Genomic DNA, 57,671 nt, shown 5'->3' on the forward strand with positions numbered 1-57,671 from the left:
TTATTTATGATATCCAGCAAAGAAAGAACAATTATATAGAAAATGTATTAATAGCAATACAACACCATCAAAAAGAGCAATCTAAACAAGTTATTCAAAATATAGTAGAGAAGATGAATATGATGATCAGTTTAGTGACTACTTACATGGCTATTGAATCAGAATCTACGAAAGAATTAAAAGAGCTTCAGGAAGAACTTATTCACGCTCAAACATATATTCAAAAACGGAAATTTGAAGAAACACAGAGATAAACCCCTGTGTTTTTACTTGGGGGACTATGACATTAATTTTTTATAAATCTAATTAGATGCAATTTGATTATTGTTTTGGCATAATCCATACAATTTGTTGAATGCGTACAATATATGGCATCGTATCTTCAATAAGCAAATGATCTGGTTTCACATCTTTTAACTTTCCTCTTACATTACCCCTTACAGTTTCAATAACCACATGTTTACCAATCACTGATTGTAATGTCTGATATACGTAGGAATTGGGTGCACTTACCATATGCTGTTCACTCAAGTCATTTCCTTTCGAATAACTCATTCTATAAGACTCCTTTCTAACTTGCATTCTTTCTCCTAATATATGATATAAATCTTATCAATATGCTAGAAGGATAATTCATTATAGGAACGGAAATAACATTTTAATAAGGTACGGTTTCTATTTCTACATTGCTAAAAATTATTTATATAAAGTTACTTTTACTAGTTAATAGGTAATGACATAGGGATATTTTGAATATACATCTAGGTTGTTCCTTTTAGGATATGTATGATTTTAAATACGCCCTTTATTAGAATAGTACTCATACTTTTTTTGAGATTCTTTCGTAATACGTGCATTAAGTAAAATTGTTAACAATAAAAACACTCCATATTTTCCTCCTGTAGCTCCTATGATAATCACACTACTACAAACAAGTATAATTAATAGGATAAACGAAACTGAATAAATACGCTCATAATTCTTTGACATCTTTTCATATTTTATACGTTCTTTCCTTGTATCCATCTAAATTCCTCCTTTAAATTATCCATTTCACTATAAAATAAATCTCGCCCTTAAAAAGGAAACAATATATCGTTATATAAATTAGTTTGTTTTTTTATCAACTAATTTATATAACGTAAAAAGAAATCCTACCAATATTAAACTTTCCACCATGATAATCCCGCCCCCCTCCTTCCTTTTAACCCCAACACATCAAATAAAAGTTGTAGCAAACAAAAAGGATCCTCCCTTCTCTTAAAGGCTGATCCTTTTCTTCTTGCATGCAACTATTTTTAGCTATTCTTGATTAATTAGAATAACAGCTGGTCCATCTACATGAATTCCACCATCTTCGATTTTTTCATAAGGCTCAACTGTAATAGAGGTGATCCCTTCTCGCTTCTTTAATTCATTACTTAATTCTTTTGTTAACATTTTTTTCATGTGTGCACTCCTTCTTATTGCTTAATTTACTATTTGCATGTAAATAAAATTTAAAATGGTTTCCTGGTCTGGAAACCATTTTTTTGTAGTTGACCATATGGTGTTACCAGTTCGTTTATCAATTTTTACGTAAAGAAGATAAACAATTACTATACACTGTCTCATTATATATAAGGAACTCTTAAAGATAGCGATGAGATTAATTGTTTTTCTTCTAGAAATAATGACTTAGATAGTATATTACCTAAAACAATGAAAGCCCTACCTCTCTTTCATCCTTACGGCTCCTTGTCCGTGCCAGTGTGAATCAGGATTACAAAAATCAAGTGACTATTTAATCGAGTTATTTGATGGAACTTCGAACGTTCGTAAAAGAAATTTTAGAATAAAAATGGATTAGATTGAAGTAATAACAAAAGAGGTTCCTACTCTAAAAGTGAGTTGAAGAAATTGAATGTCTTTGAAATGATTTGCTTTTAATACTCATCACATTCCCGAAAAATTCAGGATGTTTTCGGGGGATATAACACATTATCTATAATGAACCTTAACAGAAACTTTTTATTTGATTTTCAGTGATTCCTTTAATTAATTCTAGTTCACTGACCAAAAACTTATATGCATCATCCAACAATTTTTTTTCGCTTGTATTCAGTGCTTTTTCTTTCCTCATACGCATTAAATCGCGTACAACTTCAGCACCTTCTTGTATTTCACCCGTTTTTATTTTGTCCATGTTCACTTTATGCCTTTGTTTCCACGGCATTAATTCACATGATTCTTCATGCTGAAAAATTTGTATAATGTGTCTTAATGCAAGTATATCAGTAACTGGGCGTATATTCGAATTCAATATTTTACCCGTAGGAATCATGACTTGCATCTTACTGATTGACATTTTTATGACATAATACTGTTGTTTTTCCCCTGAGAATTCTTTTTCTTCTATGGCTTCAATTATACCCGCTCCGTGCATTGGATAAACAATGTTATCGCCAATTTGAAACATATAATCCACCTCCATATGTGGTAACCTTTTCAAGCTTAACACATATGTTGTTTTTTATCAAATATTCAATAATATCATGAGTTCATTTTCGGTGTCAATTACTTTTTTCTTCGAAAGTTAAATCAAGTAAAACAGCCGCAAAATACCAAAGAGCGTTCCAGATTTCCAATAAAAGAAAAGAGAATTCCCACGTGTATATTCTGAAATCTCTACCCATTAACGTAGATCAGTTTTCCCTTGAAAACGGCCAAATCGATCCCGTATATTTTTCAATCTTATATGATACTCCAAAATCTCAATTCTTGCTTTTTCTTCTAGAGGGGCAATTGGTCGTAAATCTTTTAACCCCCAATACTCAACCACTACATCAAGTACTTGATGTAGTGGCCCATAGTTTGCTTCTTTTGCAATCACAGCCATTCTATTTTCAAAATGAGGCATGACGGCACCTGGCATTTTAAAATTCCTAATCACATTGGCACTATGGTAGCAATAATTGGGTTACAATTCTAAATGTGTTCGAATAACGTCTCGATAAAACGCATAATGAAGTGTTTCATCTTTTGCAAGACGGCGTAATAATGTAGCAAGATGTGAATCATGCTTACTTGCAACTTTAGCAACATTATTGTAGAACACCATCCTTGCAAGTTCTTGAAGCGTCGTATACGTCATGGCTTCGATTAGTGTATGAAAATCAGGCTCAAACCCACCCTCAACGACTGATTTTCTTAATTTATGTATACGTTTAGGGTTCACACTTCGAGTGAGTAGTAAATATGTCTCCAATAAATTTGAATGTTGATCCTCTTCTAAGGTCCAAGTATGAATAAAGTCTGTAATAACAGATCAGATGTTCTGTGTATGAGGGGAAACATTTTACAAAAATGGTTATTAATCCTATAAATGTTCCTAATGGGGTCTCGTCACATTGACAGGTGATTATGTGTGGAATTTAAACCAAAAAGCAAGTAGACCATTACGAGAGAAAAACTCTATAAAAAACGATAAAATGAATAACCGATTCCTTAACGTACAGGAAATCGGTTATTTCGTGCCCAAAATGTGTCTAAACTTACAATTTTTTATTTTGATATAGTGACCCCTAACGGCCTAATTAAAATCATTTGTTTCGTATAAATCAAATTTTATACTTATGACTGCATTCAATTTTTTTGATCTGTGCTAGCTTTTTTCTCTGATTTACTTCATCAAGCAATCCCATCCTATCACTTCGGCTCTAAAGTTAACACCTTCCCCTCTATTCCATCCGTATGCAATGTAGTCGTATGATACGTTCCATTTACCCAATCATCGATTTGATCATGATACCAATCACTTCTAAAATGTCCTGATTGTCCTGGCCCTACGGTATGATAACCTTTTGACATATCTTTCGTATCAATAACGAATCGCCAAGAAGCTCCGTGATTGACAATACCGTTATCTCCGTAACTCGCTGCTTGAACGGTAACTTGGCTGCCGCCAATTGGAACTGGTTTTTCGCGATTAAATGCAAGTAACGCTAACATACTAGATGATTTTGAAATTGGATGTGTAAACGCCAGTTGATGGTAATCGCCCCACTTCCACTCCGCAACATTCGGTCCATATTCCTTCTGTAATTTCTTCATTACATTTTCGTACGATGTATGCACAACTTTTGTGAAGCCTCCGTACTTCGTAAACCAAGCGCTATTTTCCCCTGCTACTTCTTTTCGAATCAATTCATCAACAACTTGTGACTTCCCTTCAAATAACTCCATCACATCTTTCGGTATTTCTTTTGAAAATAGCGTATTTGAAATCTCTTTCATTAACAAATGGAATAGTAATGGTGCTGCTTCATCTTTATTATCATAAAAATTCCACTTTGTTAATTGTTTTACGCCTTCTTTCTCTACTTCATTTAAAGATTCTTTCTTTAACTCTTTTAACAATATAGGGGCAAATTCTTTCCCGTATAAATTTTTTTGATCCATCTGTAACTCTTCTAAATCTTTCACCGTATACTTTTCCTTCTCTTGTAAAAATTCTTGAATACGCATTTGTCTATATGGCTGTGCCCACGTATTACTAATATGGTACGGATAGTTATCATCCACAATTTTATTATTCGCCGTTGAAATAAACCCTTGTTTTGGATTTATTACTTTTGGAAGTTGATCATATGGGATATACCCTTTCCATTCATATTCATCTGTCCATCCTGGAACTGGTAAACTACCATCACCTTTTTTACGCACTGGTATATTTCCGTTCGCTTTATAAGCAATTGTGCCGTCATTTGACGCAAATACAAAGTTTTGAGTTGGAGTATGAAAATCTTGAAGTGCCGTTTCAAACTCATTCCAATCTTTTGCTTTATTCATATTTAATACAGCCTTTAATTCAGCGGAAGGCTCCAAAGCAGTCCATTTCAAAGCGAATACTGTTTTCGTTTTCTCTTTCCCCTTATCCGCAAACTCTGAAATGACTGGACCATGCCTAGTAACCGTCACTTTATACGGAATTGTTTTCCCGCCTTTTACTTTAATCGATTCATCAACAACTGTAGCTTTCTCCCACTTATCGTTATACAAAAATTCATTTTCATTATTAGGATTCCGCTTCTCAATATATAAATCTTGCACATCAGGGCCAGTATTCGTAACGCCCCATGCTATTTTGTCATTGTGTCCTAATATAACACCTGGTACCCCCGCGAAAATAACGCCACTCACATGTAAATCTTTCATTTCAAGTTTCGACTGATACCAAATTGAAGGCGTCGCAAAAGATAAATGGGGATCATCCGCTAAAATCGGCTTACCAGACGCACTCTTCTCACCACTTATGACCCAGTTATTGCTACCATTAAACTCTGGTGGTATAATCGTTTTTGCAAAACTTTGTGCTACGTCCACATTTGTATTTTCCAGTTCAGCTAGCAATCTAGGCGCGTCTTTCGGATATGTAGGAAATAGCTCATTTGCTTGCTCTTTCGGTAAATTTTTCAGCGCCCAATATCGAAACGCCTGCCCGTGCCAATGTCCGCCTAAATCAAACGCCATATACTTTCCAATCGTTAACGTATCAACAATGGACCATTCAGCAGGTTCATATCCTAATATAGTAAACTCAACTGGCAATTTCTTTCCCACTTTTGCCTCGCGTATAAAAGCATTTACCCCATCAGCAAATGACTGCAGGGCATATTTCGCTTCCCCGTCATATTGACTAACAGAAGCTTCTGCTGCTCGCCGTAAACCGAGCGTTCGAAACAACTTATCTCGATCAACAGCTGCTTCCCCTACAACTTCACTCAACATCCCAGAAGCTTGTCTTCTACTTAAATCCATTTGAAACAAACGATCTTGCGCTTGCACATACCCTTGCGAAAAATATAAATCGTGTGCATTTTCCGCTTTAATATGTGGTACCCCTTTACTATCTCGCTTTACCTGTACAGCATGTTGTAAATCCTCTAGCTTTATCTTCCCATCTATCTTTGGCACAGAACTAAGCGTATATATATTCAAAAAAATCGCTGTACAAATAACTAATAAAAGAACGATACTACTAGACCAAATAAAAACTCTCTTCCTTCTAGTTCGCTTCTTCTTTATAACAACTTCCATATAACCCCTCCCTTTTCAAACTATTCGCTTTTATTTAAGGAAGAACCTTTTAGAAAAGTAGAAAAACCCATACTATGGATCATATAAACTACATACATCTCCCTTATATAAGCCTTCCCTTCCTTCAAGGAAATCTGCTCTCCCTTTTTCACACCAATTCCTCAAAATCCCCTTCACATAAGCAAATGTTCGCTTATTCTGTTCAAACGCAATCTTAAGTTCCTCTAATACTCCCTCTCCTGAAACTTTTTGCATCCACTCTTTCAATTCCTTCACGATATAGGGAGATAGACTACTTATATGTTGTTCATAAAACTTATAAACTTCACTATGCGAAGTATCCTCTTCTATCTCTTCCTTCTCCTCAGCAACTTCTTGTAAACTACTATTATCCTCTTCTTTCGGCATACCAAAATGCTCTAATAACAATGGAATCTTCCATTCTTCTTCCAGGCATTTACGTAAAAATATATGTATGAATTCTTTATTTTTTACAGTCTTTAACTCACGTAACACACACTTCTCAATATTCGTATTTAAAATAGGGTTATAGTGTAACCAATTTAGTATGTATAACTCTTTTGTTTCTGCATCGTATAAAATTTTCCCATATGCAACAAACCTATTTAACAGCTTCTCAACAGTCTCCATACTGTAGCCTGTTTCCAGTTCTGCTAAACGTTTCGGTAATACGTAAATTCCACATTGCTTCGTTTTCGTACCAGTTAACAAGTATATGTAAAAATAACGCTCCTCTGGCGTTAAATCTAATATGAATTCATCTTGCCAAAAGTTCACCTGCACATTACGATACACAGCCATATATTTCCCTCCTCCTTTTATTCATAAAAAGGCAGAATTCAATCCTTCAATATACATATAGGAATGAGGGCCTTGTTTTTGCATTTGAATTCCAAATTTTTTAACTACTACAACGCCGGTTTTATGTTTCCGCGCTTTTTTGTTCTTGTAGTTGTTTTTGTTTTGTTTTTTCTTAGTGATTTATTACTTGGTAGGGGCTTGTAAGGGACTTAGGAGGGGCTAGTTATCGGTTACTTCGATTAGAAAGGCTCGATCTGAGAAGCCGCCTCGTTCTTCTGCTTTCTTTTTACGGATGTTGTTTATTTCTTCTAGTGTTGTACCTTCGTGTTCGGCTAGGGCATTTATTAGTTCTAGTAGGTCGGATAGTTCTTCTAGTTTATGAGGTTTTGTTTTTGCTTCGATGTATTCTGTTAACTCTTCTTGTGTTTTCTTGCAGAGTTCCTCTATGTATTCATCTTCGTTTAGGATTCTTGTTGTGGGTGTTTTTCCGTTAGCTTTTATTATTTGTGGGATTTTGTTTCGGATTAGTTTGTTGTAGGTTGGCATGGGATTTCCCTCCGTTTGGTTTTTCTTCTATTATAATGGAAAAGCAGTTTAACTAGTTGTTAAACTGCCTCATTGCTTCTTTTATATAGTTTTCTTCTTCGGTTGTGAAAAGAGTTGGGAATTCGGATAGTGGAAGGTTTGATTTTTGGATTATGTCCTCTATATCACTTTGAGGTGTATCAAGATAGTTCGTTACCTCTTCTATTACATTAAAAAATTCCTTCAAGGTAACTTGAACGTCATGATGACTCGGATTCTTCTCCTCTTCCTTATACTTTTTCAACTTCCCTATTACATCCATAAATCGCCGATCAAACTTTTCTTTTAATTCCTTATTATTATAAAAAACTTGAACACTATCCTTTGAAAAATGTTCCTCTAACCATTCCTTATTTTCTTTCTCCCATATAAAAGTTTGCAGAAACGAAGAAAACAAAGCGACATCTACTCGTTCTTCTTTTTGAAACTTCTTCGTCATCTCGTCCATATGCGAAAGTACCTTCGCAATTCTTTCTTGCTCTACCAAAAGCAATTCCCTTTGAAAATGCATTTGTCTTAAAAAATCTCTCGTCTCTATATCACGCTGCAATATAATATTTTGAATCTCCCCAAGCGAAAAACCGAGATGCTTAAACGATTGAATTTGCTGCAGCACATACAAATCATCTTTCGTATATAACCGATGCCCGCCCTCAGTATAATCGCTCGGCTTTAATAAATTAATCTTGTCATAATAACGAAGCGTCCGCACCGTAACATCCCCAACACTTGCAAACTCACTAATCATCCACGCCATATCATCACCTACTCCGATAACTTCTCTTTCACATACTGAAGCATATGAGAAAAACTCATCTCATTTTGCCTACAATATTGAAACAAACCTACAACAAACAATAAAAAAGGAATATTCCCTCCATAACGATTTTCATACTCGCTAATACCATCATAAAAGTACTCATACTTTCTTTTTCGTAAAACAATATAAATCGCAATAAACAACACTGCAATCATAATAAAAATTCGCTTTCCCCTTATCTCCACTTCTTGTTTCATCATCTATTCTCCTTCCACCGCATACTTATCTTCTTTAAATAACGAAATTCGAATGAAATAACGATATGGCTCATCTCGTATTACTTTCCACGCAACAATAATCACTTGAACGACCTCAAAGGCAAATACAATCCAAAATAAAACATCACTAATACGCGAACTAATATTAAATAGAAGCAAAATTAACAAATGAAAGTTGAACGCCTTTCGGCAATGGTATTTGTACACCTCATTTTTACGTGCCATCGTGATGTACATGAGTAGTGGCGAAAAGATTCCTATTATGGCTGAGAGTAGTAGCATGATGATGGTGTTTCTTTTTTCTTTTCTGGTGGTTTTCATGAGTGGTTTGGTCCCCCTTTTTGATTTGTCTTCTTTAGGTTAGGGGGTGACGTTGGGGGAGGTTCAAGCATCATTAATGGAAAATATTAAATTCCATATAATCAAGCTACTATTCTTGCCGAACACTTGTATCTATTTTATAATCAATAATATAAATTACGTACGTAAAGAATGGAGATGTAATGAATGGATTATGGTTTTAGCTATAACTTCCCCGCTTTACGTGGAAAGCAAGGTGGTAAGGAGTACTTTGTTGTAATGTGCCCTTTACGCTTAATCCCTAAAATATTTCTATTTGACGAGGAAGAAATCCCTGCTGAACATCGTGCACAAAGGATATTAAATAAAATTAGAATCCCAGAAATCACAAATTATATCATTGAAAATCAAAATGATTATGTTTTTTCATCCCTAACAGCATCTATAGATGGTGATATTGAATTCCAACCATTTAGTTCTGATCAGTCGTTTCAAGATTTAGGACAACTTCGTATCTCACTGGATTCTAAGTTCCTGATTAATGATGGACAACATCGAAGAGCAGCTATCGAAGAGGCGATAAAGCTTTCGCCAGAATTAGGACATGAAACGATTTCGGTTGTGTTCTATCATGATCAAGGTTTAAGAAATTCCCAACAAATTTTCTCAGATCTTAACCGCCATGCAGTTAATACAACTTCATCTATCGGTATTTTATATGATCATAGGGATAAGTTAGCATTAGTTACAAAAGAAATTGTCGAGGAAAATGAATTACTATCTCGATATACCGACAAAGAAAAAGTCAATTTATCTAAAAACTCACCGAAGATTCTCGCTTTAAATCACATATTTAATACAAACCTTCGATTACTAGGAAAGACAAAGGGTGACTTAATTACAGAAAAAGAAGAACAATTCTTAAAAGAATTTTGGAACATTCTTTGTGATACAATAGTCGAATGGAATTTAGTTTACAAAAAAGAACTAAACCCTCGTGAACTTCGAATGCATTATATTGTCGGGCATGGAGTATTCATTGAATCTGTTGGTTTAGTAGGAAAATATGTTTTTGAAAATCATCCAAAAGATTGGAAAAAATACATTTCTCTTTTAGCAGATATCGACTACAGTCGTTCTAATTCTTCCGATTGGTTAGGACGAGCTTTCAATACAAATGGTCGCATACAAAAGACAAAAGAAACAGTCACTTTAACCGCAAACAAACTAAAAGAAAAATTAGGTCTTCCTTTGACAGAAGGAGAACAAAAGATAGAAGAGAAATTCCAGTTAGGAGCATGATAATGTTAAATAATCTCATTACTGATTTAATAAATAATAAAAATGACTTTGTCTCTGAAGCAAAAGAGCATATAAAAAAAGTTTATCGTGCTGACGACCGCCCTTGGGTCGTTGGTTATAGTGGTGGAAAAGATTCCACAGTTGTCGTTCAGCTTGTTTTTGAAGCTTTAAGTGAATTACCTACAGAGCAATTACACAAGAAAGTATATGTAATCTCATCAGATACACTTGTAGAAACACCGCTAATTATTCAATCTATCAATGTTACTTTACATCGAATTCAAGAAGAAGCTTTAAAACGTGATCTTCCTATTGAAACGCATAAAGTAAAACCAAAATACGAACAATCTTTTTGGGCTAATATTATCGGAAAAGGCTATCCATCACCAAACCAACAATTTCGCTGGTGTACAGATCGCTTAAAAATTGAACCAGCAAATGCGTTTGTAATGGACAAAGTTTCTACGTTCGGTGAAGTAATCATGGTCCTTGGTGTTCGGGAGAATGAAAGTGCTACTCGTGATAACGTTCTTAAATCCCATACCGTTGAAGGTAAAGATTTAATGCGCCATTCCACGTTAACAAATGCATATGTTTTTGCACCGATTAGACAGTTTAGTTTAAATAACGTTTGGGACTACTTACTGGAAAATCCATCTCCTTGGGGCAACGATAACCATGAATTAAATAAGCTTTATCAAGATTCAAGTAGTGGTGAATGCCCTCTTGTTGTAGATAAAACCATTAAAGAAAGTGCTGGTTCATGTGGAAACAGTCGCTTCGGTTGTTGGGTATGTACAGTAGTAAATGAAGATAAAGCATTAAACGGCTTCATTCTTAGTGGATCAGATTGGATGAAACCTTTATTAGAATTCAGAAATTGGTTAGCTGGGATTCGGGATGTTAGAACATTTCGTATGAAATACCGTAAAGGTGGTCAAATTTACTTTAACCCGCTAAAAACTGAAGTAAAAGATGATATTGAATATGTAATCATTCCAAAAAAATCTAGTCGTCCAAAACAAATGATTAAATTAGAAGAATTTACAATTTTAGAAAGGGATGAACTAAAGTCTTATTTAGCAATAAACAATATTGATTTAAGTTCTCCTGAGGATCCAAAAATTTTAGTAAAGCTTGATAATAATCAAATCGGACAACTTGGTTTAGGTCCCTTTACACTGAACGCGCGAAAAGAGATTTTACGCAGACTTCTTATTGTCCAAAGAGATTTACAACATCCTGAAGAAGAGGATTTTGAATTAATTAAAGAAGAAGAATTACGTGTTATTCGTCGTTACTGGTTAGAAAATGGCGATTGGGAAGATTCTTTACCTAGCATTTTTAAAGAGGTAATGGGATATGACCTAAACTGGGAGTATGATGATCGTCCATTATTTGATAATGAACAAATTACAGATTTAGAATCATTATGTAGCAAACACAACGTAGACTTTAAAGCATTAAAAAAACTTATATCACTTGAAAAAGATTTTTCAGGTTATAAAGTTCGTCGTGGATTAATGAACGAAATTGAAAAAGTACTAAAGCAAGACTACTTACATTTGTAGGGTGAGGTTAAATTTATGTTAATTGAACAACTAGAATTAGAAAACATAGGAGCTTATACGGAAAGAAATACCTTCGATCTGTCTATCTCCTCCCCAAAAAAGAAAGTAATTTTAATAGGCGGAGAAAATGGTGCTGGGAAAACAACATTTTTAAATTCCATAAAACTAGGATTATTTGGTTGTTTCGGCTATGGATATAAGACAGAGAATAATGATTACTATAAGCGCGTCCATGGGTATTTAAATGCTTCTGCTCGTAAAGATGAGACAAATCCTTTTAGTATTACAATTACCTTTAGTGAAGTAGAAAATTACAAACGCCATGTTTACACATTCAAAAGATCTTGGAACATTTTAAACAGCGCTATAAAAGAAAAATTCACTGTAAAAAAAGATGGTCATTATTTAAATGATGCTGAAAAAGATATTTTCGAATCAAGACTACGAGAGAATTTCCCGCCTAAATTATTTGATCTATGCTTATTTGATGGCGAAGAAATTTCAAAAATAATAAATGAAAATAAATTATCCTCTTATTTAAAAGAATTATCTACTGTTATATTCAACTTAGATTTATTCCGGAATTTAGAAGGTGATTTGACCAACTATTTACAACAAGAAATTGATCAAGAACATCTTTCTTCTATAGAAAGTGAAATCCTTACCCTTCAGCGTCAAGAGAAAGAACAGTCTTTAAAGATTGAAGATCTTGAAGACACAATTAAAACAGCGCAGCAGCAAATAGAAGAATCAAAAGAATCTTATTCTTTATTGAAAAAGGATTTTGAAACACATGGTGGTTTAATTAAAGAAGAACGTGAAACGTTAAATAGACAAGTATTAGAAATTGAAGCACATCGAAAAGCTAATTCTGAAAAAGTTCGAGAATTTATTCAAACGCTTTTACCTTTCTATCTAAACAAAAACTTATTACTATCTACTAAAAATCAATTACAAAATGAAGAAAAACTATCATTAGCAAACCAATTAACTTCAGAGTTAACTGAAGAGCGCGCTCTTGAATTAGCTAAAAGTTTACCTGGAGTCTCAACTCCTAATGATTTAGCAGCTGAATTGAGAAAACAAATTTTCAATATTATTAAGCCTAATGATACAGATGTTGAGTATATCCATAGAGTTTCACCAACACAACGCACACAATTCGAAGTAGCGGCACAACAAGTTGAAAGAGAATCTCATGACACATATATGCAATTACTTCAAGAAAATAGAGAAAACTTACTTCAAGCACAAGAACTAAGAAAGAAAATTTCTACTAATGATTCTACAAATGAGTTTGCACAAATGTTAGAAACTATGACTCAAACACAAGAAAAAATCTTTAAGTTAGAAAAAGAAGTAGAAGAAAACTTAAGTATTTTAGAAACTAGACAAGAGACTTTAGAAGCATTAAAAAATACAATCAACTCAAAACAGAATATTGTACAACAAAGTAACAAAACGAGAAATACATTCTTAATTGCCCAAAGCATTATGAAATTAAGTACAGAGTTTCAAATGTTACAACATCAAAAGAAATTACAACAAGTACAAATCGAAGCTACAAAAATGTTGAATAAATTAATGCGTAAACACCAATATATTTCTTCTTTACGCATTGATTCTAGCACGTTTGAAGTAACTTTATATGATAATAATCGTGACCATGTAGCAAAAGAAACATTATCAGCAGGTGAGAAAGAAATTCTCTTACTATCATTAATTTGGGCAATGTTCAAATGTTCTGGTCGTCGTGTTCCATTCATATTCGATACACTTTTAGGCCGCCTTGATCAAACACATAAACATAATATTTTAGTAGATTTCATCCCTGCATGTGGTGAGCAAGTCTTAATCTTGTCAACTAACTCTGAAGTTGATGAAAAACACTATAATTTACTGAAAAACTTTGTATCCCATGGATACTTATTAGAATTTGATACAGAACTACGAAAAGTGAATGTTACAGATCAATATTTCAACTTTAATAAGGAGCAAGCAAAATGAACTACCGTTTAAAGATTTCTAAAAGAGTATCAGATAAACTAAAAGAATTACAAGCTCCTACTAATTTAACACCAAATATTTTAGCTCGTTTAGCAGTTGGATTATCTTTAACTGATCCAACTTTTCCTGAGGTTTTAACAGATAAAGAAGCCGGTGGATTAGAAATCAATCGCCACACATTAACTGGAGAATATGATTTTATTTATAAATGCTTAATCACTCAGCATGCGGGACGTGAAGTATCTGATAATGAATACTTTCCTACCCTATTCAACGCTCACTTAGAACGCGGAATTAACTTATTAGACAGCGAATATAAACATGCTGGAAACAACGAGAAATTCACAATGAACTTGCTAAAATACGGTAAGGAGTGATCTCTATGCTTTATCTTGATAATAGTGCAACAACACAATTATTACCTGAAGTTAAAGAAGTAATGTTGCCATATTTACTTGAAGAATTCGGAAATCCTTCAAGTAAATATTACGGATTAGCCCAAAATGCTAAAGACGCTGTTGAAACAGCAAGAAAACATGTAGCTCAATTATTAGGCTGTGAAACTGATGAAGTAATCTTTACTAGTGGTGCTACAGAAAGTAACAACTTTATTTTGAAAGGCATCGCTCATTATCATAAAGATAAAGGCAATCACATTATTACTTCTAAAGTAGAACATCCTTCTATCATAGAAACTTGTAAATTTTTAGAAGCGAATGGCTATACGGTCACATATCTTGATGTAGATCAATATGGCAGAATCAATTTGGAAGAACTAACTAAAGCTATCCAACAAGAAAAAACTCTTCTCGTTTCAATTATGTGGGGCAACAACGAACTTGGTTCTCTAAACCAAATCAACGAGATCGCAAGAATCTGCAAAGAGAATGAAGTGTTCTTCCATACAGATGCTACACAAGTAGTTGGAAAAATACAATTCTCTCTTTCAGATATAGACGGTATAAACTTTTTATCCTGCTCTTCTCATAAGTTTCATGGTCCAAAAGGTATTGGGGTAACCATAATAGGTAAAGATAATTTAGGATTACCAATCCAAATCACTCCTCTACTTCACGGTGGCGGACAAGAACGTGATATACGCAGTGGCACACTACCCGTCCATAATATTGTTGGAATGGGAAAAGCTGCAGAAATCGCATATCTTAATTTGGAACAAAACATTTATAAATTAGAGCAACTAGAGAACAAATTAGCTGATATTCTAAAAACCAAATTTCAAAATCATATTGAGTTTAACAATGATATTCAAGATAAAATACCTGGAATATTAAGTGTTATATTTAAAGGTGTAAACAACGAAACGCTTGTGAGGACTCTTGCTCCAGTAGCTGCCGTTTCTACTGGATCGGCTTGTAGCTCAAGTAAACCAAGTCATGTATTACAAGCTATCGGATTATCTATGGATGATTTACGTTCTACTATTAGGTTCTCCCTTTCTTCTACTACTAGTTTAGAAGAGTTGGATGTTTTTAATAATCTATAAAGAAAACAGAAAGGGATATGCCTTTCTGTTTTCTTTATTTCCTTACTAACTACTAATCTAGTAATTTTATATCTACGTTAATAGCTCCTCCCTACTTAAAATCACAACTTTCTCTATTTTTAAACACCCATTAAAATATGGTAATATTATATATAAGATATTCCTATACTTCATGCTCATATTAAAGGTGGTAAAAATGAATAAATTAAAAGAACAAGAGCTAGAATTACTAGCAAAAATTTGTAAAGAAAATGAACTATCAACAAAACTAGCATATGACTTATTACGTTCTGCTGAAAAATTTTCATATGAAAACACGAGTGAAAATCATAGAAAAAAAGATTACCTAGATTTAATTGATTTTTATGCCAAATAAAGTAAAGGTGACTACATAATGTTATTTAAAAAACTTATTTTTGATAATTACAAAACGTATTATGGGCATCAAGAAGTTGACTTCTATATCCCAAAAGAGGTACGTGAAGAAGGCGAAAAAAATATTATCTTGTTAGGCGGCCTAAATGGAGCTGGAAAGACTACAATTTTAAAAGCAATTTTATATGTTTTATTCGGAAAAAGAGGATTCTCACCTGCTGAGCATAAACGTGTATTTTCTAATGTTATTAACAATACCTTCTTTGACGAAGGTGGGAGAGATTGTTCTGTAACTCTTGCTATTGAAACGGATAAAAATGAAGAATGGACTCTTAAAGTTAAATGGGGCTTTGATCACAACAAAAGGTTAATTAGTGAAAACCGTGATTTAACTGTGAAAAAGCCTGGTGCAATGATTGGTAAAACTGTACGTATTGATAATATAGATACATTTAATCGCTTTATGGATAAAATGATTCCATATCACGCTGCACCATTTTTCATTTTTGATGGCGAAGAAATTAAAGACATCATTTTACGACAAAATAGTGAGGAAATGAAAGAAGCTATTCACAAAATTACTGGGATGGAAACCTATAAATTATTACTATCTGACCTCTCTTCTATTAAGACTGGCATAGAGAAGAATTTAGCCAAAGCGGTTGACCAAAATAAACTAAAAAGTTTAGATGCCAATTTAAAAGAATACGAAGAGCAAATCCAACATCTAGAAAAACGAAAAGAACTTATATCTTCTGAACGAAAGAAATTCGACGATCTAATCAATGAAGTGAAAAATGAACGTAATGAAAAAATTACAACTAACTCCAAATCAAGAGAGGTTATTGTAAAAAAACAATCTGGTCTAGCAACTGAGTTACGTCTAGCTAAAGAGCAATTTGAAAACTATTTCAACAATAACGCTATAAACATCATTCTAAAAGAAAAAACTAAAGTACTACAGAACAGATTAAAATTAGAGTATGATATTCGTCAAAAGAAAATGATACAAGACGCTTCTTTAATGCCTTATGAAAAATTTATGGATGAATTATTAAACCAACCATTCACTCCTCCCCTTTCAAATGAGCAATTAAATCAACTCAAGGAAATCGGAAGAGAAATTTGGGTTAAAGAAAATGATATCGAAAAAGATATATCCGAAGATCACGTAGATATTCACGATATTTCAAATAAAGACTATAACTACCTTGTAAATCTCCCTGCTAGAAATAATAGTTATGTTATAGATTTAATAAATAAAATTGAGAAGCTGAATCTTGAATTAGAGGCATTAGAAATTGAAATTAGAAATGCACCTGAAACGATTGATATTAGCGCAGAAAATGAACGTATTGATATCCTAACTAAAAAATTAGGAGAACTTAACTTAAAATATAAATCAATTATTGCAAAGTTAAATAAAATTAAAGAACAAAGAACAGCCGTTGTAAACCAGCTAACCCGTCTTTCTGATCAATGTGCAGATTATGATGCTCTAAATAAACGATTAATTTATGTCAAAAAGTTGATTCATACTATGAATTCATATGTACATGAAATGACAAAGTTAAAAGCAAGCTTTATTCGCGAAGAATTTTCTTCAATGTTAAGTCGATTATTCCGTAAACAAGATGAATTTGGAAAAATTGAATTCGATATTTCAACGTATACTGTTAGATTATACAACGATCGTAATCAAGAAATTAGTATTCAAGACCGATCTGCTGGTGAAATGCAAATGATTTCCTCGTCACTAATTTGGGCCCTAACAAAAGCCTCTGATTTAGCCCTTCCTATGGTAATCGATACACCACTAGGACGCTTAGACAGTTATCATCGAAATCATTTAATTAACTATTACTATAAAGAGCTTAGTGAACAAGTAATTATCTTATCCACAGATACAGAAATTACCCAAGACTATATTAATTTCATGCAAGAGCATTCATATAAGCAATACATGCTTGATTATGACCAATCAAAGAAATATACAGTTATCCGCGATGGATATTTTGATTTTATAAAGGTGTGATATTATGGCAAATAGAAGAATGAACCTCTCAGGAACAGGTAAAGAAACCCTTGACCTACTCTGTGAAGTACTTGAGATTGATCGACCACAGGGGATAAAAATTGCGTTAGCAAAAGGTATTGCTAACGATACAGGAAAAATAAATGATGACTTTAAAGATGGAAAAAACAAATGGACAATCCCAGATAATATTATTAAAGATAAAGAGTTTTTACTCTTTAAACATTTAATTATTAACGAAATGCAAGTTGCTTTAAATGAAGATGAAATCACACAAAGCATACTTTTGTATATAGAATATGGGCTAAAGATCATCAAACAAGAAGTAGACAATTTATCTTCATTAGAAGATTATCGTATTATTGTATTAAACTAAAAGCAAAAGGAACCACCAAAGTGGTTCCTTTTTATATTCTCTCAGATAAAGATATAATATCAACCACCGTTACAGTTGGTTGAGACAATTCACCATTTACTTGTAACACAGGTCCATGTACAATGCATTGACCTTTTTTCAATGTTGAAAGTCTATTCTCCCATTCTTTTTTCTCTGAAGAATCGTTAGATAGACTAGTAGCAATTGTAGAAATCTCTTGTTCTGGCGGCGCAAAATAAACCTTCTGTGAAGCATTTTGTAGCCTTGCTAATTCATCAGTAGCCAATTGAGATTTTAAAAATTGAGTTGCATACCATGCAGACCATCCAAATTTACGTCCTTCTTGTAAAATTCGTGCAGAAGGTGATTTTTCCGTATGATCAAGATTTTGTGCTTCATCCATTATGACAGGCATTGGATTATTTTTATTTCCAAACCTTACGGAATAATTCCAAAGATCCCATAAAACAAATTCTGTAATTATTAATTGAACGTCTCGAGGATACCCAGTCAACTGAATAATAAAAATCTCACCATTACTATCTACAACATCTTTCCAATTTATTGTATTTTCATGGCTAAATGGATTACGATCAATAAGCGGTCTTATTTGAGATAAAGCCGTCTTAGCATAGCTAGAACCATCTTCTTCTAAACATTCTCTAAGCTTTATTAGGCTCATATCTTCTCCATACTTATCCAATCCATTAAGAGTACCTTCATAAATCGCATTTAATTGTTGCACACCTAATGTGCTATATACAGCAGCAAATACACTCTTAATTCTTTCAGCAACATCCGTATTAGATTCCGGAAGCGTAATGCCTCCAATATCCCTTTCATTCTTTTGAAACGGATTAATTGGAAGCTGCTCACTATATACAATCTTTTGTTTTAACTTTGTACCCATTGCTTGTACAAATTCATCTTCTAATTGGTTTGGTAAAAATCCTTCTGTATAGTCAATAACAATACTTGGGATACCTTGCTTCGATTTTTCTAACAATAAGCATTGCATGAAATATGTCTTACCTTGTCCGGATTTACCTGAGATCAACAAATGTCTATTCGCCAATCCTTTATTACCATACTCCCAATAAATCTTTCTATTCGAGTTCTCTGCCTTCCCAATTAGAATTCGAGATTCTTCTAATCCTTGTGGCTCTCTTTCTTTTGTCCCTTCAAGAACTTCTATTGTATTATCGATTTTCTCTTTAGTAACCTCATTAGAATCGATAATTTCAGGCTTTGCTTCCACCTCTATATCAGCCTCTAATTCATTTTTTTCTGAGCGAAATGATGATGCACTTTCTATTTCGCTACAGGCACCTGTATATTTATGAGAAAGTAATTCTTCCTTAATAAAATCGCCTTCTGTTTCTTGAATCCACTTCTTCATATCTTCCATTGGTTGTATAAGACCACTATATCCATCAAACTCTGGAAGGCTTAATAAGGTAATCCCTTCATCCAGTTTGGCACTTCTATGATAAGCGTCTCGCTGGAAGGATAAAATTGCTCCTTCACCAATAGATGATTCTATTCCGTTGGAAATTATAAATTGATCTTTCAACAGTTTTTCAACCACTTTATTATTCAATTCATAATTTTTCTCTTCCCAGAATCTACTTTTCAATATTTTATTAGCATTAGAAATATAAAGTTGAGCAAAGAAATTACGATAGAAACGGCTAGCAAAAGAATTAGTTGTTAATGCATCATTGATTAATTTCTTCGTATGTTTAACTTGTTTTCTCGCCTTTTCTAATACATCGTTTTTATTAGCTCCGATTTTTACTTCGACAGGATAAAAATGCATCATTACATCATTCTCTACTTGTTCCAAACCTATTAACAGTAAATCATCACTATGAACACCTTTTACTCCTAAGTTTTTAGCTGTAAATATGCCATCTGCTTTCTTTAAATTAACAGCACCTGCAACTCTTAAAACTTCTTCTAGAGAAATTGGCACCCATAAAATGTCGCGATGTTCAAAATATGCTAAAGAGAATTTTATAGCAGAAATAATACTTAACTTCTCTCTAGAATAATGGCCCTTACTACCAATAACACGAAGTAACCATTCACCATTAAAAGTATTAAATGCTTTAATAGTACTTTCTACATTTTCTTTTTTACTCTCTACTTGTTTTTCCTTTAAAAATTCTTCAATAACAAAATGATATTGTTGCGATTTGTCCGTTACAGTAATAGCATCATATCTACTTGAAGAGGAATATTGATCACTATAATGAATAACGACTAGATTTTGCTCGTAATCATTAAAGAACTCCAGATCAAAACTTGGGTCTACAAATGTTACCCAATAAGAAGATTTGAAAATTTCTTCTAGAGTTTCTTCATCAGCACTCGTTGTTCTAGAAAAAATCGCTTCACCTTTTCGATACGTATTATTTCCACCATTATGAAGGTTTGCGCATAATTCATTAAAATAATACGTTGTTTGTGTTAAAAGATTCTCTTCCTCTACAGCATATGCTTTAACACCGAAACCACTCTTATAGTTTTCATTACTCTTCATTGAAGGTACTGTAGTGTATAACCCATCAATTGCTAAACCTGATAACATTTCATCCATAGATTGTAATGCATATCGCTCTTGCGCTTGCATTTTATAGAAAGAAATATGAGCATACTTATATTCTTCGCCCATTTCTTTTTTATAATAAAATAGCTTTTCACGAATAAATCGCAATATATCCTGGGGTTCATGCTGCTGTTTTGCGCCTAAATTAATATTAAATTTTGTTTGAAACTCCTCTACCGATTCTATTCTTGAGAAATTATCAAATGCACTGTCCTGGCCTTCTTCTTTATAAAGTGTAACTTCAACAGCTTTTAAACCTTCAGGCCCTTTTGATCTAATTCTTTCAAGCATCCAATTTACGATACCTCTAAAGGTTTCATGATCGTTTTCAATATTGATTAAATTAATTTGCAACGGTGCCTTAGAGTACTCACTAAATAAATAACCAAAGTGTCCTTCAAACTGCTGAATTTTATCCTCAATTACTTTTGCTAAATATTGATTAGCATCCGATACTGAAACTTGATTAACTGGTTTAAAGTCCATCCACTCTAATGCCATATTCTGATTATCTGGTCTATACAATTGATCTCGCTCATTATAAATATATGGAACTAGTCCATCTGGTTTTAATCGCTGTAAAATACTATTATCTACTTCTTCATTTAAAAGTAAATTATTCAATTTTAATTGGAAAGCGACCATAACTGGATGGAATGGTGTAAATTTAATTACATTATTCCCCATAACTGTTCCTAACTTAAACAAATCTCGTCCACGTTTGCCGGCCTCATGCCCTTCTTCAAAACTTTTAATCTCTTGTATAAAAGCATTCAAATATTCTTCTGCTCTTTTAACTAACTCTTCACTGTAATAACATAAGCTTGGTATACCTTTTTTAATTTTAAAGTAAGTTAAAAATCTACTATAAGCTTCTCTTAATTCATCGCTAATGGACACCTCTTCAGGGACCAATGCATCGGACTCTACTACGGCACATCTAAGTCCATTTTCAATCCATTGGTACTCCCACTCGAATAAGTTTTTATATTCCGGGCTTAAATAGAATTCTCTATTTCCAAAACGCAATCGATTATTTATCCATTCAAAATCTCTTTGCTGCTCACGCTTTAATTTCCAAATTCGCGCGCCATTAATGGGGGTAGATTCCGGTAACTCATTTTTCAATATAAATGGAATGATTGTTCCACTCTCCGTCAAGCGAATGTTAACTCGCATCTCTTCTTCATCATTATATGCTTCTGGTTGAGGGAGAATAGTAAGTTCATCATCTACGCTACAATCAATAGTTGCATTTTCCTCATAGACTTCCATTGATTTTTTGTTATAGCCTTGTCCAAATGAAAGCTCATTATCTTCATGCTGAAGTTCAATCAGGCACTTATTAGGAGCTATCAAATATGTTGTTTTAAAAGCATCTAATACATATGGGTCAATTGGTAGTACCACAATAAATAGTTCTACACCTAAAGTTGATTTATCATCATGCTTATAAGACAACCTAACAAATGTAGGTTGATTACTCTCTGTTTTTATAACCGCACTAAGGTTTATTTTCCCTACCGATACTTCTACATTTTTCTTAAACTTCGGAGGTACTTTTACGTATTTATTCGATAAACTTTTAACATTTCCACCTTGAATTGAAAATGCCACATTTAAATATACTTCTTCCTTACCTTCTGGATTAAATATAACTAAGTGTCTTTTTCTTTCTCCTGCTGCGGTTTCCTTTTGAGGTTTATCCCAAAAGTGCAACCCTTCTTTAACTGTCAACTCTTTTAAATTGATTGATGCCTTTTTATGAAGATCTAAATAATCTTGATGGAATCGATTAACATCAGCAAAGTTAATTTCTTGCCAATCTTCACGTTTTAATTTACTAGCTCCCTCAGGGGTGAACTTTTTTTCTAATTCTTCTGCGCCTAAACCAAAGTCATGAATTTTCCTAACAAATTCATATAATTCTCTATTCGCACTTAAACGTTCTTTTTGTTTATTCCCTTTAAAAGTAGCTAATTCTTCGTCTTTAAAAACTGCAAATTTTTGATAGTCTTTATCTTCTATCGTACCCTTTGCAAGAGTAGAAAAAATTTCTTCAAACTCAAAAAAAGTAACTTGTTGATGTGCCTGTTCTTGCTTAATCATCTCCATGTTTTCTATAAGGATAATTTGTGCAGTTTTATCCAACATACTGCTTTCAATTTCTTGTCTTAATCCCTTTACTATAGAATTAGGATGCAACGGCATTCCATCCTTTTGAAGGTCACTACTTCCACCTTGAATTGAATCCAACTGCTCTGAAACTATACTCAATAAAGCTGTATCTTTCCATACACCTTTTTGTTCACCGACTTGATTTCGTAAAGTAACTAAGAAATCTGGTTTAACATTTTCATTTGTATAGGCAATAACAAGTTGAACATTTTGTATTTCAACTGAAAATGTTTTATACGGTTCACCTAATTCATGTTTATATACAAATTGTTTAACATTTTTCTGCTCTTGGAATGCTTCTACTAAATTCTCTACATCCTCTACTTTATCTAGCTGTAAATAAAATCTATCACCGGCTTTTATTGAACGATTTTTAAAATCCCCCAATAACAACTCACATATATAATTATAAAATTCGTTTGACATACTGTGCATCACCACTATCACTTTTTTTATCTAGAATATTATGAGAATCAAATAGCTCGATAATCATCTTTTTCGAATGACGATCAAAAGCTACTCCCCTTTTTGAAAATTCCTCAAACAAACGATTTAACGGCATTCTCTCTTCTTTTACACATACAGCTGTTAAGAGTAACAGCATTTCATGACTCATATTAAAAACAGCCCCTATGCTGCCTCGATTTTTCAGAAAAACATCTGCCCCTAAATCTTCAATGTTCTCTCCAAACTTTTTACATGCATCTGTATTCATTCCCTCTTTTAGACAACTAAACAATGTTTTAAAAACCTCAGATATATCTTCTGGTGCATCTTTAGGTGTTACTCGCTTTGCCCAAAGCTCACTATATTTATTAATCCATTGTTTACTATCTGTTAAAAATTGCTCTGAAACATCCAATCCTTTTTCATTTATTAAATCTTTTAAGTATCTATAATTCATAAATTGAAAACTTTGCTTTTCATCCGCTTCTTCATCTTGAAGCTCGTTATAACTTAATTGAGACATCGTGTGTATATGCACAAATAAATTTGGTGCTTTATCTTTTATTCTTCTAAATCCTTCTAGGTCATCCGCAGCTTTTCTTCTCTTACTAATAGATTCCCATTCTAAAGCGAAATATAAAGGATTAGAATGCGTATAATCCGCTTCATCAAATTGTTCAAACTTCACAACTAATTGACAAACATACATAAAGCTATAAAAATGCGTAAGTAATGGGAAAGATTTCAAGAAGTAATCTTTATATTGACTCAAAAATAGCAAGTCTTCCTGGTAGAAATTCGCTAAAAATCCCATTAAAGGTTGATATTGTTTGACCGGATCTTTAGCTGGAATATCTAATTTATTTAATATGAGTTCTGTTAATATATCTTCACTTTCCTTATTCTTAAATATAGAACTAATACTTACTTCATCATGAACTAGCGCATCTTTTATAAATTGCCCATATTTCGGTAAATCTTTCTTCTCTTTAGGTGTAGCCATATAGTTAAATAAATATGGATGGATAGGTTTAATTTTATTATCTTGACCAAATAAATATTGATTTAAAAATCGGTCTAAATCATATTCCGCTTCCTGCGTATACTCAATTTCTTCCATAATTTGATCTACAAAAGGGTTTCTAGAGGAAAACAATTCCTCTTCTTCACTACTCTTCTTATCAACTAGGCGTAAACCACAAACATTTCGGACGTACTCACCTAAAACTTCATTAAAATTTCCACGTATTGATTTCGTTCTTTTTGTAACAAATGGTAAAATATCTACAACTTTACCAACATCATGTTTGTTATTCCCCAATAACTGTTCTAATTTATCTATTTTTAATAGTGTATCCATTAATCACTACTCCCTTTCAAACACAAACGCACCAAAATCATCTCGATTTAATTTATAGAAACGAGAATCATTAGGAAAATGTATCAATAACTCATTCTCTTTCTCTCCAAATTTCATGATTTTCTCTACAAACTCTGTAAATTTAATTGCATCTTCTTCATCTTTTTTATTTGGACAATATCCCTGACAAACTTTTACTAATAAATTGTATAGTTGATAATCAATATCCAATTCAATAATATTTTTTATATCTCCATCATGATACGCTAACACAAGCGATGATTTAAACGAGTCTAGTACATCATTTTGATTAAATTTCAAATGATCGATTGATGGCTTTAAATTAAGTTGTTGAGCTAATCTATACTTATCACTTGGCTTGTTAAGATAAATATATCCTTTTTTCGGACTTCCCTTCCATTTAAATAACGCCTCTTTTATTTCTTCATAAAAGACTTTAATTTCTTTTTTATTACCCGAATTGAAATCAAACAATTTGTTTACATATTTATGATACGTCTCATCCTCAATCTTTTGAGAGAAGTCTTCATTCGTTAAATATGTAATTCGAATAACAGCTTCTGAGAAACCAATGAATGATGGGCCATCTACTTTCTCTTCACTAATAAAAGGATTTAACCACCCTCTACCTTGATCAGATGTTACACAATGATTTAATATAGTATCCCATTCATTTAAAGTACTTAAATCAATAATAATTTGATCGATGTGTGAGGATCTTCTATGAACTGGGTCTAATTCATGTAAAGTCTTTAGGATAGGAGAACGCTCTTTACGTTTAAACATAAGATTAGGAACCGCTTGCTCTAACACTTCAAATTCTGAGAGAACTTCAATTACTTCTAATTTATCTGGAATAATAATGTCAGCTACAAAATTTAAAAATGCACGAGCAGATATAACTAATTTATATTTCACTAACGTTTGAATAATTAAATTAACAATTTGTTTTTGCACGTAAGGTTCCTGGATAAATTTATAATTCTCATGAACCATCGTTCGAATATTGTTTTTTGTATCCTCTTGATAAGCCAAATAAAAAGGATTCCCCTCTTCTTTATTAAATATTTTATTTAATAAAGTTAAAAAGAAAGTTGATTGTGGCCCTTTTTCTGTTAGTTCATACGAGTGATAGTCACCGAAACTAATTAGATCAAAATGATCTTCACTATAACAAGTAGTGATGCTTGAAGAAAATAGACCACTGCCGTCAACAAATTTATTTAAAGCTTCGTATGTATATTCTTCATGGTTTAACGTTATAAAGTTGTGAAGAACTCCCATATTGATTGCTAAAATAACTTTTTTATTTGATTGTCCAATTGATTGATCAGAGAAATCTTGAAGTATTTCTTCTAAAGTCTCCATCGCATTTTTGTTAGGAGAAAAACTTTCTGTAGCATCATTAAAAATTTGATACCCCTCTAATAATTCTGGTTTATTCTCTTTTAAATACGCTAATAAATGGGATTTACCATCTCCAACACTACCACAAAGGAGAATTAAGCTAGAGGAATTAAGTTCCTTATTTTTCACCAAAATACGCTCTAAGTCAGTTTGAATCTTTCTCTCTACATGCATATATTTTTTAAATTGGCTAAATGCATTTGCGTTTTCAATAGCCTCTTGTGATGAATCTTGTAACCTTTTTAGCTCTCTTAATAAATAACTTTCTCCCTCAGGAAGGTCTTTACAAAGGATGCTCTCTTCTGCTAAGTCTTCAATAATAGTTTCTTCTTTTTTTACCTCATCCTTATTAGTAATACCTATTAATTGCATGACTTGCGCTTTCACCATTTCTTGTATATCTGCTTCATTGCTTTGTGCTGGTCTTGGATGCTCATATGCAGGTATTTTTAATTGTTCAGGTGAATATACTTCATATAACCAAACAGCAATATTATGCATGACCTTATGCAATTTAAAAGCTGCACTAATATCATTAAACGAGCCATCATGCGCTGCTTTATTCCCCGTAAAACGAACTGTATCAAAGTCCTTCTGTACCTCCGCTGTTATATAACCTTCTTTTGCAAGATAAGAAATTTTATCATAAAGTGATGAAATATATGGCACCTTTATATCTTCTTGAGCGAATACCTCATTCAATATAGCCTCAGCAAATAACCTAGCCTTCACAATCGCACTTGCCGGGTCTTCATATATTAACTCTTCCATTTTTTTCGCATTAACCGCTGCAACTTGATTAATATGCTCTATAAAACTTAAAAAATATTTTTCTTCAGACATATTTACTATCCCTCACGCCATCTCATTAGTATTTTAATAATATTTTATCATATTCTTTTATAATTAATTAATAATCGTATGTGAATTACATAAAATATCCAAATATACAATCATACTCCCAATTACTATCTATATTTTATAAAATATTTGTAAAATTATATATAAATCTTAATACATATTTATAGTAACACTAAAACCGGTACTTATAACGTCACTTTCAATTTTAATTCGTATATCCTATCCATTCATTTAAAATGAACCATACATCTCCAACAACTTCCTACCCTCCTCAACAACCTCTTCCCTCAATCCCTTAGGCTCCAACACCCTAACCGAAGCACCCATCCCCAAAATCCACTTCTTAATCGATTCTTTCCCGCTCATCGTCGCCCGGAAAAGAATGCTGCCGTCCTCATTATGTGCTATCTTTTGATTCTCTCCCCAAATGGATTCTGGTACGGATACGGCGAACGGTGGATAGATGAGTAACTCTACTTCTAATGGCTCTTTCATGATGCCGAACTTCGGAAACTCTTCTCGGATATCGAATTTGTCGGGTATTTTATATGTATCATACAAAGTTTTAATATCTTTCATTCGAGATAGTTTAAACATACGTTTTTCTTTTTTATCATTACACAGTGCTAAGCAGTAAAAGAATTCGTTGTAGTGCACAAAACCGTACGGGTCGATAATTCGTTCTGATCTTTCACCAGATAGTTTCTCATACTGGATTTTTACTTTGCTTCTTATAAATAGCGCTTCTTGTAATTGTACATATTTTTGATTTTCATTCGAAAATACATAATTCGGCTTCGATTTTTGCACAAAATATATGTGGCGGTCTTTATTCGTTTCTACTTTCCGAACAGCATTCAATTTATCTAATGCTACTTGTGCGTCCCGTGAATACATGTCATTACCTTTTGAAACTAGTTTTTTTATAGAGAATGTTAACGCATCTAGCTCTTGTTGAGACATATTTTTAATAGGAAATAACGATGTATTCGAAAGAGAATAACCACCGTACCTGCCTTTTGTTGTCTCTATTTTTATACCTGCCATTTCAATATCATCACGATAAATACGGACCATCCGCTCTTTCACTTCTAACAACTCTGCCAACTCACTAATCCTCATTTTCCCTCTCGCATGTAGGAGTTCAATCATGTATAGGCAGTTACTTAATTTACTCATATAATTCCTCGTTTCTATTCATCCATCCTCATTCAAGTATAAAAGAATAGAATCATCTTTCAAGTTGTTTCTATATGCTTCCAAATCATCAATATATCACTCCAAAACGTTCAGTAGCACATCCATAACATACACCATCTCTATCAAGATGTTCCGGCAAAGTCTTTGTATTACAAAACTGACACTGCTGATATCTCCTTTTTCTAAAATCAGCCACCATACTATTACTCTCTTTCATTTCCACCGCTTTCTCATTGTCACTTAATTCTTCTAGATGTTCCCATAATAATATATGATGCGTAAACCGTGTCATATCTGGTGCGACTGGATAACTCCATACTAATCTATGAAACCCTATTTCTAATTCCATTTCTCCTGCACGAATAAACATGTTCGGATCAAAATCCAGCCCTCGAACTGCGAATTCGAAATCTAATTCTTTCAACTTAAAAAGCTCCAATTGTTTTAAAATAAATTGTTGTATCTCTGTTTTTGCTAATTTCATTAACGACTAATCTCCTTTATTACATTAAAACAAATGCCAAGTACATTCCTCTGCACTTGGCATTGCTTTTAAATATGAACTTCCTCTTTAGCAATGTCTGTTAACATCTGAATAATATTTTGACAGTCCGTATCATTAAATAACTCGTTCATAGCCTGTATAACACTATCTTCATCTAACCAATTACTTATATTACTTGTATTTGTGTAAATTCTTGTATACGACGCTTCTGGCCTTTTCGCTGCCGCGCTTATTTTTCTCCCTTTACTTTCAATCCTTGTTAATAGCGCCAATCTCTTTTGTGGTTCTAGTGGTCCAATTTCTAGCGTCAGTTTCAATCTATTATCCTTCAAACGTTCAAACCACATAATTGCACAGTTATTTAACCACCAATTCCATTTCGGTGTTCCAAATTGTTCTTCTAGTTTGCGAAACTCCGGCATAATAAATGATGGTAATCGGTGATGAATATTATAAAAACCTTCTTGGAACTTTTGTTCATGGGCGAATAATTGAAAAGCATTTGCTAAAGTATCCGCGTCTGTTTGACTACTCTCTACCGCAACAATTTCAGAAGAAGAATCTTCTTCTCCGTATACAAGCCCTTTTATAGTATCGCCTATAGCCGCCACCACTTGATTAAAATCAGCATTGTTATACATATCATTCATCACACAGAGAATTTCATCTTGATCTGCCCAATCACTTATATTTTCATATCCAGCATAAATTCTTGTATACATGGATCCAGCTTCTTTTGATTTTTCTTTAATGGTAATTCCATTTTCCTCTAACTTGTATAATAACTTTAATCTCTGCTTGTATTCCAATGGCCCAACTTCAACAATAAGCTTCATACGCCCATCTACTTTTCTTTCGAACCAAGTTATAAGAGCATTATTTAGCCACCACTCATGATTTGGAACCCCAACAATCTCATCAAGTTGTTTCCATTCTTCGAAAATGAAAGATGGAATGCGAATGTGTTCATGGTAACAATCTTCTGGTATTTGATTTTTCTCTACAAATTGTAAAAACGCTTCTCTCATGACGCTATTTCCAGCTCCATGTATAAAGTGGAGCGTTTCAGCATACTTCTTATAAATTTTGCGAAGATCTTCTTTTTCTTCAGCACTCAATTTCTTTACAGCGCTTAACAACTCTTTATTCACAAACTTTCCAACTACTTTTCCGTTACCATTTAAGCATAGAAAATCAACAGCGGCCTTATGGCTCTTATAAACTGTTAACGCTAGTTCAATGTCTTCCTCATCACGAACAAGTTCCCCCTCTAATATATCAATATAGTAGGAAAGAAAATCTTTTATCGTACTAGACGTATACTCACTATAAATATCTAATTGCCCTTTTAGTATATTTAATATATCTCCATAATCTAAAGTAAGATACGACTCATGACTCGGCGCACTACCATCTAAACTTAAAAAGATTGGAATGATCGTATACCCTGCATATTTTCCGCTAATAAAATCTATGTAATTTTGTAATTGTCCATCCGATTCAGATGACTTATATTTATTCTCAATAAGAATAGCAACCTTTTGTGCCTCTGATATCGCCAAAATATCAATTCGTTTATTATAATTCGTCTGTACCTCACGGAAAACTTCCAAATCTTGAAGAGACTGCTTATGTAACTTAATAAAATCATATTGACCAATCCGTTCCTCATTCTCTACTTTTACAAACGTTTTAGAAAGTATCTTATTCACAAACATAGAACCTAAATGATGATTCTCCGTTGGATCCAGTAACCAAGCAATCATATTAGAATGCCTAATCTCAAACTTATCCACCTTTAATATTTTAAAAGGATTAAAACGATTAAATTTACTATGTAGCTTCTCAAACTCAATTGAATTATCTAACAATGATAAAATTTCAAAATTATAATCCATTCCCCACACCGCCGTTTATAAATTTGTGAATCAACTCTCCTGAATAATCATTTTAATAAATTGTTATAAGTAAATTATAACTTATAATGTGGCATTATTTATGTCACATATCCTATTTCTTACAAATAAACATGCATTAATCACTAAACTTAACCATTTCCCCATACCAACCATAACTCTCCTCCAAAAACAACCTACTCTCCCCACTATCCTTATAATAAGAATTCCACCCCCGCTCCCTCAAAATCCCCTTCCAACTCTCACTCTCAACCATCCTCTTAATCACACCATCCCAATAAGCAACCTCTTCCTCCGTCATATCTTTCGGACCCATAATCCCTTTCCAGTGCTGGAAGATGACGTTGATGCCTTGTTCTTTCCAGGTTGGGATTTCTGGTAGTCGGTCTAGGCGTTTTGGTGCAGATACGGCTAGTATTTTTATTTTGCCGGCTTTGTATTGTTTTTCGGCTTCTGATAGGGTCATGGTTGCGGCGTTTATTTGTTTGTTCGTTAGGGCGTTTATGGTTTTTTCTTTGTTTTCGTAGACGAAGAATTGTAGTTCGGCTGGGTTTATGCCGAATGCTTTGCTTACTTGTACGAATGATAGATGATCGTCGTTTCCTAGGCCGGGGGCAACACCGATTTTAAAGTTTTGCTTCTCTTGTTTTAGTTGTTCCATGAATTGTTTTGCGTTTTCTATGCTAGAGTCTTTTGAGACGACAACGACTTCCCAATCTGATGCGAGTGTCGCGAGCGGTGTGAAGTCTTTATATGTTAGTTTACTGTGGCCTAGTAGGTTGTTCGTTATGAGTAAGCTTGAGTTAATTGCCAGTACGTGACCGCCTTTTTGTTTCGTATATTTCCATCCGACGTCACCGCTGCCACCTACTTTGTTTGTGACAGTAATTGGTTTTGTGAAGATTTTTTCTTCTGTCAGTGTTTTTTGCATCGCTCGCGCTGTTAAGTCCCATCCTGCTCCTTGAACGTTTGGTGCAACGATTTCTACTTTGTCGATGTTCACTTTATTTGTTTCGGATTTCTCCGAGGAACAACCAGCTATTACTCCTGTCATAATCCATATACATAGTAATAATCGCTTCTTCATAGTCCTCGTCCTATGCGATATTTTCGTTCTGGTCGTCCGATAATGCCGTATGTGTACTCTACTGTGCATTCATTTGTCGCTACCAAGTATTCTAAATATCTTCTTGCGGTTGTTCGGGAGGCACCCATTTGTTCTCCCATTTCTTCTATTGTAATGCCCTCGTCGAATCCTTTTATAATTCCTTTCACTTTTTGCAGTGTTAACGGATCAACACCTGTCGGTAAGTTTTTTATGTCTTGTGTTTGCGAAATGCCGAAGAAGTTATCGATAAGTGCTTGATTCACTTCATTGTTACTATGTAATAATTGCTTCTTTCTTTTATAGTCTTCAATTGTGCGAACGAATTTTTCTAACGTGACCGGTTTTATAAGGTAGTTGCTTACGCCGTTTCGAATTGCCTTTTCTAGCATATGGTTTTCATTTGCCGCAGTAACCATAATGACGTCAACGTTTGGAAAGTCTGCATGAATTTTCGGCAATAAGTCTGTTCCGATTCCGTCTGGTAAGTAATTATCTAATAGAAGTAAATCGATTTCTTCCTTTTGTAGTAGTTCCATCGTTCCTTTCGCGTTCAATGCTTTTCCAACCACTTTTACGTCCTTTATTTTTGATAAAAACTCTTCCTGAATTTGTGCGACGCGGAAATCATCTTCTGCAATTGCAACCTTCAACATATGCCCATCCCCCTGTTTGTTATGTACTTTCTCTCAATGTTTTCGGAAGGTAAATTGTAAAAATCGCTCCCCCATTTTTCTCGTTTTGAATCTCAATTGTTCCCTCTAGTAGATCTACCATTTCTTTCACGTTTGCTAGTCCGTAACCACGATCATTTCCTTTCGTTGAAAACCCTTTTTGAAAAATAGTCGTCATTTTTTCTGCCGGTATTCCTGCTCCACTATCTATTACTTCAAATACAATGTCGTGTCCAATATCCGTAACGAAGAAAGAAACACTCTTCTCCTCTTGCCCACTCACCGCATCAAACGCATTGTCGATTATGTTTCCAAGGATCGTAATAAGGTGCGACACCTTTATATGGTCTGGTAACGGATGAAGCGCACTATCTCCTTCAATATGAAAATCAATTTTCTTCTCAGATGCTGTTCCGATTTTCCCTAATAAAATAGCTTGTACTTTCGCATCATGAATTTGATGGAATAAAATATGGTTTTGGCTTTGATGAATGTTAGATTCTTGCTGAATAAATTCAATCGCTTCCTTGTAATGTCCTAGCTGAAGTAATCCCGATAAGACGAAAAGTTTATTTGTGAATTCATGTGTTTGAGCGCGTAAGTCCTCCGAATACTTTCTTACCTCAGATATTGTATTCACTAAGTTTTGCAGTTCTGTTTTATCTCTAAAACTACATACAACGCCTACCGTACTGTTATTTTCGAGTATCGGCGTCCTATTTAAAATAAACACTTTATCTTGAAACGCGATTTCTTGATCGTTTTCTAGCACTCTTTCCATATTAAATTCTGGTAAAACTTTTGAAATGTGCTGCTGCATATAATCACCATTCACATGTAACATCTCTTCTGCCGACGTGTTCATCATCGTAATAAAACCGTTTTGATCGATAGCGATAATTCCTTCTTTTATAGATAGTAGTATCGCGCTTCGTTCCCTGTATAGCGCTGCGATTTCATTCGGTTCCAAACCGAGTGTATCTTTACGAATACTACGTGCTAAAAGAATGCCACCAACAATGCCGGCTAGTAATACAGCTAAGGAAAAGAGTATAATCTCTTTCGTTCTGCTTAATATGTTAGATTCAATACCTTTGATTAGAAACTCTACTGTCACAACACCTACGACTTGATCGTAGTCTCCGTTATGAACAATAATGGGTGCCTTCGCCATTAAAGCAGGACCAATTTCCCCATTTCCTTCGAGCGTATAATAGCCGCCAAAAGTGAGTGCTTCATAGTTATATGGATTGTTACTCTTTGTACCAATTAACTCCGAATTAGAATGGGAATACATAATCCCAAAGCGATCTTCTATAATGACATAATCTGCGCCAGCTTGCTCACGAACTTGTTCCGCAATGGATTGAATCGTACTTTTATGCTCGTTATTTTGAAAAGCTTCTTTTATAGCTGGCATAAAAGAAAGCGACTTCGCTGTTTGTAGTGCTAACTGCTCCACTTGGCGCTTCGTATCAACGGACTGAATGTACACAAATATTCCTGCTAATAGGAGAACGACAAATAAAATTAACGTAATAATTAAGCTTACTATTTTCGTTTGTAATGTCACTTTGCGTGATTTCTTCATATTTCATATCCTTTGATAAAATATTCAAAACTATCAATCTCCTTTTTCTATTATTATGACAAAACGAATAATGAAGCAACTATTAAAACTCTCCATGTACATAAAGTACAAAAAGAATAAAATTGTCATAATATTGAGATTTCGTCCTACAGACAGTACAATTCAACTATAATGAACACGCTTTCATAATTATTATTTTTATTTATAAGCACGAGGAGGAATGATTATGGCTCAAGCAAAATCTAATCGAGTCGCCGGCAATATTTTCAAAGGTTCCGTCGGTAATTTAATTGAATGGTATGACTGGTACGTTTACTCTGCTTTCGCTGTTTACTTCTCAGCAGAGTTCTTTCCTAAAGGAGATCCAACGAGTCAGTTACTCAACACAGCAGCTATTTTCGCAGTTGGGTTTTTAATGCGCCCTATCGGAAGTTTATTAATGGGACGCTATGCAGATCGGCACGGACGCCGGGCAGCATTAACACTTTCCATTACGGTTATGGCGGGTGGTTCTTTAATTATCGCCTGTACACCTAGTTACGAAAGCATCGGGATTATGGCACCAATTATTTTAGTTCTTGCCCGTTTACTGCAAGGATTATCACTTGGCGGAGAGTACGGAACTTCCGCAACGTATTTATCTGAAATGGCTAGTAGTGGACGCCGTGGCTTTTATTCAAGCTTCCAATATGTGACGCTTGTAGCTGGGCAAATGGTTGCGTTAGGCGTTCAAATTGTTCTTCAGCAATTACTAAGCGAACCAGATATGAAAGCTTGGGGATGGCGCATTCCGTTCATTATTGGGGCGATGGGCGCAGTAGCTGTATTATGGCTTCGCCGCACGATGGATGAATCGGAGCAGTTCGCAAACATAAAATCACAAAAACGCGAAAGCGCAGGAACCGTTCGCGCACTTATGAAACACCCGAAAGCAGTATTAACAGTAGTCGGTCTAACATTAGGTGGTACTGTCGCATTCTATACGTACACAACATATTTACAAAAGTTCATGGTAAACACAGTCGGTCTTCCGAAAGAAGTTGTAAGCTGGATTAACTTTGTCGCACTACTTATTTTCGTCGTACTTCAACCAATTGCAGGGCTACTATCCGACAAAATTGGACGTCGCCCACTATTAATGGCATTCGGTATTCTCGGAACATTACTAACAGCGCCAATCTTCTTCTTCATGGAAAAAACGACAGAACCAATCGTAGCATTTTTACTCATGATGGTCGGTCTTATTATCGTTACTGGTTACACATCGATTAACGCAATTGTAAAAGCAGAACTCTTCCCAACTGAAATTCGCGCACTTGGCGTAGGTTTACCATATGCACTAACCGTTGCGATATTTGGCGGAACAGCAGAGTTCATCGCATTATGGCTAAAGAGTATCGGAATGGAATCACTATTCTACTTCTACGTAGCTGGATGTATCGCGATAAGCTTTATTACGTATTGGCGTATGGCTGAGTCATCGAAGACTTCGCAAATTGAGGCGGAACTTGGTGATGGGGACAATTTAGTTAATAATAAATCTATTTAAAATTATGTATTCTATGTTCTTCGTTTATCTGAACTCGATTTACTTTATCTAAGAAGGCATAATTCATTAATATATAATTTAAAAGCCTTCGGATATTGATTCTATAAACAAAAGATATGGCGATGTTGCAAGAAATCGTTAATCATAATACACCACAAATTACACTTAAATACATTGGTATCAATAAAGAAGAAAAGGATAATGTCCTTGATGCATTCCTTATTTAATCCAAAAATATTAAAATATGAATACTATAAGAATTAACTATCTACTTCCCATCAAAATTATGGTAACCCTATTAAACCTGGGGTTACCCCTTCTACCTTTGCCCATTCAAACGAGCACTCAACTAACATTTGATTCTTACACTTAATTTTTAATAAACCTTCTTCTATCGTATTTATTTCAAAATAATCAATTATATTTTCTGTCCCTAAACCGTTTATTGTTAAATTATGAATAGTAAAGAAAGATATCTCTACATAAATTACATCCCACTTATTCCATCGTTTTGGCTTATTTCCGATATTTTCCTTTTTATCAATTAAATAACTAAAGTAGGACCATCTCTTTTAAGACGCACATCTAATAACTCTAATTCTTCAAACTTTGGTATTTTCCCAAAAATACTAATTAACGCTTGTGGATTTAAAAATTTAAATTGATCAATCATTTTTATACTCCCTATTTTTTATTTCTCTTCTCAAAATAATAATGATCCTCCATACCATCTACCTGTCCTGTTCGTGTATTGTATTCAGGTCTTATATTATTATGCGGTGGCTGATCTCCAATTCCACCGTCTCCAAACTTATGCCCCTCTGAATGATCTTGAATTATTATTTAATGAATACGATTAGTTATATAATTAAAAATAAAATTGTTAAACAAATGTTGAGAAATATCAAATTTCAATTTCCATTATATTCTATTCTTGCTATCATTTAATGTAACTATTCAGAAAAGGAAGGGATTATATGCATGTTCCAGTGAAGGGGAATGAAAAGGTTACAAAGTTACTTAATGACTGGTATCAATTAATGCTACAACAACAACTTTCAAAAGTAACAAACTTAAAACAAGAACTTGATGAATATATTAAAATTTTAAAAACTGAAGAAAACGCAGAACTACAAGACCAAAACCTATTATTATATTACTCTCTATTAGATTTTCTTTTTAAAACACTTACCGATAGATTCAGTATCACTAAAAGTAGTTTTGATAAAATTGATTCTTTTGAAACTCCGACTGATGGTTTCTTGGCTTATTATTATCATTTTTATAAAGCTGTACATTTCATGATACTCACTGACCATAATGAGGCACAAAATCATTATGAAAAAGCTGAATCTCTTTTGAAATATGTTTCCAATGAAATCGAACAGGCTGAATTTCAATCTAAGTTAGCTTTGTTTTACCATAACACCTACGAACCACTTTTAGCTATTCGTTATGCAACTACTTCAAAAGATATCTTCTCTAAACACCAAGGTTATGAAAGTAATGTAGCTTCTTGTGAAAACACAATCGGAATGAGTTGTGTATCTCTAAAACAATTTGAACAAGCCGAGGAACATTTAAATGCTGCCTTAAACTTATTAAACAAGAATAACGAAGAAACATTAATTTCATTAGTCCGCCATAATTTAGGTTGGTTATATTCAAGTCAAAATCTTTCTGAATCAGCTATTCGTCACTTATCAGAAGTAACAGAGAAAATTCCTAATCATTTTAAAGCTATTTTCCTACAAGCTAGAGAATATTCTAAGTTAGGTGAAACAAATATTGCCTCTGACCTGATTGAAAAAGGTTTAAAAATTTGTTTAAACCTAGAGAATGAAGAATACACGCATCACTTTACCATTTTAAAAGCACTAAATAACAATGCTTCTATTGAAGAATTAAAAAGAGTAACTATTGCAGGTATTTCCTATTGCAAAAGAGAAACACTTTGGGATTATGTAGAAGAATATGCAGAACTGTTAGCAACTAGATTACATACTGCGTGTGACTACCAAACATCTAGTAACTATTTCTGTTTAGGTCTTGAAGCAAGAACAAAATTATTAGCTAAAGGGGCGTTAAAGTAATGAAAAAGCTTGGTTTAACGATAATGAGTTTAGCTGCTACAGGTATTATGTCTTTCGGATTAAGTACTATTCCTGAAACACAACAAACAGCAAAGGTAGAGAACGTTAATAAATTACAATCAACACATGGAGAAGGCTGGTCACCTCAAAGACCTGACTTAGCGTATAGTCACGGTAATAGTGGCGGTGCACCTACTTACGATCATGGAAGACCGCCTGCACCACAAGCTTAATTGTTTCGCAAAGAAAGTCATACTACTTGTATGGCTTTTTCTTTATTTTAGTTACTTAACCCCTACATTTTTATCTAATTTGCTTTTGCTGATATAGAAGAGGGAAAAGATATAGAAGCATAAAGTGAAACTTTAATCAACTCTCACCAATCGGGCTTTTACGGGCAGCCCGACGCTACCTAATTTCTTTGCTTTCGCTGAAATTTGAGGTGGGGGGTCTTACTGCCCGGCAAATAGTGGGATAAACACTATTTAATTTGTTCCTTATACTCATGGTTAACAAGTACATACCATTTTCCTGTATCAAATTTTTCTTTATTAATCACGTAAACTTTATTTTGTCTCTTTACCTCCCCTGGTTTTAATTCCTTAGTAATAGTAGAGGTCTCACCTTTTTCAACCTCATAACTACTAGCTGCCCACACATCACTTTGGTAAGCATTATCATTTTCATCCACTAAATCCACTGATGGTAAAACGGCTAATTTCATCGATTCGTTTGTAATGTTTTTCCCTTCTACTTCTAAAACAATAAAGACATGTCCATTTTCAGGTTCTTGGAATCCTATGCTTTCTTTACCAACCTTATCTCTTTCTACAACTCTTTTTACAGTTACATCAAATTTAGGTGTATGAAAATCCTTGTTTACAGCATACTCTTTTTCTTTTACTTTTGATTTCTCTTTTGTTTGTTCTGTATTTTTCTGCTTTGCATTCTCTTTCGTTTTCGCCTCATCAGTTGTTTGCACTTTCTTTTCTTCTTGTTTAGAATTGGTTTCTTTAGATTCTGAAGAAGTTTTGTCGGATGTATTGCCGCAACCAGATAAATTGAATACTAAAGCACCACCTAAAATACATGTAGTAAATTTTTTCAACACCTCTTTTTATCCCCCAATAACACGATATGTAAATTCCCTACTTATCATAGCAAAAAACACGATCTTAAATTGTTGCATCGTGTCGAATAATTAAGAATAATCAATTGTTTTTACATAAAATAAGAAGACCACGAATAGGTAACCTCATAAAATGAGTTAAAAAACTAGTAGCCTATAGAAAATGCCTCTAAAATGATTGTTATATATAATCGAAAATGTAGAATGAAATTAAAGACAAAAAACACATTTAGGAGGTTATCATGACATTTGAGGAATTGAAAAAAACAAACCAACAACCTCATGGGTTGAGTATGATGAAGATGGGGAATTTTTCACCGAAGAAAATATAAGTGCAACAAATAAGGTTCTTGACACTTACATTAACAATTTACAGCAACTAGGAGAGAATCCAACCGAAGCCGAAGTCATGCAATTTGTTAAAGAGGTAGTTATTCAAATAAATGAACTAAATGACGAATATGACTACTTTATCGAAACAATGGAAAGAGAAGATCTCTATGAATTTATCGATGCAGCTGCACGAATAGCTGGCTTAGAATCCGAGGAAGATATAACTGAAGAATGGCGGAAGTGGTAAAAAAGCTGCATACGTTGTATCTAAATTTACTCCTTCATAAAACTTTGTCCCTTATTCTCCAATTGGAAAATAAGGGACAAACAAAGACAATCAAATACTGATATATATTAAAATCTCCACTCATTTCCCATTACTTTAAAATACAGCTTTTCAAATCCCCTAAAATACTTACTGTACATACTTAACATTTCAATATATGTATGAATAACTTCGCTTAAATCAAAATGAACACCGTCTTTAGCTAAGTCATAGCTATCATCTAAACTATATAATTCAAAGTATTCCGCCTTCCGATAGACCCCCCTGTTGACTAAAAGTCTGGCGGTGCATTTAATTGATTCTTCAATCGTCAGTTCATGTTCTTTTAGTTTTTCATGAATGACGGAAAGTGTTAATTTAATAGCGTATTCTTCATCAACCGTGCTACTAAACTCAAATAACTTCCCTTCCATATCATCTATCTTTGCTTTAGACACTAAGGATATCTCAATTAATTCATATGGCGGACTATCACTTGCTTCAATTAGTTTATCACACCATTGAATTACTTCATTTTTTCTCCACAATCCACAGCAAAGCCCTAAGCCATAAATACGAGTTAATTTCCGAACTAAATCCAAATTTTCTCACCTGCATTTTTGTTTAATTTTAACACAATATATGATACATCGCGTTTGAGATGCATACACGCATTATAAACAAAAAGACCACCAAAAGGCAGTCCCTCAAAACTCAATCCTATTCCCACCCCCACTCTCCACCGCCTTCTCATACAAATACTTCGCAACGATAATATCCACTACCGCCAAACCAACCGATTTAAAAACAGTAATCTCTTCATCGTTTTCGCGGCCTGCTTTTTCACCGCTTATAATTTGACCAAGTTCAGCGTGAATGTCGCTTGCTTCAAATAAACCTTCTCGCACTGGAACTTGAAGGTCCCCTGTCTCTTCTAATGCTGCTTCTTTCGATTCTACTACTACTTTGTTTGCGCCCGCAATGGCATGGGATGGTAGTTCTTGCATGTTCGGCCTGAATGAGCCGACGGCGTTTACATGGACGCCTTTTTGTAGTTTTTCTGAGAAGACTGGTGTGGATGCGTTCGTAGTTGTAACGATGATATCTGCTTCGCTTATTGCTTCATTTGCATTTTTGTGAACATAAGCAGGTTTATTGAATCTCTCTTGTATATATTGCGAGAATGCGTATGCTTTTTCTTCTGTTCGATTGTATAACATGACTTTTTCAATATTTCTAACCGCAAATACTGCTTCAGCAATTCCCTTTGCCTGTTCTCCTGTCCCGATGATGCATAAAGTTTTTGCGTTATGACGAGCTAAATGTTTTGTCGCTACTCCTGATAATGCGCCTGTTCGAATCATCGTTAAGTAGGACCCTTCTAAAAGTGCGAGCGGTTCTCCCGTTTGAAAGTCTGATAGCATCACAATCCCGTTTATTGTTTTCCTTCCTATCTTTTTGTTCTCAGGGACTACTGTTACTACTTTTAAGCCAATTGCCTCAAGCCCTTCCGCTACTGAAGGCATAATTAATGCCGTATTTTTCCCTTTCGCAAATGGCAATGAGCCGCGAATTGGCGTGATTGTTCTTTCTGCGGAAAATTCTTTTAAAGCAAGCGCCGCGTATGCAATGACTTCGTTCATATTTACTAAGTTTCTTTGTTCGTTCGCGCTTATGACTAGCATATCTTTCCACCTCCTCCTTCTATCCTAACAAAAATCCCCGGTTCAAATCATCTCTCGGGTCTACAACGAACTGATGAAATCCTGTAATAAATGCATTCCCCGTTACTTTCGGAACGACAGCTTCATATGTATGTACCGTTGTTACCGACAATACTTCTCCCTCGAATTTCCCATCAGTAATGCATTCATGGACAAAAATTTCTCCCTTTTGTAAAGCATCTTTTTCAAAAAGAGTTGCGATTCTTGCGGAAGTTCCTGTGCCGCAAGGAGAACGATCTACTTGCCCATCAGCGAAGATTGTTACATTTCGCAACGTTGCGCCTTCCCCTTTCGGATCATCCGAGAAAATAACGCCGTATATTCCTTTTAACCCTTCTTCAAGTGGATGTTTTACTTCCATTTGGCTCTCGATGTAGTGCTTAATTTTACCGCCCCACGTTTGAATAGCAGCTAAGTCTTTGAAATCAACTTTTAAGCCAAATTCTTTACTATCTACTACTGCATAAAAAGCTCCGCCAAACGCGATATCTACTTGAAATTCATAGTCATCTATTTTAATAGGAACGTCTTTTTTGTATACAAATGAAGGGACATTTTCAAATGATACGGACTCTACTTCGCTCCCGTTATATGTTGCGTACGCAATGACTTCCCCAGCAGGGCTATCAATAATAAACTTTTGTTTTGTTTCAAACATACCAGTTTCAATTCCGACTGTAATAACAGCGATAATGCCGTGACCACACATCGTACTCCATCCTTCGTTGTGCATAAATAATACGCCAAAATCAGCGTGAGCACTCGCAGGCGGAGTAATGATACAACCGTACATGCCGTGATGTCCTCTCGGTTCATACATAAGAACTTCGCGAAGGTGATCCAAATGTTCCATACAGTATGCCCGTCTTTCTAACTGCGTTTCTCCTTTTATTTCTGGCACGCCGCCTGTAATAATTCGAAGCGGTTCCCCAGCTACGTGAGCATCAATTGTCGTGTACACTTTACTAACCTTCATTTCTATCTCTCCCCTATATGTTGGTACTCTTTTTATTGCAAATATCATGCCAACGCATAGGGTATAAAGTGAAACTTTAATCAGTGGGGGTTTTGTTCATCCCCCACTGATTATCAGCCCTCACCAATCGGACGTTTACGAACAGTTAATCTCCCACCTAACTTCTTTGCTCCAACTGAATTTTGAGGGGGGAGTTTTACTGTCCGTTAACGCGGGATAAATTTGTATACATTGTTTAAAAAAGCATACAGTACTGTCTATTTTTTTATACACGGTTCAGGAGCTATTTTATGGAACACCTTGATACAGCCAGGCTTATTATTTTCAATGGAAAGTTACTTCCCCCTGCCACATATACTGTTCAAAAGCAAAAAGGAAGTGATCTCATGTACTACGGAACAAAGGGTTGGTACGTAGCCGAACTAAAAAAATTAGGTGTGCGTTACCACGAAGGGCGAAAACTAGAAAGTTACCGCGGACATATCTTACGCAATTTACTCATTGCACAACAGGAGAAATTAAAAGAACAGTAATATACTATTGTAGCGATATCGACTTACCAACAAATGCCGACAAATCACTCCTCCATTCCACCAACCAATCACACATCAATACAAACTAAAAAAAGGTCACCCAAACGGGTGACCTTCCTTTCTTATTCACAAACAAGAATTTGTCTAGAAAATGATCCTTTTTTTGTAATACAGCGATCTGTAATTTCGAATCCTGCTTCATGGATCATGTCGTCCATTGTTTCCATCGTGACAACGACTACCTTTTTAGCGATGCGGCGCGCGCTTGAAAGAATAGAGAGCTGGTCTTCCGGTGTTGCATGCGTAAATAAGTCGTACGGCATATCAATAATGGCAACGTCGTAGTTCTCAGTAATTTCCTCGATTGGACCTTTTGTTACTGTTCCTTCCAATCCGAAATGCGCGATATTTTTTCTCGTTCCAAGAACTACAAGTGGATTTATATCTCTACCAACGATGTTAATCCCCATAGAAAGCGCTTCTACTACTACTGTTCCAATACCACAGCACGGGTCAATTGCTCGTACTCCCTCTGGATTTGGCACCGCGATGTTTGCAACTGATCTCGCAACACGTGTGCTAAGAGATGTCGAATAACTATGCGGTTTTTTTATGTGATGATACCACACTGGCTCACTTTCTACATAGTGCCCGAAGTACCAGCGTCCTCCAAGAGGAACAATCCCGAATACACGCTCTGGATTACGAACATCCGCTTCTCCTTCAATATGCATACCAAGGTCGCGTTCAATAAGACGCCTTTCTCCATATTCAATTTTATTCTCCCCAACGAGGTCATTAATTTTAACGAAGATTACTTTAAATGTCGCTCCTGCCAAATCAATTTGTTCTACCTGTTTTAAAATGCTTTCTAAGTCGTCTCCTTCGTACATAACCTCAACGCGCTCTTTTATAAACGCACTTCTACTTGGATCAATTTTGACATCACTTTTCAAAATATTAACATGAGACTCCATTCCAAAGAACGAGCGCATTTCCAAGTAACATAAAGCACGCTCCTCCTCACGAAATGCATACGTATATATACATGCAGGTGTTTTACTATGATTATTCAATCTATTATCATCCTCTATATCGTTATAATTACAATACTTTTTCATATAAAATTAAATGATATCACATGCCGGAAATAAAGAGAAACGTTAATAAATAAAAGAGACTGCCTATTGGCAATCTCTTTTAATTTATTAACGGAAAGAAGATACGCTATTACCCTTCGCTTCGTAATAATCTAAAATACCTTGATAAATCGCTTCCGCTGCAGCTTGTCTCTGTTTTGGTGTAGCAATTTTATCTGCATCACTTTTATTATCTACAAATGCTAATTCTGTTAATACAGCTGGCATTGTATTTTCTCTAGTTACATATAAGTCCTGATGTTTTATACCACGATCTTTTGTTCCAAGTGCTGCTACAAGACGGTCTTGAATTTTTTGTGCTAATAACATACTGTCTTCTACATGCGGATTCGTTACTTTTGCTCTTGCTGACTGATAATATAATGTTTCTGTACCTTGTCCATTTTTATATTGAGAGCCATTAGCATGAATACTTACAAAGATATCTCCATTATGTTCCTGTGCAAACTCTACTCGTTTTTTCAATGAATCTGTTGAGTTTACTCCTGGACGTGTATTATCTGTACGAGTGAACATAACAGTAAATGGTGCCTTTTGCTCAAATATTTTCTTTAATCGTAATGATACATCTAATACCGTTTCGCTTTCTTTCTCGTAATAACCAACATTACCTGAGTCAATTCCACCATGACCTGGATCAATAATAATCGCTTTACCTTCTAAGAAGTTCTCTTGCTTCACTGGGTTTAATTGGTTTTTATCAACCCACTGGAAACCAGCGCCTACGCGGATTCGAATCCAGCTGCCACTCTCTTCCATAATCGTTACTGTTTGTGCATTATATGTACCTAGCACTTTAGAACTATGTGAAGCTGTTTCATACGCAGTAAAGCCTTGATTAATCGTTTCTGTTTTTTCTTGTATAGGTGTCCACTTCTCACCTTTACTTGTTACAATTTTTAACCAGCCATCTGCTCTTTGTTCTTTCACTACAACCATTTGTGGCTTATGTTGAACATCAGTAATACCAGATGATAATGATGGTTGATGATATGTAATAAAGTTTCTGTTCATATACATTCTTTTTGATGTATCTGTTTTATTTTGATCAGCCATCGCAATAAACTGAGCTGCTTCTGCACGAGTTACAGTTCCTTCAGGCTCCCAGCCATTTCCCGTACCTTTAGAAATCTCTAAAGCTACTAAAATATTAGCTTGTTTCTTACCCCAATGAGGTTCCAAATCTTTAAACTGTGTTGGAAGTTCTCCAATAATTTTCTTATCTAATGAATATGCTTGTACTAACATAGATGCCATAGATGCACGGTTAATTTGGCTTGATGGATTGAATTTACCAGTACCATCTCCACTAATTACACCTGCTTTTTCCACTGCAGCAATGTACGGAGCTGCCCAATGGTTTTGTGCATCTTTAAAAGATGGCTTTGCTTTTGGATCAATTGGTAACCCAAGAACGACTGCTAAAATTTTTGCAGCTGATCCTCTATCTACTGCTTCGGATGGAGAAAACGTTCCATCAGGCTTTCCATCAAGCGCTTTTTTTCCTACTAAATAATCAACTGATTCTTGCGCCCATGTAGGAACATCCGAAAATTTCTTCGCTGCTGCGAAACTACTTATTGGAGACGATAATAAACTTGCGGCTAAAATACCTGCCGCGACTGCACGATACTTCATAAAAAATAATACTCCTCTCAACAATCATTATTTAATAACGCGTAATCTTAATATACAAATTATATTGAATTCAGACAAAAAAAATTAGTGCGCCTCTATTATTTTATAATACTCGAATTATGTAGTAAACCTACTTTCTTAATATTGTAAAATAAAGTACAATTAATTTACTTTTCGTTAAATAAAGTCGATTTCTCTGCAAACAAAAAATAGGCTACCTCTGGCAGCCTATTTCTTTTCTTATTCCGCAATCATCTCTGATAATACATATGCATAAACCAGTGCTTCTGTATGTGCAATCGAACTTTCATGTGTACGCTCAAATGCATGGGAAGAATCAATACCCGCTCCAATTAATGCATGTTTCACATCAAATCCAGCGTGAATCGCAGCCGATGCATCCGATCCATAGTACGGATAAATATCTACTTTATATTCAATATTGTTCGTTTTCGCAAGCTCTACTAAATGTTTACGCAGTGCATAATGATACGGACCGCTAGAATCTTTTGCACAAATAGATACTGTATATTCATCAGATGCTTGTCCATCACCTAATGCTCCCATATCAACCGCTAAATATTCAACCGTTTCTTCTGGAATGTTAGAGTTACCACCGTATCCAATCTCTTCATTATTAGAAATTAAGAAATGAGTTGTATATGGTAATGTTACGCTTTCGTCTTGTAATCTTTTAATTAATTTTAATAGAATTGCAACACTTACTTTGTCATCTAAATGACGCGATTTTATGTATCCACTCTCTGTAATTTGAACGCGTGGGTCAAATGAAACGAAGTCTCCTACTTCTATTCCTAATTCGCGTACTTCATCAGCTGAAAATACACGCTCATCAATACGAACTTCAATATTTTTCTCATCGCGTTTCGCTTCACCTGCATCTTTATATACATGCACAGATGTTTGATGCATTAAAATCGTTCCTGTATACGTCTTACCGCTTGATGTTTCAATTTCGCAATATTCCCCTTCTACCGAGTTCCAGCGAAATCCACCAATCATAGAAAGACTTAGACGACCGTCAGGCTTAATTTCTTTCACCATCGCACCTAACGTATCAACGTGTGCTGTTAATAAACGGTGCTGTGCATCATTTTTCCCTTTTACTGTTAAAATAAGAGCGCCTTTATTATTACGCTTCGTTTCTACGTTCCACTCACTTACATAGTTTTCAATAAAACGAATGATTTTCTCTGTATTTCCAGACGGACTCGGAATAGAGACAAGCTCCTTAATCAGTTCCATCGTTTCTTTCGTATGATGTGCCATTGTCGTTTCCTCCTCATTTTTCCTATTATTTAGTATACAAAATTTGCTAGAAAACCTCTACTCATATAGCTTAATTTTCTGAACTGTAGTAAAATTCACTTTAGTATACAAAAGGAGTTATACAATATGAATATATCAAAAAAATATGTACACATTGCACTCATTTGGTTTTTAGCATCATTACTTTGTTTACAAGTTTCTTATGCAGTTCATACTACTACTTCTATTACAATTGGCTGGGTAGTAACAGCTATCTTCTTCATTATTAGTTTAATTGCAACAAAAAAGCATAGCGTTAATGAGTAACGCTATGCTTTTCCTACAAATCTATTCTTCTGAAACATCTAATAAATAAATGCCTCTTTCAAATCCACCGCGCTCTATTTCTTTTTGCTTACGAAGACGCTCTACATCTTCAATTGTTGCGCCTTCTGCACGCGCTAATGAAATAATTACTTCCAGTGCATCTGCAAGAGAATCAAGCGCATGTTCACGCTCCTTCATAGAAGCAAATTCACGAATTTCTTCTGTTCCAATTTTCGCTAAAGCTTGTATATATGCTTGTCCTGTTAACTTTTGTGCTGTATATGTTTTTCCAGACATTAAAATCTTCTCTGGAACACGATCTCTTACTAACTTGTTATATGCTGACATCATTTATCCTCCTATGTTTATCTGCCTTATAAAATAACCACTCTTTTTTCACATCCCGTTCTTTCTTCACTTCACCTGAGAAAGCAAAAATTAGATGCCTTTCAAAGAATAGTGCAGTCCGTACCGCAAAGAGATGGTGTACTATACAAAGCATAATATGTAAGTAAAATAATAACGATCACACCAATAACTTTCTTCATATATCGCTCCTAAAAAAAGTGCTAACACAATTATACTAAAATGTGTTAGCACTTTCTCCCCTTTACCTTAAATTAACCGGTAGTAAAACTATCATTACTTAAAATTTCACTTTATTCGCCTTTAAACGCTGGCAAACGTTTCTCTAAAAATGCAGCAATGCCCTCTTTATGGTCCGCTGTTTGTCTCATCGCATATTGGCCGCGTTTTTCAAGTTGCAGCGTTTGTTCTAAATTAGAACGATTTACTTCACATAAAATTTGCTTCGTTTGAACCATCGCTTTGATCGGTTTTTGTGACCATTCACTAATTTTTTGCTTCACAGCCGTTTGGAAATCCTCACCGATTACTTCATCAATTAAACCGATATCAAGCGCTTCTGTCGCTGATAATTTCTTTCCTTCCCAAATAATTTGCTTCGTCATATTTTCACCAACGCGCTTTTGAAGGAAGAAATGGCCGCCACCATCTGGAATTAAAGCGATTCCAATAAAGTTCATCGCAATAATGGATGAAATATCCGCCATCACATAGTCAGCTGTTAGTGCAATGCTTAATCCAAGACCAGCAGTTGGTCCATGAATTGCACTAATAACAAGCTTCGGCATCGTGTATAAAGTCACGACAACTTCAGAAATAGTATTCATAATACCATCAAACTTGCTTTCATCATTACTTGAAAGCATCGATTTAATATCTCCGCCCGCAGAAAAACCGCGGCCGTTCCCGCATAACACAACAATGTGTGCAGAACTCTCCGCTACTTCTTTCAGTTTTTGTAATAACTCTTTTAATGTTGGCTCATCTAATGCATTTAACACCTCTGGGCGATTGACCATAACCGTTGCAACGTGCCCTTCATATTTCACAATGACAGATTCTGTTTTACTTGTTACTTCCATTATATACCCCTCTTTTCTACACAAAGATTATACTTATATAATTATAGAAAGGAGGTGAAAAACCCTTCTTTTTTCTTAATTTTCTGTCTAATAATCACGAAATTTGTATATAGCCTTGTATAAAACATACAATTTCGTTGAAAAATATAGAAATTAAAGTCGTTTTATCCATGCTTTTCATCTATTTACCATTGCAATGAAATGGTGTATCCTTAAGTTTGATGCAAAAAACAAATATTGAAATTCATTCGCCTTACTATATAAAAAAGGCTTTATGCCCATCTCTTGGGTGTTGAAATAAAGGAATGAAGAACTGGAGGAACATATGGTTAATAAGTTGAAACAAACGGATAACTACTTCCCAAATTTCCTATTGCTATTCATTGCGTTTCAACCAATTTTAGATTTATTAACATCTTTTTCAATCTATGTATTACACATGAGCGCAACAGTTGGAATTGTAGTCCGTTTCGCCTTTATGCTTCTTGCATTAGGATACCTACTTCTTCATCACAAACAACAAGATGCGAAAAAATACATTCTCTATTTATGTTTACTCGGAATTGCACTATCAATCGGTCTTGTAAATAATATGATGGTTAAATCTCCAGTTTCATTTGGAGAAGAAGTGAAATTTATTTTAAAGAGCATATATCCAATTGTGCTACTGTTTGGATATACTATCGTCTTTAAAGAGCTAAAAAATAAAGAATATGTGTTTCATAAAATCATTACATATTTCTTATATGCAACTTTAATTTTAAGCATCACAATGATTATCGCAATGCAAACTGGCACTGATTTCCCAAGCTATCCTCACTCAAAAATTGGCTCAAGAGGTTGGTTCTTTGCTGGAAATGATTTAAGTGCTCTCTTCGCGATTATGTTCCCAATCGTTGTCTTATATTCGATTTATAAAACAACTTCTTTCTCGAAAATATATTACTGGATTCCAACAATACTTGCGATGTATGCAAGTATTATGGTCGGAACAAAAGTTGGATATGGTGCAATTGTGCTAACATTAAGCGTAGCACTTTTCTTCTCGTTCATTGAATATATGATAAACCGTAAAAAAGAAAAAAAAGGATTCACATATCTTGTAAACACCATCGTTGCAGCAGTTGTACTAGGAGGTTTAATTGTTCTTACACCGCATACTCCTATCGCAAAAAATATGGGAATCCACATGCAAATATACGAATACAAAAAATCAGTACAAGAAGAACAAGATAAAAAAGAAGGAAAAGTAATTAAAGAAAATCCAGAGGATGCTAAAAAACACGCAAAAGGTGAACTAACAGACTCTGAAGTGAAGAGTTTAATTTATAGTGATCGCGACAAATTCTTAAAAGTATACAAACAATACTATAAAGAAGCACCGCTCTCACAAAAACTTTTTGGAATGGGTTACGCTGGTAACTACACAGTTAAAATTAAATTAATTGAAATGGACTTCCATGACCTATTTTTCGCCTTTGGAATTATCGGTTTCCTTATTTACTTAATACCGCTTCTATACTTCGGTATTAAACTATTTATCCGTATGATTACAAACTTTAAGAAAATTATAACCGTAAAATATATGCTATTAGCTAGTACACTTATCCTATCACTTGGCATTGGCTTTATGTCCGGTCACGTATTAACAGCGCCATCTGTTAGCATTTTCTTCGTCGTTATACTTGCCTACTTAATTGTTGATTTAGAAATAGAATAAGAAAGAAGCAGCATCTATTTGGATGCTGCTTCTTTCTACTCTAGTCATAATTGGTTTTGCTCGCTTAATTAAATTTTTTGTGGACTGCTAAAAAAGATCGAATCACATTACAATTCGATCTTTGAAACAAAACTATTTCCTTCTATTGAAACGATGCATGAACCTGCTCGAGCACCTCATCAATATTATCCTTCGTAATAACAATACCGAAATCTTTCGGCACATTACGATCTTCTTCCTTTACAACTTTATGTGCAATCATCTTCCCGATTTCTGGCCTGAAATGATGTCCATCCATATAATTATCTAAGTTCTTTGTTACTGAATTTAAATACATGAAATGATGTACTTCTCCAAATACATCAACAGCATCATGGAGCCATCTTTTATAATCTTCCCAACGTCCTGATTGAATCATCGTACGGAACAATGGCTCTGAAACAGGCGTTGTAAAAATATAAAACTTTGTATTCGGATTATGAGATTTCACAGTACCTAATATTCCCTTCATATTTTGATACTCATAATTCCCACCATAGATCTCTCTACTAAATTTATCTACTTGCGCGGCAATTTGTGTGTCACGCTCTTCTTTCGTATACTCACGCATCGATTTTATGTTATCGCGATTATATACATCAATAGTCTTATTGTGATGAATGGAGTTTTGAATTGTATTTCGGGAATATGTAATTCCATCCATACTCACATACGATTTAATTGGATATAGTAAGCTTTGCGCCTCATTAATATATACTGCTGGCTTTTCAAAACCGATTTCTCTATTTTTGTTCGTTCCAAGGAAATCTAAACCAATCACAATAGAAGATAATTCACTACCTTTTCGCTCTTTTGCATATTCAATGTACGCATCGTACTCACGCGGATCTGTACTACTTACCGCATAATTAAATGCGTTTAATCCGGTAAAATCATTTTCATTGATAAACGTTGTTCTACTACTTCCAAGTATAACGCCATCATAAGTAAACGGACGATATGTTATATAATTCGTTTTTTGTTGTCTCTCATTAAATCCAAACTGAACATCATTCCACTTATTTTTATGCGAGAATAACCAAAGTGAATCTGCATAGCCGTTAAATATTCCAACACCTGCAAGTGGGACAAAAACACATACAAAAACGAAAATAAGCCACTGTTTGTTTTTCATATTCTCCACCTAGAAATTAAAGTATAAAAACTCACTAATACTCGTTAAATGTAGCACACTATACACAAGTAATATTGCAGTAAATAACGCCGTCCATACTGTCGGGCGGAATGAGTCTTTTAACTGAATTGAATTTTTTAAAAAGAAGCTAATACATAATGCTCCGAAAATATATGCTACTATTTCCGTATTTAATAATGAAACATGGTATGCTTCAGTGAATGAAACACCGTACTCTTTTAAAAATTGTAGTTTTTCAATAATAAATACCGGGAACACACTATTTGCTAGTTCGAATCCATTAAATCCAAACATTCCTTTTAACACCTTCACCGCATCATGCATCGATGTTGCTCTAAAGAATACCCATGTTATATTAATGAAGAAAAACGTCACGAGCCATCCTGCCCAGGCCGGCATGCGCCCTCCTGCTTTATTCCACAAACGATGAACGACAGAAGCTAATCCGTGCAGAAATCCCCAGAAAATAAATGTCCAGCCAGCACCGTGCCAAAGTCCACTTATTAAGAAGACAATCATAATATTGACGTATGTACGCGTAATGCCTTTTCGATTTCCGCCAAGAGAAATATACACATATTTCGTTAAAAACTGGCTTAATGTCATATGCCAACGATGCCAAAAGTCTTGTATACTCACCGCTTTATAAGGAGAATTGAAGTTTTGAGGCAATTTAATATTAAACATTAACGCAATCCCAATTGCCATATCGCTATATCCGCTGAAATCAAAGTATAACTGGAATGTAAACGCTAATGATGAAAGCCACGCTTCAACAAAGGTTAGTGACTGCTGTACATCAAACCCTTCCCGTACGACAGGAGATAAAACGTCTGCAATCCCTACTTTCTTGAAAATACCGATGGCAAATACAAAAATACCGAGAATGATATAATTTGATTGCCAACGCTTCTTACTACGATCAGCAAACTGCGGCATAATTTGCGCATGGTGCACAATCGGACCTGCAATAAGTTGCGGGAAAAATGTTACGAACAGAGCGTAATCAAGAAAATGACATGCCTCCGTTTCCCCGCGATATGTATCTACTAAAAAAGCAATCTTTTGGAATGTATAGAAACTAATTGCAAGCGGTAACGTTAATGATAATAATGTAAAATGAGTTCCAAATAACGAATTCACATTTTGCAAAAAGAAATCATAATACTTGAAATAACTAAGCATTCCTATATTAAATATTAAGCCTACTGTTAAAAGGAGTTTACTCTTATGCTTCACGAGTCTCATTCCGATAAAGTAGTTCACAATGAGCGATATTAACATAAGCGGCAAATATTTTATATTCCAATAACTATAGAAAAATAAAGATGCTGCCACAAGCCAAGCTTTCGCTAAAGTAGTTTGTCCCAATTTATTTAATAGAAAATATAAAAGAAATGCTATCGGTAAAAATAAAAAAATAAACTCAAACGAGTTAAATAACACACCATCTCTTCCCTTCTAAACAAATCACACCTTATTCATCTTATCTTATCCAGATAGTGGGTGTCAAAAGGATTCCATACCGCTTTCCTTCTATTATATGGGATAATTATTTTAATTGAATTATTAACATGCTAAAATATTAAAAGCACTATTATAAAAAAGACTATATAATAGATATGTCGGTTTTTTTGTACGAAATGTATTTCAAAAAAGTGAGGAGAGTCCTTTGGTATTTAGTAGTTCGATTTTCTTATTTATCTTTTTACCTCTCGTATTATTTCTCTATTTTATAGTGCGTGCCGAGCTACGTAATTTCGTATTACTTGCATTTAGTTTAATTTTCTATGCATGGGGCGAACCACGTTTCGTTCTTTTAATGCTCTTTTCCATCGTATTAAACTATTGCTTTGGCCTACTCGTGCATCATTATGATAAACGAAAAAATATGAAAGTCACATTTTTAATTATGGCTGTGGTCGGAAATATTTTATTACTTTCTTATTTTAAGTATATTTCCTTTTTCACAGACATTTTAAACAACGTCTTGCACTTATCTATTCATGTGGAACCTATTCCACTACCAATTGGAATTTCATTTTATACATTCCAAGCGATGTCCTATGTCATCGATATATACCGTAAAGATGGAGATGTTCAAAAAAATCCTCTTAACTTAGCGCTATATATATCTATTTTCCCTCAGCTTATTGCCGGACCAATTGTTCGTTACAATATCGTCGCTGAACAAATTAAAACGCGCATCCATTCTTTTGAACGATTCACAGAAGGTATTCAAATTTTCGTTCTCGGATTAGCAAAAAAAATATTAATTGCCAATCAAGTCGGATTTGTCGCCGATAAAATATTTGCCTTACCACCATCTGAAATAAGTGTTGGAACGGCATGGATCGGTATTATCGCCTACACCCTGCAAATTTATTTCGATTTCTCAGGATACTCTGATATGGCAATTGGACTTGGAAAAATGTTCGGATTTGATTTCCCAAAAAACTTCAACTACCCATACATCTCTAAGTCTATTTCAGAGTTTTGGAGAAGATGGCATATTACACTTGGCTCTTGGTTCCGCGATTACATATATATCCCGCTCGGCGGAAACCGCGTTTCAAAACTAGCGAATTATCGTAACCTCTTCATCGTATGGGGATTAACTGGTTTATGGCACGGAGCGAGCTGGACCTTTATCGCCTGGGGCTTATATTACGGCTTTATTATTTCAATTGAAAAAGCTGGATTTGAAAAAATATTAAACAAACTATGGAAACCGTTGCAGCATGCATACGTATTATTAGTCGTTATGATTGGTTGGGTCTTCTTCCGAGCTGACAACTTCGCATACTCGTTCCAATATTTAAAAGCGATGTTCGGCATAGGTGGGCAATCTTTCATTGATGACAATACAATGTTATACGTACATGAATACATTATCGTATTTCTCATTGCCTTTATCGCAGCGACACCAATTTTAAAACGAATGAAAAACATACTTGAACTTGCGCCTAAAGCGTATATGTTCACTATGCAATTTGTACGTCCTATATTATTACTAACATTATTTATGATTTCGGTTATGTACTTGATTAACTCAACATATAATCCATTTATTTATTTCAGGTTTTAACTGATATAGGAAGGAAAAGTTATTATGAAAAAATTGGGGAACCTCATCCTGTTTATCGGTTTTCTCACCATTATCTTTTCATTTGGCATATTATCGTTACTCAAAACAGACCGAGACATTTCACCAGTTGAAAATCGACCGCTCGCTCAAAAACCAGCAGTTACGAAAGAAGCGCTCCTAACTGGTAGCTTCTTTAAAGATTTTGAAACATACACAAATGATCAACTAATTGGACGAGATGAGCTTATTAAAAACTATACGATTACTCAAATTAATATGGGGAAATCTCTCATTAACGACATTATTTTGACTGATGATAAATGGCTCCTGAAAAACCCGGCGTGGACAAAAAAATATAATGAAATTGACCAATCCATGCCTGCTATAAAAGATTTATCTCAGTTTTCAAAAGAACAAAACGTTGAGTTTTACTTTGCTTTACCACCGTCAAAAACGAATGCATTATCATTTAAATTACCTTCTCATATTCACACGTATGCACAGGACAATTTAAATTACTTTCTAAAGAAACTACCAGCTGACGTAAAACCAATAAAACTTATGGAACACTTTAAAAAGAACTATACGAACGCAGAAATACAGGACATGTATTTCAAAACAGATCATCATTGGAATATGGACGGTGCCTTCTTAGGCTACCAATATATAATGAACACAATTGGGCGACAATCTTCTATATATAAAGGAAAAGAAATAAAAAAAGAAGATTATATTCGTACATGTGCGCAAAACAAACATTTAGTTGGAAGCTTCAACAACCAACTATACCAACTCATAGATGCAAATGGTGAAAAATTATGCTACTACACACCGAAAGACGGTTTCAACTTCACAAGTGTGATGGCAAAAGATGTGCAAGGTAATGTTCATCAAAATTTAGATGAACTATACGGCATAGAAAAACAAAAAGATACAACATCATACGCAGGTTATTACACGAACGACTATCCAGAAATCGTTATCGAAAATAATAACGCACCAAATGAAGTACGCGCCTTAGTCCTAAAAGACTCATTCGCAAATGCAATCGTGCCACACTTAGCACAAAACTTTAAGCATACATCCATCCTCGACCTGCGCCACTATCACGAAAAAGATGTATATCAATACATGAAAGACAACAACATTAACATGGTATTGTTTGTGTATAGTGATTCAAATTTGAGCGGGGATATGTTTAAGTTTAAGAAATAGAAAGAAGCCTCTTGTACACGCACAAGAGGCTTCTTTCTATTAAAAAGTCAGTGGGGATTCATCCCCACTGACTTTTCATTCTATCTATAATCGACTTATAGATTTGGGTTATTAAGAACGTTCACGTGTACAGCTTGTGAACCGATTTCGCTTGTAATAACATTTTTATCTTTTAATACTTTGAATACTAATGTACCTTTGTCAGTGTACTTAGTAGTTAAAGTATCGTAAAGGTCTGCCTTAAAGTTTGGAAGTGCAGAATCACTTGTTTGAGATACTGTTACATCTCCAAGTTTTACATCGCCAGCGTTAAATACAGCATCGCCGTTTCTATCTAAGTAAAGTTTACCTTGCTCGTCACCAGATTTTACAACACGTACTTTATGTTGTGTTTCTTTCGTTAAGTTAATACCTTTTACGATATCATCAAGGTTACTCTTCTCAAGTTCTAACACAGTACCGATGTTGATTTTCTTCTCAACGAAGTTTTCTGTTTGAACTGGTTTGAAGTTTACAGATTTAATAGCGATTGTCTCTTGAACGATTTCGATTGTCGCTTTACCAGCAGTTGCACCATTTTTCGTTAAGTGGATATCAACTTTACCTGGTGCTTTACCTGTTACAACAACTTTATTTCCAACAATTTCAGCTTCAGCTACAGCTGGATTTTTAGACTCAACTACATAACCTTCTAAGTTTTCAGGATCAGAGTATACGCGATCTGAAGTGTACTTAGATAATTGATACTCAACTTTGTTAGAAACATTTAGATCAAGTTTTGTATCAGGTGATTGGCCGTATTGACCTACTTTAGATACAAGTTCAAAGTTTTTAAATGCAACGTTACCTTCTGTTACATTCACATATAATGAGCCTAAAGTAGCACCGTTACCGTTTTGGAAGTGAACTGTACCTTCGCCTACTTCGTTACCTGTAACCGATACAGTTTTTGTACCGATTGAGCCAGCATCCGTTGTTACTACATCTAATCCACCCTCTGCAACTACACCTGTTTTTGGAAGAACTTCTTTAATTGCAGCTGAGTTAGCACCAAATGGATCGCCATATTGGTCAGTTGTTACGAATGTAACAGGTAATGCTTTATTTTGAACAACTTGTAATTTGTCTGGGTTAGCTTTTACTGATACTAATTTACGAGAATCAGTCGTTACTTTAAATTTAACATCTTTCGTTACATCACCTACTTTAATAGTAAGTGTAGCTTCACCAGCAGCCTCAGCAGTAATGTAGTTGTTTACTACAGAGATAATACCGTGGTTTGAAGATTTGATGCTAATTGATCCTGGATCCACTACTTTATCTTCTCCAGCAATTGTAGCAACTAATTTATTAAGAGATGCTTTTTCACCAACAACTAAGTTTTGGCTATTTAAAGCAAAGTCTTTACCAGCAAGCTTGCTACCATAGTTTACAACCCCATCATTATCAGCATCTACCGCAAATACAACATTTTTAATTGCAGAAGCTGGTGTATCAAGATTTTTCACTGTAATGATACCAGTGTTAGAAACTGTTAAACCACCGCGTTTTGTAACTTGTACTTCTACTTTGTACTCACCTTGCTTAATACCAACAGCTAATTTACCTGTAGTAGAAGTAGCTTCTCCACCTTCAAAGATGTTTGCTGGTGAACCATCTAAGTTATTTGCTACAAATTTGACATCATGGTTTGCTAAGTTTAAGTACTCAACATCAGCATAACCTTTTTCATCGTTTAATTTGAAAGCAACTGTTTGACCAGCACGATCATCATCAAATGTAAGTTTTTCTACTGCTAATTTTTTCACTTCATATACGAATTTCGTTACGAATGATTGGTTTTTCACTTTTACAGTAAGGTCTTTATTTGGAGCTACTTTACCACCAAGTGTTACAACTGCAGAAGTACCATCAGCACTTGCTTCAATCGCAACTGCTTTGTCTCCTTCAAGAGTTACATCATCAGCAGAAAGTTTGTCTAAGCCAGTACCTGTTAATGTTAATTTCGCTGGTTCAGAAACTTTCACATCAGTTACATATGCTTGTTGATTATCTTTTTTGCCATATTTTTTATCTGTTAATGCAATAAATTGAGCTGCTTCTGCACGAGATACAGATTTATTCGGCTCCCATTTATCAC

General features: G+C 34.5%; 50 protein-coding genes and 3 pseudogenes (1 of these 53 running past the window's edge). 19 read left to right on the plus strand and 34 right to left on the minus strand.

From position 1 onward, the window contains the following. The first annotated feature begins 2 nt into the window (after positions 1-2). Complete coding sequence (locus COL05_RS04780) at positions 3-254, plus strand: hypothetical protein (RefSeq protein ID WP_098667770.1); 252 nt, start codon at positions 3-5, stop codon at positions 252-254. Positions 255-321: 67 nt separating this feature from the next. Here COL05_RS04780 and COL05_RS04785 read toward each other — a convergent pair whose 3' ends face one another. The 11 genes and pseudogenes from COL05_RS04785 to COL05_RS04835 form a co-directional block, all read right to left on the minus strand. Beyond that, positions 322-555 carry a YuzF family protein gene (locus COL05_RS04785; RefSeq protein ID WP_098667771.1) on the minus strand — a complete coding sequence of 78 codons (234 nt, stop codon included), beginning with the start codon at positions 553-555 and terminating at the stop codon, positions 322-324. Between the two features lie 237 nt (positions 556-792). After that, on the minus strand, positions 793-1,026 hold the full coding sequence (locus tag COL05_RS04790) for a hypothetical protein (RefSeq protein WP_098667772.1): 234 nt from the start codon (positions 1,024-1,026) through the stop codon (positions 793-795). A gap of 276 nt (positions 1,027-1,302) precedes the next feature. Next, the gene (locus COL05_RS04795) at positions 1,303-1,449 is read right to left on the minus strand and encodes a BC1881 family protein (protein ID WP_098667773.1); all 147 of its coding nucleotides are present in this window, start codon (positions 1,447-1,449) and stop codon (positions 1,303-1,305) included. Between the two features lie 547 nt (positions 1,450-1,996). Further along, a complete protein-coding gene (locus COL05_RS04800; protein ID WP_142337351.1) occupies positions 1,997-2,458 on the minus strand; it encodes a CarD family transcriptional regulator in 462 nt (153 codons plus the stop codon). Between the two features lie 216 nt (positions 2,459-2,674). Further along, a pseudogene (locus COL05_RS04805) lies at positions 2,675-3,307 on the minus strand (acyl-ACP desaturase); the annotation flags it as partial. 380 nt (positions 3,308-3,687) lie between these two features. Then, positions 3,688-6,078: a penicillin acylase family protein gene (locus tag COL05_RS04810; RefSeq protein WP_098667775.1), complete on the minus strand. Its 2,391-nt coding sequence runs from the start codon at positions 6,076-6,078 to the stop codon at positions 3,688-3,690. 72 nt (positions 6,079-6,150) lie between these two features. Continuing rightward, positions 6,151-6,900, minus strand: coding sequence for a DnaD domain-containing protein (locus tag COL05_RS04815; RefSeq protein ID WP_098667776.1), 750 nt, complete (start codon positions 6,898-6,900; stop codon positions 6,151-6,153). 219 nt (positions 6,901-7,119) lie between these two features. Continuing rightward, positions 7,120-7,446, minus strand: a complete 327-nt coding sequence (locus COL05_RS04820; protein ID WP_098667777.1) for a nucleoside triphosphate pyrophosphohydrolase — start codon at positions 7,444-7,446, stop codon at positions 7,120-7,122. Between the two features lie 52 nt (positions 7,447-7,498). Beyond that, on the minus strand, positions 7,499-8,242 hold the full coding sequence (locus COL05_RS04825) for a MerR family transcriptional regulator (RefSeq protein ID WP_098667778.1): 744 nt from the start codon (positions 8,240-8,242) through the stop codon (positions 7,499-7,501). Positions 8,243-8,250: 8 nt separating this feature from the next. After that, complete coding sequence (locus COL05_RS04830; protein WP_180233426.1) at positions 8,251-8,502, minus strand: hypothetical protein; 252 nt, start codon at positions 8,500-8,502, stop codon at positions 8,251-8,253. 3 nt (positions 8,503-8,505) lie between these two features. Beyond that, entirely contained in the window at positions 8,506-8,844 is a 339-nt protein-coding gene (locus tag COL05_RS04835) for a DUF4870 domain-containing protein (protein WP_098667780.1), read from the minus strand. Positions 8,845-9,030: 186 nt separating this feature from the next. On the opposite strand from COL05_RS04835, the gene dndB reads away from it, so the two are divergent. The 8 genes from dndB (at position 9,031) to COL05_RS04875 (ending at position 17,993) form a co-directional block, all read left to right on the plus strand. Then, a complete protein-coding gene (dndB, locus tag COL05_RS04840) occupies positions 9,031-10,125 on the plus strand; it encodes a DNA sulfur modification protein DndB (RefSeq protein ID WP_000384435.1) in 1,095 nt (364 codons plus the stop codon). Between the two features lie 2 nt (positions 10,126-10,127). Continuing rightward, positions 10,128-11,696 (plus strand): DNA phosphorothioation system sulfurtransferase DndC, encoded by a 1,569-nt coding sequence (gene dndC, locus COL05_RS04845; protein ID WP_098667781.1) that lies wholly within the window; start codon positions 10,128-10,130, stop codon positions 11,694-11,696. A 15-nt stretch (positions 11,697-11,711) separates the two neighbouring features. Continuing rightward, positions 11,712-13,703, plus strand: coding sequence for a DNA sulfur modification protein DndD (gene dndD, locus COL05_RS04850; protein ID WP_098667782.1), 1,992 nt, complete (start codon positions 11,712-11,714; stop codon positions 13,701-13,703). Next, on the plus strand, positions 13,700-14,080 hold the full coding sequence (gene dndE, locus COL05_RS04855) for a DNA sulfur modification protein DndE (RefSeq protein ID WP_001109533.1): 381 nt from the start codon (positions 13,700-13,702) through the stop codon (positions 14,078-14,080). Before dndD (COL05_RS04850) ends, dndE begins: the two co-directional genes overlap by 4 nt. A 5-nt stretch (positions 14,081-14,085) precedes the next feature. Further along, positions 14,086-15,207, plus strand: a complete 1,122-nt coding sequence (dndA, locus tag COL05_RS04860) for a cysteine desulfurase DndA (protein WP_098667783.1) — start codon at positions 14,086-14,088, stop codon at positions 15,205-15,207. Between the two features lie 196 nt (positions 15,208-15,403). Continuing rightward, complete coding sequence (locus COL05_RS04865) at positions 15,404-15,583, plus strand: DNA modification system-associated small protein (RefSeq protein ID WP_001037504.1); 180 nt, start codon at positions 15,404-15,406, stop codon at positions 15,581-15,583. Between the two features lie 18 nt (positions 15,584-15,601). Next, the gene (dndD, locus tag COL05_RS04870) at positions 15,602-17,617 is read left to right on the plus strand and encodes a DNA sulfur modification protein DndD (protein ID WP_098667784.1); all 2,016 of its coding nucleotides are present in this window, start codon (positions 15,602-15,604) and stop codon (positions 17,615-17,617) included. Positions 17,618-17,621: 4 nt separating this feature from the next. After that, on the plus strand, positions 17,622-17,993 hold the full coding sequence (locus tag COL05_RS04875) for a hypothetical protein (protein WP_098667785.1): 372 nt from the start codon (positions 17,622-17,624) through the stop codon (positions 17,991-17,993). Positions 17,994-18,024: 31 nt separating this feature from the next. Here the strand turns inward: COL05_RS04875 and dptH are convergent, their stop codons facing one another. The 9 genes from dptH to COL05_RS04920 form a co-directional block, all read right to left on the minus strand. Next, positions 18,025-23,208, minus strand: coding sequence for a DNA phosphorothioation-dependent restriction protein DptH (gene dptH, locus COL05_RS04880; RefSeq protein WP_098667786.1), 5,184 nt, complete (start codon positions 23,206-23,208; stop codon positions 18,025-18,027). Further along, positions 23,189-24,589, minus strand: coding sequence for a DNA phosphorothioation-dependent restriction protein DptG (gene dptG, locus COL05_RS04885; RefSeq protein WP_098667787.1), 1,401 nt, complete (start codon positions 24,587-24,589; stop codon positions 23,189-23,191). The genes dptH and dptG overlap by 20 nt, the downstream gene beginning before the upstream one ends. Before the next feature lie 6 nt (positions 24,590-24,595). Next, a complete protein-coding gene (dptF, locus tag COL05_RS04890) occupies positions 24,596-26,860 on the minus strand; it encodes a DNA phosphorothioation-dependent restriction protein DptF (RefSeq protein WP_098667788.1) in 2,265 nt (754 codons plus the stop codon). A gap of 249 nt (positions 26,861-27,109) precedes the next feature. Further along, positions 27,110-28,057 (minus strand): helix-turn-helix transcriptional regulator, encoded by a 948-nt coding sequence (locus COL05_RS04895; RefSeq protein ID WP_098667789.1) that lies wholly within the window; start codon positions 28,055-28,057, stop codon positions 27,110-27,112. Between the two features lie 88 nt (positions 28,058-28,145). Beyond that, positions 28,146-28,562 (minus strand): hypothetical protein, encoded by a 417-nt coding sequence (locus tag COL05_RS04900; RefSeq protein WP_098667790.1) that lies wholly within the window; start codon positions 28,560-28,562, stop codon positions 28,146-28,148. 68 nt (positions 28,563-28,630) lie between these two features. Then, positions 28,631-30,481: a PDDEXK-like family protein gene (locus COL05_RS04905; protein ID WP_098667918.1), complete on the minus strand. Its 1,851-nt coding sequence runs from the start codon at positions 30,479-30,481 to the stop codon at positions 28,631-28,633. A 136-nt stretch (positions 30,482-30,617) separates the two neighbouring features. After that, positions 30,618-31,586: a tripartite tricarboxylate transporter substrate binding protein gene (locus COL05_RS04910; protein WP_098667791.1), complete on the minus strand. Its 969-nt coding sequence runs from the start codon at positions 31,584-31,586 to the stop codon at positions 30,618-30,620. Next, positions 31,583-32,260 carry a response regulator gene (locus COL05_RS04915; protein ID WP_098667792.1) on the minus strand — a complete coding sequence of 226 codons (678 nt, stop codon included), beginning with the start codon at positions 32,258-32,260 and terminating at the stop codon, positions 31,583-31,585. The genes COL05_RS04910 and COL05_RS04915 overlap by 4 nt, the downstream gene beginning before the upstream one ends. 19 nt (positions 32,261-32,279) lie before the next feature. Next, positions 32,280-33,869, minus strand: coding sequence for an ATP-binding protein (locus COL05_RS04920; protein ID WP_098667793.1), 1,590 nt, complete (start codon positions 33,867-33,869; stop codon positions 32,280-32,282). 226 nt (positions 33,870-34,095) lie between these two features. On the opposite strand from COL05_RS04920, the gene COL05_RS04925 reads away from it, so the two are divergent. Then, a complete protein-coding gene (locus COL05_RS04925; RefSeq protein ID WP_098667794.1) occupies positions 34,096-35,418 on the plus strand; it encodes an MFS transporter in 1,323 nt (440 codons plus the stop codon). A gap of 116 nt (positions 35,419-35,534) precedes the next feature. After that, positions 35,535-35,645 carry a site-specific integrase gene (locus COL05_RS04930; RefSeq protein ID WP_142337352.1) on the plus strand — a complete coding sequence of 37 codons (111 nt, stop codon included), beginning with the start codon at positions 35,535-35,537 and terminating at the stop codon, positions 35,643-35,645. Between the two features lie 57 nt (positions 35,646-35,702). On the opposite strand, the pseudogene COL05_RS04935 reads toward COL05_RS04930, so the two are convergent. After that, positions 35,703-36,091 (minus strand): annotated as a pseudogene (locus COL05_RS04935) (immunity 50 family protein). Between the two features lie 11 nt (positions 36,092-36,102). Continuing rightward, the gene (locus COL05_RS04940; protein WP_098667919.1) at positions 36,103-36,261 is read right to left on the minus strand and encodes an HNH/endonuclease VII fold putative polymorphic toxin; all 159 of its coding nucleotides are present in this window, start codon (positions 36,259-36,261) and stop codon (positions 36,103-36,105) included. Positions 36,262-36,395: 134 nt separating this feature from the next. On the opposite strand from COL05_RS04940, the gene COL05_RS04945 reads away from it, so the two are divergent. Together COL05_RS04945 and COL05_RS04950 are read left to right on the plus strand one after the other, a co-directional pair. Then, a complete protein-coding gene (locus COL05_RS04945) occupies positions 36,396-37,511 on the plus strand; it encodes a tetratricopeptide repeat protein (RefSeq protein ID WP_098667795.1) in 1,116 nt (371 codons plus the stop codon). Beyond that, positions 37,511-37,744 carry a hypothetical protein gene (locus COL05_RS04950; protein WP_098667796.1) on the plus strand — a complete coding sequence of 78 codons (234 nt, stop codon included), beginning with the start codon at positions 37,511-37,513 and terminating at the stop codon, positions 37,742-37,744. The genes COL05_RS04945 and COL05_RS04950 overlap by 1 nt, the downstream gene beginning before the upstream one ends. 248 nt (positions 37,745-37,992) lie before the next feature. Here COL05_RS04950 and COL05_RS04955 read toward each other — a convergent pair whose 3' ends face one another. Then, entirely contained in the window at positions 37,993-38,622 is a 630-nt protein-coding gene (locus tag COL05_RS04955; RefSeq protein ID WP_098667797.1) for a hypothetical protein, read from the minus strand. 260 nt (positions 38,623-38,882) lie between these two features. Here COL05_RS04955 and COL05_RS31735 point away from each other — a divergent pair. Then, positions 38,883-39,220: pseudogene (locus tag COL05_RS31735) on the plus strand (hypothetical protein). 107 nt (positions 39,221-39,327) lie between these two features. On the opposite strand, the gene COL05_RS04960 reads toward COL05_RS31735, so the two are convergent. The 3 genes from COL05_RS04960 to COL05_RS04970 form a co-directional block, all read right to left on the minus strand. Next, positions 39,328-39,840: a protein kinase gene (locus COL05_RS04960; RefSeq protein WP_098667798.1), complete on the minus strand. Its 513-nt coding sequence runs from the start codon at positions 39,838-39,840 to the stop codon at positions 39,328-39,330. A 105-nt stretch (positions 39,841-39,945) separates the two neighbouring features. Next, positions 39,946-40,923 (minus strand): ornithine cyclodeaminase family protein, encoded by a 978-nt coding sequence (locus COL05_RS04965; protein ID WP_098667799.1) that lies wholly within the window; start codon positions 40,921-40,923, stop codon positions 39,946-39,948. 19 nt (positions 40,924-40,942) lie between these two features. Further along, positions 40,943-41,938, minus strand: coding sequence for a proline racemase family protein (locus COL05_RS04970; RefSeq protein WP_098667800.1), 996 nt, complete (start codon positions 41,936-41,938; stop codon positions 40,943-40,945). Positions 41,939-42,228: 290 nt separating this feature from the next. Between COL05_RS04970 and COL05_RS30865 the strand changes: the two genes are divergently transcribed. Further along, entirely contained in the window at positions 42,229-42,471 is a 243-nt protein-coding gene (locus COL05_RS30865) for a YflJ family protein (RefSeq protein ID WP_142337353.1), read from the plus strand. A gap of 122 nt (positions 42,472-42,593) precedes the next feature. Here the strand turns inward: COL05_RS30865 and COL05_RS04980 are convergent, their stop codons facing one another. The 3 genes from COL05_RS04980 to COL05_RS04990 form a co-directional block, all read right to left on the minus strand. Next, the gene (locus tag COL05_RS04980) at positions 42,594-43,547 is read right to left on the minus strand and encodes a TRM11 family SAM-dependent methyltransferase (RefSeq protein ID WP_098667801.1); all 954 of its coding nucleotides are present in this window, start codon (positions 43,545-43,547) and stop codon (positions 42,594-42,596) included. 132 nt (positions 43,548-43,679) lie between these two features. Then, positions 43,680-45,269 carry an N-acetylmuramoyl-L-alanine amidase gene (locus COL05_RS04985; RefSeq protein ID WP_098667802.1) on the minus strand — a complete coding sequence of 530 codons (1,590 nt, stop codon included), beginning with the start codon at positions 45,267-45,269 and terminating at the stop codon, positions 43,680-43,682. 240 nt (positions 45,270-45,509) lie between these two features. Continuing rightward, positions 45,510-46,559: a M42 family metallopeptidase gene (locus COL05_RS04990; protein ID WP_098667803.1), complete on the minus strand. Its 1,050-nt coding sequence runs from the start codon at positions 46,557-46,559 to the stop codon at positions 45,510-45,512. Positions 46,560-46,685: 126 nt separating this feature from the next. Here COL05_RS04990 and COL05_RS04995 point away from each other — a divergent pair, with 126 nt between their 5' ends. Then, on the plus strand, positions 46,686-46,865 hold the full coding sequence (locus tag COL05_RS04995) for a hypothetical protein (RefSeq protein ID WP_001027099.1): 180 nt from the start codon (positions 46,686-46,688) through the stop codon (positions 46,863-46,865). Positions 46,866-46,886: 21 nt separating this feature from the next. Here COL05_RS04995 and COL05_RS05000 read toward each other — a convergent pair whose 3' ends face one another. Together COL05_RS05000 and COL05_RS05010 are read right to left on the minus strand one after the other, a co-directional pair. Then, positions 46,887-47,213 (minus strand): nucleoside triphosphate pyrophosphohydrolase, encoded by a 327-nt coding sequence (locus tag COL05_RS05000; RefSeq protein ID WP_001277353.1) that lies wholly within the window; start codon positions 47,211-47,213, stop codon positions 46,887-46,889. Between the two features lie 311 nt (positions 47,214-47,524). Then, positions 47,525-48,313, minus strand: a complete 789-nt coding sequence (locus tag COL05_RS05010; protein WP_098667804.1) for an enoyl-CoA hydratase — start codon at positions 48,311-48,313, stop codon at positions 47,525-47,527. Positions 48,314-48,638: 325 nt separating this feature from the next. Here COL05_RS05010 and COL05_RS05015 point away from each other — a divergent pair, with 325 nt between their 5' ends. Continuing rightward, positions 48,639-50,033 carry an O-antigen ligase family protein gene (locus COL05_RS05015; protein ID WP_098667805.1) on the plus strand — a complete coding sequence of 465 codons (1,395 nt, stop codon included), beginning with the start codon at positions 48,639-48,641 and terminating at the stop codon, positions 50,031-50,033. A gap of 142 nt (positions 50,034-50,175) precedes the next feature. Here COL05_RS05015 and COL05_RS05020 read toward each other — a convergent pair whose 3' ends face one another. After that, positions 50,176-51,207, minus strand: a complete 1,032-nt coding sequence (locus COL05_RS05020) for a hypothetical protein (protein WP_098667806.1) — start codon at positions 51,205-51,207, stop codon at positions 50,176-50,178. Between the two features lie 9 nt (positions 51,208-51,216). Continuing rightward, positions 51,217-52,674: an MBOAT family O-acyltransferase gene (locus COL05_RS05025; protein WP_098667807.1), complete on the minus strand. Its 1,458-nt coding sequence runs from the start codon at positions 52,672-52,674 to the stop codon at positions 51,217-51,219. A 226-nt stretch (positions 52,675-52,900) separates the two neighbouring features. On the opposite strand from COL05_RS05025, the gene COL05_RS05030 reads away from it, so the two are divergent. Together COL05_RS05030 and patB1 are read left to right on the plus strand one after the other, a co-directional pair. Beyond that, on the plus strand, positions 52,901-54,316 hold the full coding sequence (locus tag COL05_RS05030; protein WP_098667808.1) for an MBOAT family O-acyltransferase: 1,416 nt from the start codon (positions 52,901-52,903) through the stop codon (positions 54,314-54,316). Positions 54,317-54,340: 24 nt separating this feature from the next. Next, positions 54,341-55,531, plus strand: a complete 1,191-nt coding sequence (patB1, locus tag COL05_RS05035; protein WP_098667809.1) for a secondary cell wall polysaccharide O-acetyltransferase PatB1 — start codon at positions 54,341-54,343, stop codon at positions 55,529-55,531. A 95-nt stretch (positions 55,532-55,626) separates the two neighbouring features. On the opposite strand, the gene ea1 is transcribed toward patB1, so the two are convergent. Next, positions 55,627-57,671, minus strand: the 3' portion of a protein-coding gene (ea1, locus tag COL05_RS05040; RefSeq protein ID WP_098667810.1) for an S-layer protein EA1. 544 nt of this gene lie beyond the right edge of the window; the window shows 2,045 of its 2,589 coding nt (coding positions 545-2,589); its start codon lies beyond the right edge, outside the window; it ends in the stop codon at positions 55,627-55,629.

Origin of the sequence: Bacillus sp. AFS059628 (assembly GCF_002571225.1) — a bacterium.
Lineage (GTDB): Bacteria > Bacillota > Bacilli > Bacillales > Bacillaceae_G > Bacillus_A.

Coding starts and splice junctions, on each gene's coding strand:
- dptH (WP_098667786.1), bottom strand. CDS start 23,208: ATGTCAAACGAATTTTATAATTATATATGTGAGTTGTTATTGGGGGAT.
- COL05_RS04895 (WP_098667789.1), bottom strand. CDS start 28,057: ATGAGTAAATTAAGTAACTGCCTATACATGATTGAACTCCTACATGCG.
- COL05_RS04835 (WP_098667780.1), bottom strand. CDS start 8,844: ATGAAAACCACCAGAAAAGAAAAAAGAAACACCATCATCATGCTACTA.
- COL05_RS05015 (WP_098667805.1), top strand. CDS start 48,639: ATGGTTAATAAGTTGAAACAAACGGATAACTACTTCCCAAATTTCCTA.
- COL05_RS04930 (WP_142337352.1), top strand. CDS start 35,535: ATGGCGATGTTGCAAGAAATCGTTAATCATAATACACCACAAATTACA.
- COL05_RS04950 (WP_098667796.1), top strand. CDS start 37,511: ATGAAAAAGCTTGGTTTAACGATAATGAGTTTAGCTGCTACAGGTATT.
- COL05_RS04795 (WP_098667773.1), bottom strand. CDS start 1,449: ATGAAAAAAATGTTAACAAAAGAATTAAGTAATGAATTAAAGAAGCGA.
- dptG (WP_098667787.1), bottom strand. CDS start 24,589: ATGGATACACTATTAAAAATAGATAAATTAGAACAGTTATTGGGGAAT.
- COL05_RS30865 (WP_142337353.1), top strand. CDS start 42,229: ATGGAACACCTTGATACAGCCAGGCTTATTATTTTCAATGGAAAGTTA.
- COL05_RS05010 (WP_098667804.1), bottom strand. CDS start 48,313: ATGGAAGTAACAAGTAAAACAGAATCTGTCATTGTGAAATATGAAGGG.
- COL05_RS04800 (WP_142337351.1), bottom strand. CDS start 2,458: ATGTTTCAAATTGGCGATAACATTGTTTATCCAATGCACGGAGCGGGT.
- COL05_RS04965 (WP_098667799.1), bottom strand. CDS start 40,923: ATGCTAGTCATAAGCGCGAACGAACAAAGAAACTTAGTAAATATGAAC.
- COL05_RS04910 (WP_098667791.1), bottom strand. CDS start 31,586: ATGAAGAAGCGATTATTACTATGTATATGGATTATGACAGGAGTAATA.
- COL05_RS04985 (WP_098667802.1), bottom strand. CDS start 45,269: ATGAAGTATCGTGCAGTCGCGGCAGGTATTTTAGCCGCAAGTTTATTA.
- dndD (WP_098667784.1), top strand. CDS start 15,602: ATGTTATTTAAAAAACTTATTTTTGATAATTACAAAACGTATTATGGG.
- COL05_RS04865 (WP_001037504.1), top strand. CDS start 15,404: ATGAATAAATTAAAAGAACAAGAGCTAGAATTACTAGCAAAAATTTGT.
- dndE (WP_001109533.1), top strand. CDS start 13,700: ATGAACTACCGTTTAAAGATTTCTAAAAGAGTATCAGATAAACTAAAA.
- COL05_RS04875 (WP_098667785.1), top strand. CDS start 17,622: ATGGCAAATAGAAGAATGAACCTCTCAGGAACAGGTAAAGAAACCCTT.
- COL05_RS04790 (WP_098667772.1), bottom strand. CDS start 1,026: ATGGATACAAGGAAAGAACGTATAAAATATGAAAAGATGTCAAAGAAT.
- dndD (WP_098667782.1), top strand. CDS start 11,712: ATGTTAATTGAACAACTAGAATTAGAAAACATAGGAGCTTATACGGAA.
- COL05_RS04900 (WP_098667790.1), bottom strand. CDS start 28,562: ATGAAATTAGCAAAAACAGAGATACAACAATTTATTTTAAAACAATTG.
- COL05_RS05000 (WP_001277353.1), bottom strand. CDS start 47,213: ATGTCAGCATATAACAAGTTAGTAAGAGATCGTGTTCCAGAGAAGATT.
- COL05_RS04990 (WP_098667803.1), bottom strand. CDS start 46,559: ATGGCACATCATACGAAAGAAACGATGGAACTGATTAAGGAGCTTGTC.
- dptF (WP_098667788.1), bottom strand. CDS start 26,860: ATGTCTGAAGAAAAATATTTTTTAAGTTTTATAGAGCATATTAATCAA.
- COL05_RS04915 (WP_098667792.1), bottom strand. CDS start 32,260: ATGTTGAAGGTTGCAATTGCAGAAGATGATTTCCGCGTCGCACAAATT.
- COL05_RS04905 (WP_098667918.1), bottom strand. CDS start 30,481: ATGGATTATAATTTTGAAATTTTATCATTGTTAGATAATTCAATTGAG.
- patB1 (WP_098667809.1), top strand. CDS start 54,341: ATGAAAAAATTGGGGAACCTCATCCTGTTTATCGGTTTTCTCACCATT.
- COL05_RS04920 (WP_098667793.1), bottom strand. CDS start 33,869: ATGAAGAAATCACGCAAAGTGACATTACAAACGAAAATAGTAAGCTTA.
- COL05_RS04820 (WP_098667777.1), bottom strand. CDS start 7,446: ATGCCAACCTACAACAAACTAATCCGAAACAAAATCCCACAAATAATA.
- COL05_RS04945 (WP_098667795.1), top strand. CDS start 36,396: ATGCATGTTCCAGTGAAGGGGAATGAAAAGGTTACAAAGTTACTTAAT.
- COL05_RS04925 (WP_098667794.1), top strand. CDS start 34,096: ATGGCTCAAGCAAAATCTAATCGAGTCGCCGGCAATATTTTCAAAGGT.
- COL05_RS04785 (WP_098667771.1), bottom strand. CDS start 555: ATGAGTTATTCGAAAGGAAATGACTTGAGTGAACAGCATATGGTAAGT.
- dndA (WP_098667783.1), top strand. CDS start 14,086: ATGCTTTATCTTGATAATAGTGCAACAACACAATTATTACCTGAAGTT.
- COL05_RS04830 (WP_180233426.1), bottom strand. CDS start 8,502: ATGAAACAAGAAGTGGAGATAAGGGGAAAGCGAATTTTTATTATGATT.
- COL05_RS04970 (WP_098667800.1), bottom strand. CDS start 41,938: ATGAAGGTTAGTAAAGTGTACACGACAATTGATGCTCACGTAGCTGGG.
- COL05_RS05020 (WP_098667806.1), bottom strand. CDS start 51,207: ATGAAAAACAAACAGTGGCTTATTTTCGTTTTTGTATGTGTTTTTGTC.
- dndB (WP_000384435.1), top strand. CDS start 9,031: ATGGATTATGGTTTTAGCTATAACTTCCCCGCTTTACGTGGAAAGCAA.
- COL05_RS04825 (WP_098667778.1), bottom strand. CDS start 8,242: ATGGCGTGGATGATTAGTGAGTTTGCAAGTGTTGGGGATGTTACGGTG.
- dndC (WP_098667781.1), top strand. CDS start 10,128: ATGTTAAATAATCTCATTACTGATTTAATAAATAATAAAAATGACTTT.
- COL05_RS04995 (WP_001027099.1), top strand. CDS start 46,686: ATGAATATATCAAAAAAATATGTACACATTGCACTCATTTGGTTTTTA.
- COL05_RS04810 (WP_098667775.1), bottom strand. CDS start 6,078: ATGGAAGTTGTTATAAAGAAGAAGCGAACTAGAAGGAAGAGAGTTTTT.
- COL05_RS04815 (WP_098667776.1), bottom strand. CDS start 6,900: ATGGCTGTGTATCGTAATGTGCAGGTGAACTTTTGGCAAGATGAATTC.